The organism is Caulobacter sp. GW821-FHT12D05 (assembly GCF_058807295.1).
The window spans coordinates 325013-382683 of the sequence record NZ_JBXAQO010000004.1 but is presented as its reverse complement, the minus strand read 5'-3'; the positions used below and the strand labels follow the sequence as shown (position 1 = coordinate 382683).

Here is a 57671-nt window from a genome sequence, read left to right as displayed (position 1 = left end):
AGAGCTTCCGCCTGCAACCCGAGCAGATGCTGCGCCTGCAGACCCGCAACGGCCAAGGCCAGATGATCCCGCTGGGCGCCTTCGTCTCCTTCAAGGAAACGACCGGTCCCGACCGCGAGAGCCACTACAACGGCTACCTGACCGCCGAGATCAACGGCGGCCCGGCGCCCGGCTACTCGACCGGCCAGGCCCAGAAGGCCCTGGAGGACATCATCAAGTCCGAGCTGCCCAACGGCATGGGCTCGGAGTGGACCGAGCTGACCTACCAGCAGATCCTGGCGGGCAACACGGCGATCTTCATCTTCCCGCTGTGCGTGCTGCTGGCCTTCCTGGTGCTGGTCGCCCAGTACGAAAGCTGGAGCCTGCCGCTGGTCGTCATCCTGATCGTTCCGATGACCCTGCTGTCGGCCCTGGCCGGCGTGTGGATCAGCAAGGGCGACAACAACATCTTCACCCAGATCGGCCTGATCGTGCTGGTGGGGCTGGCGTGTAAGAACGCCATCCTAATCGTGGAGTTCGCCAAGGAACGCGAGGAGCATGGCGACAGCCCGCTCCAGGCGGTTCTGGAGGCCTGCCGCCTGCGTCTGCGTCCGATCCTGATGACCTCGATCGCCTTCATCATGGGGGTCTACCCCCTGGTGGTGTCGCACGGGGCCGGGGCCGAGATGCGCCGCGCCATGGGCGTGGCGGTGTTCTCGGGGATGCTGGGCGTGACCCTGTTCGGCCTGATCCTGACGCCTGTCTTCTACTACGTCATCCGTCGCTCCACGGCCCGCAAGGCCGCGAAGAAGGCGGCGCTGACCTCGCCCGTGGAGGCGCACTGATGTCCTTCGTTAAACTCACCCTGCGCGCCGCGCTGATCGCCGGCGTCTCCCTGACGGCCGCCGCCTGCGCGGTGGGGCCCAACTACAAGGCGCCGGCGACCCCGCCGGCGGCCTTCCAGAACGCCGACCCGGCCGTCTTCACCGCCGCCAATCCGGAAGCCGACTGGTGGAAGGCCTTTGGCGACCCGGTGCTGGACCAGCTGGTCGGCCAGGCCCTGGGCGCCAACCTCGACCTGAAGATCGCCGTCGCCCGGGTCGGCGAGGCCCGGGCCCTGTTCACCGAACAGAAGCTGGACCTGCTGCCCCACGTCACGGCCGACGGGACCTATACCAAGAGCAAGCAGCAGCAGCCGGGCTTCACGACCGACCGCGTCGAGAACCAGAGCTACCAGGCCGGCTTCGACGCCGGCTGGGAGATCGACCTCTTCGGCCGCGTCCGTCGCGGCGTCGAGGCGGCTGGCGCTGAAGCCGGCGCGGCCCAGGCCGAGCTGCGCGACGCCCAGGTCACGGTCGCGGCTGAGGTGGCCCGCAACTACCTCGAACTGCGCGGCGCTCAGGCCCGCCTGAAGGTCGCCAACCGCAACCTCGAGACCCAGCGCGAGACCGTGCGCCTGACCAAGGTTCGGTTCGACGCCGGGGCGGGCAGCCCGATCGACGTCGCCTCGGCTCAAGCGCGTCTGAACGCCACCGAGGCGGCGATCCCGGGCCTGATCACCGCCGAGAAGCGCGCCAACCATCGCTTGGCCGTGCTGACCGGCCAGCGCCCCGGCGCGCTGGACGCCTTGCTGGTTCCGCAGGCGGAGGACACTCGTCCGCTGGTCGCGGCCCTGCCGATCGGCCAGGCCGGCGACCTGCTGCGTCGTCGCCCGGACGTGCAGGCGGCCGAGCGTCGCCTGGCGGCCTCGACCGCTCGGGTGGGGGTGGCCACAGCCGACCTCTTCCCGCGTGTGTCGGTGACCGGCTTCGTCGGCTTCCTGTCGGGGACCTCGACGGGCTTCGGCAACGCCGCCAGCCAGGCCTGGTCGGTGGCCCCCAGCGTCAGCTGGCCGGCGCTCGACCTGGGCAGCGCCCATGCTCGCCTGCGGGCGGCCAAGTTCCGCGACGAGGCGGCCCTGGCCAACTACGACCAGACGGTGCTGCGCGCGCTGGAGGACCTGGAGAATGCGCTCGTCTCCTACAGCCAGCAGCAGGCCCAGCTGAAGAGCCTGACCGACCAGGCGGCCGCCTCGCGCCGCGCGGCCGAGCTGGCCCGGATCCAGTACAAGGAAGGCGGCATCGACTTCCTGGTGCTGCTGGACGCCGAGCGGACCCTGCTGGCCGCGGAGGACGCCCTCAGCGTCGCCGAGACCGGGGTGAACACCGACGTCGTGGCGATCTACAAGGCTCTGGGCGGCGGCTGGAAGGCCTAGACCCGAACCACGACCTCCTTCGGGCGTTGATGAAACCCGGCCGTTCTCGCGGCCGGGTTTTATTTTTTCCGCGGCTACGCTTGCGTGTGTACAGCAAATCCAATACCCATGCCGTCGAACATTGCCGGAGGTTGAGTGATGGCCACGCTTCAAGTTTTGGAAACCGCCTATAGCGACGTCGCACGGATCAAGTTCTCGAGCATCTCGACGGCGGATGTGGCCAAGCTGCAGACCCTGGCCTCGCAGGTGGACGCCTCGACGATCACCTTGACCCAGGCCCGCGCCGAGATCGGCAAGATGGTGATCGCGTCGACCTCGGTCGCGAACCTGGCCTACGCCTTCTTCACCGGCGCGACGCCCGTGATGGCCGGCCTCGACTATCTGGTCTCGCCGACCGGCGGCAACGCCAATAACCTCAACTCGGCCTACTACACCGCGTTCACGGCCGAGAACCGCTACATCAACTTCGCGGTCAATCTGGGCAAGACGGGCGAGGGCGCGACCAAGTTCACGACCGCCTATGGCGCGCTGGACCTGACCGCGGCGGCCACCAAGGCCTATACCGAGATCTTCGGCTTCGCGCCGCCGGACGGCCGGATCGCCGACATCCTCAATGGCCAGGTGCCCAACGGCCAGGGCGGCACCTACAGCCGCGCCGACTACTTCGCTGCCTATGGGCGCGATGGTCTAAACGGGCAGGGGACCAAGGCCGCCATGGTCGGCTGGCTGCTGAGCGAGGCGGCCAAGGCCGACCTCGGCGCCTACGCCAAGGCCAATGACGCCTTCCTGGCCGACCTGGCCAACGATGGCCAGGCGGTGTTCTTCACCGACCTCCTGGGCACGTACGGTCAGCAGCCGACCTATGCCGCCGGCGCGACGATCACGGCAGGCGCCAACCAGGTCGTCGCTCCCGACTCGGCCACGCCGGCCCTGCAGTCGACGGCCAACAACGACACCGTGACGGGGACCGACGGCAACGTCTCGGTCGCCACGGCCGGCGGCCATGACACCGTGACCTTCTCCGGAACGGTCGGCGGCTATATCGACGGCGGCGACGGCAACGACACCATCTCGGTCGGCCAGCTGAACGCGGCGGTCGAGGTCCTGGGCGGCGCCCCGAACGGCAAGATCAGCGGCGGCGCGGGCAACGACCGGATCACCGTGACCAAGATGATCAACGGCGCGATCGTCGACGGCGGCGCGGGCGACGACACCCTGGTGGTGGGCGCTGACGCCGAGGCCTTCGACAAGGCCAAGATCACCAATGTCGAGCATCTGGTGCTCGAGAACTTCAAGCTGTCGTTCACCCTGCCGTCCACGGGCGTCACCACGATCGTGCCCTTCAACGTCAACGGCTATACCGGTCTGCAAGACATCACCCTGCGCTCGGCGATCTCGACGAAGATCGATGACATCGCCGAAGGTGTGGCGTTGAAGCTGGACGGGGTCAGCGGCGGTACGCTGAACGCCAACTACTATGCGCGGCTGGTGTTCACCGGTCCGTCCTCGGTCCGAGACGGCGCCGACGGCGTGCACGCCTATCTGAACGGCGTCACCAGCAGCAACGCCAACCCGACCAACCTGTACGTCACGGGCAATGACCGCGCCCTGACCCTGCATGTGCAGAGCGACAGCGTGCTGGGGACCATCACTTCGCTGACCGCTGAAGGGGGCTCCAGCCCGATCGTCGTCACCGGGACCGGCCGCCTGACCGCCGGCTTCAACAGCCACGTCGTCGGCGCCATGAGCCAGACGACCAATCTGGACGCTTCGGCCTCGGCCGGGATCGACATCACCGAGATCGGCCACGCCGGCAACTCGGGCTCGGTGACCACCGTCGTGCTGTCGGGCTTCAACGACAGCGTGGCCGCCTATCTGCGCGGTCAGTCGACGTCGACCTATACCCTCGGGGCCGGCTCGGACACCTTCAAGATCTATCAGGACGGCTTCGCGTCGCCGGGCTTCTCGAACCTGGGCGTCGAGAACGGCAAGGTGACGACCTACGCCACCATCACCGACTTCGCCAAGGGCGTGGACCATATCGACCTGGGGATCGCGATCCCTTCGGTGGTCACGGGCGTCAGCGTCGGTTCGGCCACGACCCTGGAGCAGGCGCTGATCAACGCCTCGACCCTGACGCCGGTCAACGCCACGTCGGTGTTCGAGTACAATGGCGACACCTACATCTACCACCAGGACGGCACGGTCGGGGTCAATGCCGGCGATGGCCTGATCCGGCTGGTGGCCGTGACGAGCCTGACGGTCGGAACCGGCTCGGCCAGTGTCGACATTCACTTTGGCTAAGCCGCGACGTTCTGCCGCATGGTGGGGAGATATCGCCGTTAGGCGGTGATATTTCCCCCGCCAGTGGCGGCTGGTCGACAATTCATCGCCCGGCCGGCCATGGTCGCGACCGGTTCATTCCTTAACCCTGCTCAAACTTCGGGCGCCGGCGAAACACGCCCAAAACGCGCAGCCTACGCCCGGTTGCGGCGAAGGTTTTGGTTAACGATCGGAGGCTTTCTTCGCGTCAAAGCGGGGAGCCTGCGATGACCTGGACCATCAAGACGAGACTGTTGGGCTGCCTGGCCGCGCTGGGCGTGGGCATGGCGGCGATGGGCCTTTCGGGCTTCGTCGCCAACGGCGTCGCCAACCAGCGCATGCAGTCGGTGATCACCGACCGCGTCGAGCCGATGCAGCAGCTCAAGGCCGTCAGCGACATGTACGCGGTCAACATTGTCGACAGCGCGCACAAGGCGCGGTCGGGCGAGCTGTCGATGGCCAAGGCCGCCGAGAACGTCGCCGCCGCCAAGTCGACCATCAGCCAGAACTGGCAGGCCTACGCCGCCACCCAGATGACCGACGAGGAGAAGGCGCTGGCCGACAAGGTCACCGCCGCCCTGCCGGCCGCCGACAGCACGGTCGAGACCCTGCAAGGCCTGCTGAAGTCGGGGGATGCCGCCAGCCTCCAGGCCTTTGTCGACGGCAAGCTCTATCCGGCGATCGACCCCGTCACTGCCAATGTCGGCGCGCTGGTCGATCTGCAGACCCGGGTCGCCCATGACGATGGCGCGGCCGCCAAGACGGCGGGCAATATCGCCACCGGCATCATGGCCGTGATCGCCCTGGTCGCGGCGGGCCTGATGGCCTTCGCCACCCATGTCGTGATCGGCAAGGTCAGCAATCCGCTGCAAGCCATGACCGCCGCCATGCGCCGTCTGGCCGACGGCGACCACGGGATCGTGGTGCCGGCCGTGGGCCAGAAGGACGAGCTGGGCCAGATGGCCGGCGCGGTCCAGGTGTTCAAGGAAAACGCCATCGCCAAGCTGCGCGCAGACGCCGAGATCGCTCAGGCCAAGGAACGCTCGGAAGCCGAGCGCCAGGCCGCCGCCGCCAAGGCTATCGCCGAGCAGCAGCAGCTGGTGGTCGAGTCGTTCGGGGTCGGCCTGTCGCATCTGGCCAAGGGCGACCTGACCTATCGCGTCAACGACGCCCTGCCGGTCGAGTACGAGAAGCTGCGCGCCGACTTCAACGGCGCGGCGGGCAAGCTGCAGGACGCCATGACGGTGATCGTCGGCAATGCCGACGGCATCCGCGCCGGCAGCCGCGAGATCACCAACGCTTCGGACGACATGGCCCGCCGCACCGAGCAGCAGGCCGCCAGCCTGGAAGAGACCGCCGCGGCGCTGGAGGAGATCACCTCGACCGTCAAGCGCACGGCCGAGGGCGCCAAGGAGGCGCGCCGCGTGGTCGGGGCCGCCAAGTCCGACGCCGAGACCGGCGGCCAGGTCGTCTCCGACGCCGTCGACGCCATGGGCGAGATCGAAAAGTCCTCGGCCCAGATCGGCAACATCATCGGGGTGATCGACGAGATCGCCTTCCAGACCAACCTGCTGGCGCTGAATGCGGGTGTTGAAGCGGCGCGCGCTGGCGAGGCCGGTCGCGGCTTCGCGGTCGTCGCCCAGGAAGTGCGGGCCCTGGCCCAGCGCTCGGCCGATGCGGCCAAGGAGATCAAGGCGCTGATCAACGCCTCGACCGAACAGGTCGACGCCGGCGTCCAGCTGGTCGGCAAGACCGGCGAGGCCCTGCAACGCATCGTCGCCCAGGTGGCCCAGATCAACGGCGTGGTCGCCGAGATCGCCGCCTCGGCCCAGGAGCAGGCCACCGGCCTGGAACAGGTCAACAGCGCCGTCAGCCAGATGGACCAGGCCACCCAGCAGAACGCCGCCATGGTCGAAGAGAGCACCGCCGCTAGCCACGCCCTGTCGCGCGAGGCCGACAACCTGACCCAGCTGATGGGCCAGTTCAGCGTTGGTCAGCAGAGCATGGGCCGCAGCCGTCCGGGTGCGCGAGCCGCCTAGTACCAGCCCGCTTCGCGCAGGGCTTTCGAATAGGCGCGGCTGACGGGGGCAAGGGCGCCGCCCTTCAGCTGCAGGGTCGCCCGGCCGTCGCCGCGCTGGGCGTCTTCGACCGCGGCCTTGGCCACCCACCACGAGCGGTGGGTCTGGGCGCCTTCGATGCCCTCCAGCTCGGCCACGGCGTCGGACAGCCGCATCAGGATCAGGTCCTGGCCGCGCGAGGTGTGCAGGCGCAGATAATGGTCCTGAGCTTCGACCGCCCACAGCTCGCCGCCGCGCAGCTTGGGCGGCAGGCGGTCCAGGAACCGGGCCGGCGGCGCGCCGGCGGGCGCGGCGTGGGTCTCGGGCGGTGTGCGCTGGACCAGGAAGTTCAGGCCCGTCATCGCCACCGTGACGATGAACACCGGCAGCAGGTAGTTCAGGAAACCGCCCGCCTTCAGCTGGCCGTAGAAGGTCAGGTCGCTGACCAGCCAGACCACCAGGGTGAAGGGCAGGGTGACGCCGATCACGGTCAGCGTCGCGTAGAGCCAGGGCTTCTCATCCGCCCGGCCGCCACCGCCGATCAGGTGGCTGACCGTGGTGCCGACGATCGCGCCGGAAAAGCACAGGCCGGACCAATAGGCGACCCGAATCCCGAACGGGATCTCGTCGGTGCCGAACGCGCCCAGCAGCGCCAGGAACACGCCGGCCGCCGCCGACACCGCGAAACCGCGCAGGCTCTCCCTGGCGGTGATCGCCGTTCGCGAAGCGTGAACGGCGCCGGCCAGCCATTGGCGAAACGAAGCCGGCGACTGGCGCAACGTCGATTGAGACACGGACCCGCCCACTCCACTCAGGTTCCCAACGGCGAGGCGCTTCGGCCCCGCCACGATCCGGAGTGAAGGCAGATGGCGGCGTACGGCAAGTCAATTTCGCAAGCGGCGATGGGCGTGGGCGCGGCTGTCGCCATCGCCGCCGTGGTTTCGCTGAAGCCGCATGCGCCGAACGTGTCCCTCATCGTCGCGGCCCCGACGGTGATCCAGGTTCACCTGACGGCCGCCCTGACCGCTCTGGCCATCGGCATCGTGCTGATGATGCGGGTGAAGGGCACGAGGCTGCACAAGATCCTGGGCTGGACCTGGGTGATCGCCATGGGGATCACGGCGGTCAGCTCTCTGTTCATCCGCGGCATGAACCACGGCCACTTCAGCTTCATCCATCTGCTGTCGGGCTGGACGATCGTGGCGCTGCCCGGCGCGGTCTACGCCATCCGGCGCGGCAAGGTCTCGGCCCACCGCCGCGCCATGACCGCCATGTTCGTCGGCGGACTGCTGCTGGCGGGCCTGTTCACCTTCATCCCGGGCCGCCTGATGTGGTCGGTCTTTCTGGGTTGATAAAACGCCGGTCTTGCCAGCGCCGCTGCGTTGCGCCTATCCGAGGACGGAGCGCAATTCAGGGCGGACCCCACTTCATGACCGCAGCCAAGCCCTCACCCAAGGCCGGCGCCCGCGCCGGCGGGCGGGGCCGACCGTCCAAGGCCAAGGGCCTGGACCTGAAGGAAACCATCCTCGACGCGGCCGAGGGCCTGTTCGCGCGCCACGGCTTCCACGGGGTCACGACGCGCCAGGTGGCGGCCGAGGCCGGCGTCGACACCGCCCTGATCCACTACTACTTCGGGGCCAAGCGCGAGCTGTTCGACGCGGTGTTCCTGCGCCGGGCCGAGATCCTGAACCAGGCCCGCGAGGCCTCGATGAACGCCTATGTCGAGGCCCACGACGCGGCCACGATGACCGTCGAGGGCGTGATCGAGGCCTTCATCGATCCGCTGCTGCGCATCAGCCAGGACGGCGGCGCGGGCTGGAAGAGCTATTTCGCCCTGGTCGCCCAGGTGAACAACACGCCCGCCTGGGGCGGCGAGACCATGGCCCGGTTCTTCGACCCCGTGGTCCACCAGCTGGTCGAGACCCTGAAGGGCTTGCGTCCCCACGCCGAGTACCGCGACCTCTACTGGTGCTATCAGTTCCTGACCGGATCGATGATGCTGTCCTTGTCCGAGACCGGACGGATCGACAGCCTGTCGGAAGGCGAGTGCCATTCCAGTGACCTGGAAGCGGTCCGCCAGCGGCTGTTCTCGTACTGCGCGGCCGGCTTTGAAGCGGTCATCGCCAAGGCCCAAAAGGCCTAGTCCCAAACCCAGACCATCCGTCCTCGACCCTTTTTCATCACTTGATGAAAAATAGCTGGCGCTTGCCGTCGGTTCGGGTGATGGTGCTTGCAATTCGCTGTTCGATGAATTGGCGAGGGTCCCGCGCACGCGTCCGCACAAGACGGATTCGGTTCGGGAAGGGCGGAACGTAAGGGAGGGGAAACCCATGACTTCGATGTGGAAGGCTGCGCTGCTGGCTGGCGCGGCGTGGAGCACGATCGCGGGCGTCGCGGCGGCTCAGGAAGCTCCGGTCGCCGACAATTCGGCCTCGGTCGAGGAGGTGGTCGTCACCGCCCGTCGTCGCGAGGAAAGCCTCAAGGACGTCCCGGTCGCCGTCTCGGCCTTCTCGGCCGAGAAGCTGGAGCGCTCGGGCGGCACGGACATCACCGTCCTGTCCCAGACCACCCCGAACATCACGGTGCAGACCGCCCGCGGTTCGAACTCGACCCTGATCAGCTACATCCGCGGCGTGGGCCAGCAGGATCCGCTGTGGGGCTACGAGCCCGGCGTCGGCCTGTATGTCGACGACGTCTACATCTACCGCCCGCAAGGCGCGGTGCTGGACATCTTCGACATCGAGCGCATCGAAGTGCTGCGCGGCCCGCAAGGCACGCTGTACGGCCGCAACACCATCGGCGGCGCCATCAAGTACGTGACCAAGAAGCTGGGCGACGAGGCCATGGCCAAGGTCCGCGGCACCTACGGCAGCTACAACCAGACCGACCTGCTGGTCTCGGGCCAGACCCCGGTCGGCGGCGGCCTGTCGGTGGGCGGCTCGTACGCCCTCTACAAGCGCGACGGCTACGGCAAGAACCTGACCACCGGCGCCGAGCACTACGACAAGGACGTCCAGGCCTATCGCCTGAGCGCCGAGTGGAAGCCGACCCAGGACCTGTTCTTCCGCCTGGCCTACGACCACGTCACCGACGACTCGAACCCGCGCCACGGTCACCGCGAGACCCTGCCGACGGCCGGCAACTATCCGATCCAGGACATCTACGACACGCAAGCCGGCCTCGGTGACAAGAACCACGTCACCACCAAGGGCCTGTCGCTGACCGGTGAGTACAACGTCACCGACGCGATCACGCTGAAGTCGATCACCGCCAGCCGCAAGGGTCACACCCAGACCCTGATCGACTTCGACGGCACGCCGCTGCCGACGCTGGACGTGCCGGCCACCTATGACGACAGCTCGTTCTCGCAGGAACTGCAGGCGGTCTATGCGGACGACAACGTCCAGGGCGTCTTTGGCCTGTACTACATGAACAGCCAGGCCTCGGGCGAGTTCGACACCATCGCCGGCAATCTGGGCGTCTCGATCGCCGACGGCGGCAAGGTCAACACCCAGAGCTTCGCGGCGTTCTTCGACTTCAGCGCCAACCTGACCGACCGCTTCAAGGTCTCGCTGGGCGCGCGCGCCACGCGCGACGCAAAGCGCGCCAACGTCTTCCGCTTCTTCTATCTGGGCGCCACGCCGTCGCCGTATCAGGGCGGCGTCAACCGTCCGATCCTGCAGGTGCGCACCAACTACGACGCCCACAAGACCTTCTCGCAGTTCACCCCGCGCATCTCGGCCTCGTACGAGCTGAACGACGACCTGACGACCTACGCCTCGTTCTCGAAGGGCTACAAGTCGGGCGGCTGGGACATGCGCGGCGACGCCTTCATCACCCCGCAGACCACGAACGGCTACAAGCCGGAAGTCGTGAAGACCTACGAAGCGGGCCTGAAGGGCTTCGCCCTGGACCGCAAGGTCTCGTTCTCGTCGGCGATCTTCCTGTCCAAGTACACCGACCAGCAGGTCACGACCCAGGTCGTGGTGCCCTCGGGCATCGCCAGCTCGGTCGACAACGCCGGCTCGTCCACCCTGTACGGCGCCGAGTTCGAGGCCAATGCGCGCCTGAGCCAGAGCCTCTCGGCCAATGTCGCCCTGGGCTACATCCACGCCAAGTACGACACCTTCAGCCGCTTCGTGCCGGCCGGCGCGCCCAACCCGCTGAACCCGTCGACGACTCTGGCCACCGGCCAGGTGATCAACGTCGCCGACCTGTACGGCTTCCAGAACACCCCGGAATGGACGGGCAATGTCAGCCTGACCTGGCGCGGCGACGTGGCCGGCGGCAGCCTGGCCATCACCCCGATGGTCAGCTACCGCGACGCCTACCAGCAGTTCGAGCAGCCGCTGCCGGCCCTGGACCAGAAGGCCTTCACCCTGGTGGACCTGACGGCGATCTGGACCGCCCCGGGCGGCAACTACAAGCTGGCCCTGACCGGCAAGAACCTGACGAACGAGAAGTACCGTACCGGCGGCTACAACTTCGCCGGGGCCACCTACAACAACTCGGTGATCGGCTTCTACGGCCCGCCGCGCACGGTGGCCGCCTCGGTCGAGGTGGCGTTCTAAATTATCTAGGCGAATAGCTAGGGCGGGGCTTGCTGCAACAGGCCCCGCCCTCTCTTTATGTAGCTGTAGCGTAACGGGGGCAGGACATGAGCGACAACGCGAACCAGACGGCGGAGAAGCCGGCGAGCTATCGCTATGTGGTCCTGGCCATGCTGATCCTGGCCTACACCTTCAATTTCCTGGACCGGCAGATCCTCGGCATCCTCAAGGAGCCGATCAAGAACGAGCTGCACCTGACCGACACCCAGCTGGGCCTGATGGGCGGGCTGGCGTTCGCGGCGCTGTACACGACCCTGGGCGTGCCGATCGCCTGGCTGGCCGACCGCTTCAGCCGCACCTGGATCATGACCGCCGCACTGACCGTCTGGAGCGGCTTCACCATGGCCTGCGGTTTCGCCGGCGGGTTCTGGTCGCTGTTCCTGTTCCGCATGGGCGTGGGCGTCGGCGAGGCCGGCGGCGTGCCGCCCGCCTATTCGCTGATCTCGGACTATTTCCCCAAGAACCAACGGGCTCGCGCCCTGGCGGCCTATTCGTTCGGCATCCCTCTGGGCTCGGCGCTCGGCGTGCTCTTCGGCGGGCTGATCGCGGCCTATATCGACTGGCGCATGGCCTTCATCGCCGTGGGCCTGGCCGGCGTGCTGCTGGCCCCGCTGTTCAAGCTGGTGGTCAAGGATCCGCCGCGTGGTGGTTTTGATACGGTCCCCGCCGAGGCTGCGAAGCCTCCGGCTTTCGGCGCCGTGCTGAAGACCGTGCTGCCCAAGCCGTCATTCTGGCTGCTGGCCTTCGGCGCGGCCTGCTCTTCGGTCTGCGGCTATGGCGTGGCGTTCTGGCTGCCGTCGTTCTTCATCCGCAGCCTGCACCTGACCCTGGTCGAGACCTCGATCTACTACAGCGCCATCGCCTTCTTCGGCGGGGTGGCCGGCATCTGGCTGGGCGGCTGGCTGGGCGACCGGTTCGGCGGCAAGTCCAAGGGCGCCTACGCCCTGGCCCCGGCCATCTGTTTCCTGATCGCCCTGCCGTGCTTCTTCGCGGCCATGAACGCCAAGGCCCTGCCGTTGGCCTTCGTACTGTTCCTGATCCCGACGGGCCTGAACCTGGCCTGGCTGGGTCCGGTGGTCACCGCCGTCCAGCATCTGGCCCCGGCCGCCATGCGCAGCACCACTTCGGCCTTGTTCCTGCTGATCAACAACCTGCTGGGCATCGCCGTCGGCTACTGGTTCTTCGGTTTCGTCTCCGACAAGCTGGCTCCCGTCTACGGCGCGGAGTCGATGCGCTACGCCATCTATTGGGGCCTGGCCTTCTACATCGGCGCGGCGGCCCTGCTGATCCTGGCCTCGCGTCGTCTCAACCGGGATTGGGTGGACTAACCGGCGACGGAAGGTCGCAGGGATACAACGGCCACGGTTCGGTCAATTTCGGGTATCAAAGGGCGCGCATAACGCGAGCGCTAAGCGATGACCCCAGACGACCGCCACATCTTTCACGATCCCACGGGCAAGCGTGAGCGGCGGGCCAAGCTGGTCCTCGGGATCGTCGCCTCGGCCATCGCCGCGGTGGTGGCCGGCTTCGTCGCCACCCTGGCCTTCGCGCCGCGCCTGCCCGACGCGCCGCTGAAGGATCCGCACATCCTGACGTCCCTGCACCAGGAGACGGCGCACAAGCTCAAGCCCTCGGCCAAGACCTGGCGCCGGGTGCCCAGGCCCAAGGGCGGGGCCGCCAACGACGCCGCCGCGCGGCCGCTGTCGGTCGGCTTCTACGTCTCGTGGGACGAGGACAGCCGCGAGTCCTTGCGCCGCAACATCGACAAGCTGGATGTGGTCTCGCCGCAGTGGGTGGCGATCCGGGGCGCCAAGGGCGACATCGACGTCACCGACGACGCCGAGGGGACCGCGCGCATCGCCGCCGCCGCCAACAAGCCGGCCGTGCTGCCGCTGGTCCACAACTCGGCCAACGCCGCCTTCGACGGGCCGATGGCCGACGCCCTGCTGGCCAATCCGCTGGCGCGCGGCAAGCTGATCAGCAACCTCGTCACCCTGGCCGCCCAGCGCGGCTATGGCGGTTATGTCTTCGACTTCGAGGCGCTGTCGGCCAAGGGTCTGAACGCCTATCCGAAGTTCCTGGACGAGGCCCGCGCGGCCCTGAAGGAGGCTGGCCGCGAGGTCTGGGTCACCGCGCCGTTCGACGAGGAAGGCTGGCCGCTCAAGCGCCTGCAGGCCTCGTCCGACACCCTGGTGCTGATGGCCTATGACCAGCACTACGCCCTGGGCGACCCCGGCCCCAACGCTGGCCAGGACTGGTACGAGAGCGAGCTGGAAAAGCGCTTCGCCCATCTGGATCCCAGCCGCACCGTGTTGGCCCTGGGCGCCTATGGCTACGACTGGACGCTGAACAAGGACGGCAGCCGCGCCTCGGGAGCTCCCACCACCTTCCACGAGGCCATGCGTAACGCCCAGGACGCCGGGGCGACCATCCGCATGGACGACGACGCCCTGAACCCGACCTACCAGTACACGGACGACAACGGCGACGACCACGTCGTCTGGTTCATGGACGCGGTCACCCTGTTCAACGAGGTCAAGGTCTCCGACCCCTGGAAGCCGCGCGGCTATGGCCTGTGGCGGATGGGCATGGAGGATCCGGGCGTCTGGTCGGTGCTGGGCAAGCCCTATGGCCAGGTCTCGGCGGCGGGGCTGACCACGCTGGCCAATGGCCAGGGCGTCGACTTCGACGGCGGCGGCGAGGTGCTGCGGATCGCCCAGCTGCCCACGCCGGGCAAGCGCAGTCTGGAGTTCGATCCCGACACCGGCCTGGTCTCGGGCCAGACCTATGACGTCATTCCGTCCAGCTACGTGATCGAACGCTATGGCCAGAAGAAGGGCTTGGTCGCCCTGACCTTCGACGACGGTCCCGACGGCCGCTGGACGCCCAAGATCCTGGACATCCTGAAAGCCAAGAAAGCCTCGGCCACCTTCTTCGTCATCGGCCAGAACATGCAGCGCCGCCCCGACCTGGTGCAGCGTGAGGTCGACGAGGGTCACGACGTCGGCGGTCACAGTTGGACCCATCCCAACATCGCCGAGACGCCGCTGCCGCAGGTGCAGGTCGAGCTGAACGCCACCCAGCGCCTGTTCGAGGTGATCACCGGCCGCTCGATGCGCCTGTTCCGCCCGCCGTTCTTCGGCGACGCCGAGCCGTCGACCCCGCACGAGGTGGCGCCGCTCGTGATCGCTCAGACCCTGGGCTACATGACCGTGGGCCTGCGCATCGATCCCGACGACTGGCAGAAGCCGACCAAGCAGCAGATCATCGACCGGGTCCTGGATCGCCTGGACAATCCCGGGAACAATCCCGGTCAGGTGGTGCTGCTGCACGACGCCGGCGGCGATCGCAGCCGCACCGTGGCGGCCTTGCCCGAGTTGATCGACCAGATCCGCGCGCGCGGCTATCGCCTGGTCACGGTCGGCGAGCTGGCCGGCATGAGCCCGCAGCAGGTGATGCCACCGACCTCGCGCACGGGCCTTGATCTGGCCGTCGACCGGCTGGGTTTCGACTTCTTCCGCTGGACGCAGGCGGCGATGACCTTCCTGTTCCTGTCGGCCATCTTCCTGGGCGTGGCGCGCTTGGTGTTCCTGGCCAGCCTCGCTTTGGTCCACCGCTTCTGGACGCACGAGGAGCCGGCCGACCTGGACAGCGAGAACGGTCCGCTGGTCTCGGTGCTGATCCCCTGCTTCAACGAAGAGAAGGTGATCGCCGCCTCGATCGCGCGGATCCTGGAGAGCGACTGGAAGAACCTGGAGGTCCTCGTTCTGGACGACGGCTCCAAGGACCGCACGGCCGACGAGGTTCGCGACCACTTCGCGGGTGATCCGCGCGTCACGCTGCTGAGCTTCGAGAACGGCGGCAAGGCGCGGGCCGTGAACCGAGGTTTGGCCGTGGCCAAGGGCGAGTTCGTCGTGGCCCTGGACGCCGACACCCTGTTCCCGCCCTCGACCATCGGCCGCTTGGCCCGTTGGTTCCAGGATCCGGACGTCGGCGCCGTGGCCGGCAACGCCATCGTCGGCAACCGCCTGAACATCGTCACCCGCTGGCAAGCGCTTGAGTACGTCACCGCCCAGAACCTGGAGCGCCGCGCGCTGTCGGCCCTGGGCGCGGTGACCGTGGTGCCGGGCGCCGTCGGGGCCTGGCGCAAGAGCGTGCTGGACGATCTGGGCGGCTATCCGGCCGACACCCTGGCCGAGGACCAGGACCTGACCATCGCCTGCCAGCGCGCCGGCTGGAAGGTGGCCTTCGACCCCGAGGCCCGCGCCTATACCGAGGCCCCCGACACCGTGGGCGGCCTGCTCAAGCAGCGCTTCCGCTGGTCGTTCGGCACGCTGCAGTGCGTGTGGAAGCACCGCAAGGCGATGTTCAACACCAAGACCCCGGTGCTGGGCTTCGTGGCCCTGCCGCAGATCTGGCTGTTCCAGATCATCCTGGCCGTGGCCGCGCCGCTGGTCGACCTGGCGGTGGTCTGGAGCCTGATCAGCGGTCTCTACGCCGCCGTCGCCCACCCGGTGGAGTGGCGTCCCGACGACATGCTGCTGGGCCTGGCCTACTGGGCGATCTTCATCGCCGTGGACCTGTCGGCCGGGGCTCTGGGGATGGCCCTGGAGAAGCGCGCGCCGTGGGCCGACCTGCCGTTCCTGCCCGTGCAGCGGTTCGGCTACCGCCAGCTGATGTACTACGTGGTGGTCAAGTCGGTGGTCACCGCCATCCGCGGCGGCCGGGTCGGCTGGGGCAAGCTGGAGCGCCGCGCCTCGGCCTCGGTCTCACCGAAAGGTTGAGATAACGCCGATCTGTGGCAAGCTCCGCCGCGTCGTCTAGCCGACGCTCGGGGGAGCTTGCCATGAAGACCGTCGCCATCGCCCTGTCTCTGGCCATGGGCATGACCCTGGTCGCGCCCGCCCAGGCCGCCGCGCCCGCCGGGACCGAGAAGGTCAAGCTGTCGGGCAAGAAGGGTCCCAGCCTGTTCCGCCCCGGCTTCCAGCTCGGCGAGTACGACGGCAACGCCACGGTCAAGAGCAGCAAGAGCTCGGTCACCGGCATCTTCGAAGGCGGCAAGGCCAGCGTCGAGATGACGGTCAACGGGCCGGGCTTGGGTCCGGTCGAGGTGGCCTGCGGCGGCGGCCAGAGCCGCCTGGGTTTGGGCTGGATCACCTTCGACCGCGACAAGCTGCAGTTCTTCTGCACGCTCACTGGTCCCGGCGCGGGGTCGGACGCCTCGTTCGCCTTGGCGAGCTCCAAGGGCGGCGGCTTGCTGAAGAACTTGCAGCAGCCCCAGCGCGCGGCCGAGCTGCGCTTTGGTGGCCTAAGCATCCGGGCGCGCACCGAGCAGGTCGGCGGCATGCCGATCGGCGGCGGCGCGACCATCGGCTACGTCTTCAGTCGCGACGGCGTCGACGTCGGGGGCGTGGACCTGGCCGCCATGCAGCCGACCGCCTACCTGCCGCCCAAGGGTTCGAAGGATCGGGACGCGGTCGCGGTGCTGTCTTTGATCCTGATCTTCTTCAAGGACCCGGGCCGACAACGCTGACATCCGGCGCGACATATGGAAAAGCCGCTCTGACACCGGTGGACAGCCGTTCACGGACAAAAATGGTGTGACCGGTAACAGTTCCGCCGGGTCAAGGGTTTCCCTTGCCAGGCGCGTCGAAACCCGTGGCGACCCTGTCCTTTCGGACAAGATAAGCACGCAAGCCTTCACCTTATCGTCGTCACGCGGTTGCGCCTGCGAAATAGCGCTCCTATAACCCGGCCACATTTCAGAAAGCCGTCGTCGAGACCGGGCCCTCATGAACATCCACGAACATCAAGCCAAAGCCGTACTCGCCGAGTTCGGCGCTCCCGTGCCGCGCGGCTTCGCCGCCTTCACGCCTGATGAAGCCGCCGCCGCCGCCGAAAAGCTGGGCACGTCGGTCTTCGTCGTGAAGAGCCAGATCCACGCCGGTGGCCGTGGCAAGGGCAAGTTCGAGGGGCTGGGCCCCGACGCCAAGGGCGGCGTCCGCGTCGTCAAGTCGGTCGAAGAGGTCCGCACCAACGCCGAGGAAATGCTCGGCCGCGTGCTGGTGACCCACCAGACGGGCCCCAAGGGCAAGCAGGTCAACCGCCTCTACATCGAAGAAGGCGCGGCGATCGCCAAGGAATTCTACCTGTCGCTGCTGGTTGACCGCGCTTCGAGCAAGGTCTCGGTGGTCGCTTCGACCGAAGGCGGCATGGACATCGAAGACGTCGCCCACTCGACGCCCGAGAAGATCCACACCTTCACCATCGACCCGGCGACCGGCGTGTGGCCGACCCACGCGCGCGCCCTGGCCAATGCTCTGGGCCTGACCGGCGGTCTGGCCAAGGAAGCCGCCTCGCTGCTGAACCAGCTGTATACGGCGTTCATGGCCAAGGACATGGCCATGCTGGAGATCAACCCGCTGATCGTGACGGCGGATGATCACCTGAAGGTTCTGGACGCCAAGCTGTCGTTCGACGGCAACAGCCTGTTCCGTCACCCGGACATCAAGGCGCTGCGCGACGAGAGCGAAGAAGACCCCAAGGAAATCGAAGCCTCGAAGTACGACCTGGCCTATATCGCCCTCGACGGCGAAATCGGCTGCATGGTCAACGGCGCCGGCCTGGCCATGGCCACCATGGACATCATCAAGCTGTACGGCGCCGAGCCGGCCAACTTCCTGGATGTCGGCGGCGGCGCTTCTAAGGAGAAGGTCACCGCGGCCTTCAAGATCATCACCGCCGATCCGGCCGTGAAGGGCATCCTGGTCAACATCTTCGGCGGCATCATGCGCTGCGACATCATCGCGGAAGGCGTCATCGCCGCCGTGAAGGAAGTCGGTCTCCAGGTTCCGCTGGTCGTCCGTCTGGAAGGCACCAACGTCGAACTCGGCAAGAAAATCATCTCGGAAAGCGGCCTGAACGTCATCGCCGCCAACGATCTGTCTGACGGCGCCGAGAAGATCGTCGCCGCTGTGAAGGGCGCCCGCTAAATGTCGGTTCTGATCGGTTCGCACACCAAGGTCATCTGCCAGGGCATCACCGGCGCTCAAGGCACGTTCCACAGCGAGCAGGCCATCGCCTACGGCACCAAGATGGTCGGCGGCGTCACCCCCGGTAAGGGCGGCCAGACCCACATCGGCCTGCCGGTGTTCAACACCGTCGCCGAAGCCAAGGACCGCACCGGCGCCGACGCCTCGGTGATCTACGTCCCGCCGCCCTTCGCGGCCGACTCGATCCTGGAAGCCATCGACGCCGAGATTCCGCTGATCATCTGCATCACCGAAGGCATCCCGGTGCTGGACATGGTCAAGGTGAAGAAGGCCCTGGCCGGCAGCAAGTCGCGCCTGATCGGCCCGAACTGCCCGGGCGTCCTGACGCCCAACCAGTGCAAGATCGGCATCATGCCGGGCGGCATCTTCTCGGAAGGCTCGGTCGGCGTCGTGTCGCGTTCGGGCACCCTGACCTATGAAGCCGTGTTCCAAACGACCAACGCTGGCCTGGGCCAGACGACGGCCGTCGGCATCGGCGGCGACCCGGTCAAGGGCACCGAGTTCATCGACGTCCTGGAACTGTTCCTGGCCGACGAAGCCACCAAGTCGATCGTCATGATCGGTGAAATCGGCGGCTCGGCCGAAGAAGAAGCGGCTCAGTTCCTGAAGGACGAAGCCAAGCGTGGTCGCAAGAAGCCCATGGTCGGCTTCATCGCCGGCCGCACGGCGCCTCCCGGTCGTCACATGGGCCACGCCGGCGCCATCGTTTCGGGCGGCAAGGGCGGCGCCGAGGACAAGATCGCGGCGATGGAAGAGGCGGGTATCCGCGTCTCGCCTTCGCCGGCCAAGCTGGGCGAGACCCTGCTTGAAGTCCTGAAGGGCTAAAAGAAGATACCGAAACCCCGCCTCGCGCGGGGCCCAGGTTTTTTGCGACCGCCAGTCGACGATCCGAAAAAATCACCTGGGCCCCGCCAAGCGGACGGGCGCTCGGGTGATTGAGAGACTATATTTACGGGCAGTGCGGTAGCGCTCCCGTAGAGCACCGGATCCGAAGGCACAGAACGATGGCGGACGACGCAGGCATCATCAACCAGGTCTTGACCGAGACCAGCTTCCTCTACGGCGCCAATGCGGCGTTCGTGGAAGACCTCTACGCCCAGTGGGCGGAGAGCCCTGGATCGGTCGATCCCTCGTGGAACGCCTTCTTCGCCAGCCTGCAGGAGCAGGCCGAGCAGGTTAAGCGCGCCGCGCAGGACCCGGCCTGGACCCCCAAGAAAGTGCCGTCGGTTCGCCCCGACTGGCTGTCGGCCCTGGACGGCCAGTGGGCCAGCGTCGCCCCCGCCGTCGAAGCCAAGATCGCCAAGGCCGTCGAGGGCAAGGCCCCCGGTTCTTCGGCTGAAGCTGTCCGCGCCGCCACGCTGGACAGCCTGCGCGCCATCATGATGATCCGCGCCTACCGGATGCGCGGTCACCTGGCCGCCAACCTCGACCCGCTGGGTCTTGAGCCGCCGAAGCCGGCCCCGGAACTGGATCCGGCCACCTACGGCTTCTCGGAAGCCGACTACGACCGTCCGATCTTCCTCGACTTCGTGCTGGGCCTGGAGACGGCCTCGATCCGCGAGATCCTGTCGATCGTCCGCCGCACCTACTGCGACAACGTCGGCGTGCAGTACATGCACATCTCGGATCCGAACGAGAAGGCCTGGCTGCAGGAGCGCATCGAGGGCCGGGACAAGGAGATCGTGTTCTCCAAGGAGGGCAAGGTCGCCATCCTGAAGAAGCTGATCGAGACCGAGGGCTTCGAGAAGTTCCTGCACAAGCGCTTCCCCGGCACCAAGCGCTTCGGCCTGGACGGCGGCGAATCCATGGTCCCGGCCATGGAGCAGATCATCAAGCGCGGCGGCGCGCTGGGCGTGAAGGACATCGTCTTGGGCATGCCGCACCGTGGCCGCCTGAACGTGCTGGCCGCCGTGATGGGCAAGCCCTACCACGTCATCTTCCACGAGTTCCAAGGCGGCTCGTCGGTGCCCTCGGACGTCGAGGGTTCGGGCGACGTGAAGTACCACATGGGCGCTTCGTCGGACCGTGAGTTCGACGACAACAAGGTCCACCTGTCGCTGACGGCCAACCCGTCGCACCTGGAAATCGTCAACCCGGTCGTGATCGGCAAGGCCCGCGCGAAGCAAGCCTTCACCCTGCGCGAACAGCCGGACGCCGGCCGCGGCCACGTGCTGCCGCTGCTGCTGCACGGCGACGCGGCCTTCGCCGGCCAAGGCGTGGTGGCCGAGTGCTTCACCCTGTCGGGCCTGAAGGGCTACCGTACGGGCGGCACCATCCACTTCATCGTCAACAACCAGATCGGCTTCACGACCAGCCCGCGCTACTCGCGCAGCTCGCCGTATCCCAGCGACATGGCGCTGATGGTCGAAGCTCCGATCTTCCACGTGAACGGCGACGACCCGGAAGCCGTCGTCTTCGCCGCCAAGGTCGCGACCGAGTACCGCCAGAAGTTCGGCAAGGACGTGGTCATCGACATGGTCTGCTATCGCCGCTTCGGTCACAACGAAGGCGATGATCCGACCATGACGTCGCCGATCATGTACGCCAAGATCAAGGGTCACCCGCCGACCCGCGAGCTGTACGCCAACCGCCTGATCGGCGAGGGCGTGATCACCCAGGAAGAGTCCGACGCCTGGGTCGGCGAGTTCGAGAAGTTCCTCGACGTCGAGTTCGACGCCGGCAAGAGCTACAAGGCCAACAAGGCCGACTGGCTGGACGGCAAGTGGAAGGGCCTGGCCCTGCCGGGCGACGAAGAGCGTCGCGGCAAGACCGCCTTCCCCAAGACCCGCCTGCTGGAGCTGGGCCGTCAGATCACCACGATCCCGGACCGCATCAACGCCCACAAGACCGTCAAGCGCGCCATCGACAACCGCCGCGAGGCGATCGAAAAGGGCGAGGGCATCGACTGGGGCACCGGCGAGCACCTGGCCTTCGCCACCCTGCTCGACGAAGGCTTCCCCGTCCGCCTGTCGGGTCAGGACTCGGTGCGCGGCACCTTCACCCAGCGCCACTCGGACGTCATCGACCAGACGACGGAAGAGCACTACACGCCGCTGAACAACATCCGCCCCGGCCAGGCCCACTATGAAGTGATCGACTCGGCCCTGTCGGAAGAGGCGGTGCTGGGCTTCGAATACGGCTTCTCGCTGGCCGATCCGAACACCCTGACCCTGTGGGAAGGCCAGTTCGGCGACTTCGTGAACGGCGCCCAGGTCGTCATCGACCAGTTCATCAGCTCGGGCGAGCGCAAGTGGCTGCGGATGAGCGGCCTGGTGATGCTGCTGCCGCACGGCTACGAAGGCCAAGGCCCCGAGCACAGCTCGGCCCGCCTGGAGCGCTTCCTGCAGTCGTGCGCGGAAGACAACATGCAGGTCGTCAACTGCACGACGCCGGCGAACTACTTCCACGCCCTGCGTCGCCAGATGAACCGCGAGTTCCGCAAGCCGCTGATCGTGATGGCCCCCAAGAGCCTGCTGCGCCACAAGCGCGCCGTCTCGAACATCGCCGACTTCGCCGAAGGCTCGACCTTCCACCGCGTGATGGTGGACGGCGCCGAGGCCGGTTGCGACGTGGGCGGGATCACGCTGAAGAGCGATGATCAGATCAAGCGCGTCATTGTCTGCTCGGGCAAGGTCTACTTCGACCTGGTCGACCAGCGCGCCAAGACCGGCCGCGACGACGTCTATCTGCTGCGTCTGGAGCAGTTCTATCCGTGGCCGCTGAAGTCGCTGATGGGCGTGCTGGGCCGCTTCAAGAACGCCGACCTGGTCTGGTGCCAGGAAGAGCCCAAGAACATGGGTGGCTGGACCTTCGTCGATCCGTGGCTCGAACTGACGCTCGACAAGCTGGACATCAAGGCCAAGCGCGCCCGCTATGTGGGTCGTCCGGCCTCGGCGTCCACCGCCGCGGGTCTGATGAGCCGCCACCTGAAAGAACTCGAGACCTTCCTCAACGAGGCGTTCGCGTAAGCGACATCTCGTACGACTAAAAACCCGCCGGACCGAACAAGAGAGACCTGGAAAGCCCCATGGCCGACATCAACACCCCCGCCCTCGGCGAATCCGTCACCGAAGCGACGGTCGCCCGTTGGACCAAGAAGGTCGGGGAGGCCGTGAAGAAGGACGAGATCCTCGTCGAGCTGGAAACCGACAAGGTTTCGCTGGAAGTGGCTTCGCCCGCCGACGGCGTGCTGTCGGCCATCGGCGCCGAAGAAGGCGCGACCGTGGTTCCGGGCACGGTCCTGGGTATCGTGACCGAAGGCGCGACCGCGTCGGCCGCTCCGGCCGCCGCCGCGCCGAAGGCTGCCGCTCCGGCTCCCGCCGCCGCCCCGGCTCCCGCGCCGGCCCCGGTCGCCGCTGCGGCTCCGACCGCCGCGCCGGTCAGCCCGGCCCCGGCCCGCATCGCCGCCGAGAACAACCTCGACCTGTCGAAGGTCGCCGGCACCGGCAAGGACGGTCGCGTGACCAAGGGCGACGCGCTCGCCGCCCTGGAAGCTCGCGCCGCCGCCCCGGCTCCGGCCCCGACGGCTTCGGCGCCGCGCGCCCTGCACGAGCGCGAAGAGCGCGTGAAGATGACGCGCCTGCGTCAGACGATCGCCCGCCGCCTGAAGGAAGCCCAGAACACCGCCGCCATGCTGACGACCTTCAACGAGGTCGACATGAGCGCCGTGATGGCTCTGCGCAGCCAGTACAAGGACGTGTTCGAAAAGCGTCACGGCGTGAAGCTGGGCTTCATGTCGTTCTTCACCAAGGCCGTCGTGGCCGCGCTGAAGGCGATCCCGGACCTCAACGCCGAGATCGACGGCACGGACGTGGTCTACAAGAACCACTACGACATCGGCGTCGCCGTCGGCACCGACAAGGGCCTGGTGGTTCCGGTCGTCCGTGACGCCGACGCGCTGAACCTGGCCGAGATCGAAAAGGCCATCGGCGCTCTGGGCAAGAAGGCCCGCGACGGCCAGCTGTCCATCGAGGACATGCAGGGCGGCACCTTCACGATCACCAACGGCGGCATCTACGGCTCGCTGATGTCGACCCCGATCCTGAACGCGCCGCAGTCGGGCATCCTGGGCATGCACGCGATCAAGGAACGCGCCATGGTCGTCAACGGCAAGATCGAGATCCGCCCGATGATGTACCTGGCCCTGTCCTACGATCACCGCGTCGTCGACGGCGCCGGCGCCGTGACCTTCCTGGTCAAGGTCAAGGAAGCCCTGGAAGACCCGCAGCGCCTGCTGCTGGACCTCTAAGAGCCCCCCTTCTAAGAACCAACGAGAAGCCCGCCCTCACCGGCGGGCTTCTTCGCTTCTGGAGGCCGTCGTGACCAAGCACACGCTCTACCTGCTGCCCATGGGCTTCGACAAAGAAGGCCAGCAGCGCTTCTGCCCCGACTGCGCGATGATGGAAGGCTATCTGGCCGCCTATCCGCAGCTGCGCGACGTGCTCGACATCGTCCGCGTCGACTATCCCCGCCCGCGGCCGGCCCTGGTCGAGCGCCTGGGCGAAGACCATCAGAACGCCCCGACCCTGATCCTCGGAGAGGCCGCGCCCGACGCTGGCCCGCATGGCGAGATCCTGTCGGCCAATGGCCTGAGCTTCCTCAGCGACGCCCGCCCGATCACGCGGTGGCTGGCGGCCGAGTACGACCTACCCGCGCCGCTCTAGCGGCTGGCCCGCAGCACCGCCTCGCCGAGCGCCGCGTAGTCGCCGTTGAAGTGGTGGCCGCCGGGCAGGCGGACCTTGGCGACTTCGGTGTCGGGCAGGGTGGGGCAGATGTCGGCGCGTTCCTTGTCGCCGTAGACGCAAGTGATCTTCACGTCCCGGATCGCGGCGATGGCCGGGCGGACGGGGAAGGAGTCGCGCGTGGCCAGGTTCAGCCAGCTCACGGGGTGGAACTGCAGGTCGCCGCTGGGCCCCGTGCCGATCAGCACGATGTGGCTGATCTGGGCGCGCAGTTCGGCGGGCAGCTGGGGCAGGATGGCCGGCAGGGCGTCGGCGCCGAACGAGTAGCCGATCAGCACCACCTTCTGGCGGCCCCATTGGCCTTCATAGGCGCGCAGCGCGTCGGCCAGGTCCTGGGCCGCGCCGTCGGGCGAGCGCCGGGTGCGGAAATAGGTCAGCGAGTTGACGCCGATCGTCGGCACGCCGTTGTCGGCCAGGTGGCGGGCGACCTTCTGGTCCAGCGCGCCCCAGCCGCCGTCGCCCGAATAGAGCACCGCCAGGGTGTCGCCCGCCTTGTCGCTGGCGATCGGGATTTCGTGGCTCTTGGCCGGGGCGGCGAGCGGGACGCCGATGGTCAGGGCCAGGGCGGCGAAGGCGGCGAAAAGGCGGACACGCGAGGTCATGCTGATATGACGTCACAACCGCGTGGCGCTCTCCAGGCGGACCGGTGGCCGTCTTGTGGCGAAGCTTAGTTTCCTTCGGGGCGTGGCCCCGGCCAGACGCTGCGGAAAGCCTTCAGGGCCGCCGGATGATAGACCGTGCTGTGGTGCTCCTGGTGCATCGGGTCGTAGACCAGGGTCAGGCCCGCCGGCTTGGCCGCGCCGATAGCGGCGACCACCTTGTCGACGCCTTCCTGCATGGTCGTGCCTTCGTCGCCGATGGTCAGGTACAGCTTGCGCTGACCTAGCGCGGGCCACTTGGCGATGTCGGCCGCCGCGCCGCGCGCCAGGGCCTGGTCGCTCCACCACAGGCTGGGGCTGGCGGCGATATAGGCGTCGAACAAAGTCGGCTGCTTGAGCAGGGTCTCGACCACGAACAGCCCGGCCAGGCTCTCGCCGATGATGGCGCTCTCGCCGCTGACCCGATAGCGGGCGGCGACCCAGGGCTTGAGCTCCTCGGCGAGGAACCGGCGATAGGCGTCCGAGCCGCCGGTGGTGGGATAGTCGGCCTTCTCCTTGGCCACGCTGGTCGGGTGGGTCAGGTCGTGGCGGCGGTCGATGCCCTCGATGCCGACCACGATCATCCCGCGATAGGTCCAGGACAGCTCGCCCAGCTGGGCCAGGCCGGCGATGTGCGGGAAGTCCTCCTTCTCGCCGCCGTCCATCAGGTACAGCACCGGATAGGTCTTGCCCGACTTGGCGTAGCTGGCCGGCAGGTGGACGTTGATCCGCCGGGTCTGGCCCAGGATCTTCGACTCCATAGTCAGCGACTGGCCGATGACGATCGGCGTCCCTTCCGGGGCCTGGGCGGACGCGGCGAGGGGGGCGCTGGCGAGCGCCAGGGCCAGGACGGCGAACTTCAACACGGCGCTATGGTCTCCCCCGGGAACGGGCGGAGGTTAGGCTGCGTCGCGCGCGCGGGGGAAGCCGTTTGAACGAACCAGCCATTCTCCTTGATTTTCAAGGGCCGGTGCGTCGAAAGCGGGTTCCGTTTTGGCCTGCTTCCCTCTAAGGAACTCCCGCCTCCAGAGGTCTGACAATATGGCCGGCGAGGCCCCATATTTTGTCCGGCGCCGCTTCCGGCGCGTCCTGAAGGCGAAGACCCATGGCTCAGTACGACGTCGTCATCATCGGTGGCGGTCCCGGTGGCTACAACGCGGCCACGCGCGCCGGTCAGCTGGGTCTGAAGACCGCGATCGTCGAAGGCCGCGGCAAGCTGGGCGGCACCTGCCTGAACGTCGGCTGCATGCCGTCGAAGGCCCTGCTGCACGCCTCGGAATATTATGAAGCCGCCGCCGGCGGCGAGTTCGCCAAGCTGGGCATCGAGGTCAAGCCGAAGCTGAACCTCGCGCAGATGATGGCCCAGAAGGCCGAGAGCGTCGAAGCCCTGACCAAGGGCGTCGAGTTCCTGATGAAGAAAAACAAGGTCGAGTACATCAAGGGCTGGGGCCGCATCGACGGTCCGGGCAAGGTGGTCGTGAAGGCCGAGGACGGTTCGGAAACCGTGCTCGAGACCAAGAACATCGTCATCGCCACCGGCTCGGAGCCGACCCCGCTGCCGGGCGTGACGATCGACAACAACCGCATCGTCGACTCGACCGGCGCCCTGTCGCTGCCGGAAGTGCCCAAGTCGCTGATCGTCGTCGGCGCCGGCGTCATCGGCCTGGAGCTGGGCTCGGTGTGGAAGCGCCTGGGCGCTGAAGTCACCGTCGTCGAATATCTGGACCGCATCGTCCCGGGCACCGACACCGAGGTCGCCACCGCCTTCCAGAAGATCCTGACCAAGCAGGGCTTCAAGTTCTCGCTGGGCGCCAAGGTCACCGGCGCCGTGGCCTCGGCCAAGGGCGTGAAGCTGACCCACGAGCCGGTCGCCGGCGGCGAAGCCACGACGATCGAAGCCGACTACGTGCTGGTCGCCATCGGCCGTCGTCCGTTCACCCAAGGCCTGGGCCTGGAATCGGTCGGCATCACGCCGGACAAGCGCGGCGTCATCGCCAACGACCACTACAAGACCGGCGTGGACAGCATCTGGGTGATCGGCGACGTGACCTCGGGTCCGATGCTGGCCCACAAGGCCGAGGACGAGGCCGTGGCCTGCATCGAGCTGATCGCGGGCAAGGCCGGCCACATGAACTACGACATCATTCCGGGCGTCATCTACACCAAGCCGGAAGTCGCCACGGTCGGTAAGACCGAGGACGAACTGAAGGCCGCGGGCGTCGCCTACAAGGTCGGCAAGTTCCCGTTCCTGGCCAACAGCCGCGCCAAGATCAACCACGAGACCGACGGCTTCGTGAAGGTGCTGGCCGACGCCAAGACCGACCGCATCCTGGGCGCCCACGCCGTGGGTCCGAACGTCGGCGACATGATCGCTGAGATCTGCGTGGCCATGGAGTTTGGCGGTTCGTCGGAAGACGTCGCCCGCACCTGCCACCCGCACCCGACCCGCTCGGAAGCCTTCCGTCAGGCGTCGATGGGCGTCGAAGGCTGGACGATGCAGGCGTAAGCACCGGCATTCTGTCCAAAAGTTAATCTTGGCGCCCACGCAATCGGACGTAGAGTGGCGGGGTTCCTCCGGAGCCCCGCCATGCTTTTGTCAGCCCTTGCCTTTGCCTCCGCCCTCATGGCGACGTCACCGGCCGATACGGCTCAGTCCGTTGGAGCGCTGCGTATGCCGCCCGTGAAGACCCCGTCGATGGTCGCCGAGCAGCGGCGCCTGGCCAAGGAGCGGCTCATTGAGACGCGAAAAGCGTCGGCGCCCAACAAGGGCGCTCCGTGGTGCGACGGTGCGGGCTACGAACGCGTCGCCAAGGTCGAGCAACAGGAGGCCAAGCGCCTGGGCGACCTGCCGATGGCCAACCATACGCTGACCGTGCTGCGTCTTGAGAATGGCTGTCCGGTCTCCTCGACCGTCCGCTTCAACGTCGGCCGCTGACCAGCCCTTTTCGGCCCGCTAAACCAGTGTTCTGAACGTCACCGAATAGCGCCGCGCCTCCAGCGGCGGGATGCTGTGCTCCCAATCGGTCCGCGACGGGCCAGACAGCAGATAGGCCGAGCGGGGCGCGGCCTCGAACGCGCGACGGTCCCAGCCCGGGCCGGCCTGACGGCGAAAGCGGAACTTGCAGGGCGTCAGCAGCGACACGCCCGCCACCGCGTCGAACTCCGGCCGATCGCGATGCCAGCCGATCGCCGCGCCGGGCTCGTACAGTGAGACCAGCGCCTGGCCGAAGGCCTCCGGCGCATGGCCGGTGAAGGCGGCGACCGTCTCCCTCAGCGGCAGCAGGAAGTCCGGGATCTGCGTGGCGGGATCCAGGCTGCGGCGGCCGAAGTCGTAGCGCCAGCCGAACGACACGACCTGGCGATGGCCGGTATAGCCCCGGAACTCGAACGGCTTGAACGGCAAGGTCCCGAACCGGGCGACCAGGTCGCGTTCTTCATCCGCCGTGATCAGGTCCGCCCGGTAGCGCAGGCCTTCGGGCAGGTCGGGCGGCGGCTGCGGCGCGAAGAGGTCCGGCTGCACTCTACTGCGCCGCGCCGACCGTGTCGGCCATCTGGGCGCCGCGCGCGCCCATCGGCAGATCCGCGCCGGTCGTCGTGTCGCGGACGGTCTGGTGCTCCAGCTCGGCGTTGAGCTCGGCCCCGGCCAGGAGGATCAGCGATGACACATAGGTCCACATCATGAAGCCGATCACCGCGCCCAGGGGGCCATAGGCGCGATCGTAATGTGCGAAGCGCGACAGGTAGAGCGAAAAGCCGATCGAGCCCAGGATCCAGACCAACGTCGTCAGGCCCGCGCCCCAGCTGACCCACCGCCATTTGGCCGGGTCGCGGCTGGGGCCGTAGCGATAGAGCAGGGCCACGCCGACGGCGACGGAGGCGACCAGCGCCGGCCAGCGCGTCCAGCCCAGCTCCGGCGCGAGGTTTACCGCCAGGCTCAGCACCACCACGGCCAGCAGGCCCAGGGTGAAGGCCAGGGTCGTGGCGGTCAGGCGCAGGAAGTTGCGCTTCTCGGTTTCCTCATAGGCGATGTTGAGGCCCAGGAAGCAGGCCTTGGCCGCGCCGTTGGCGCTCCACAGGGCGACCAGCAGGCTGACCACGGCGGTCCAGGTCAGGCCGCTGGACTGGGCCCCGGCGACCCGGATCATCTCGTCGCCGATGAACCGCACGGTGTCGGCCGGCAGCACCCCGGCCAGGGCGTCCAGCTGCTGACGGGCGTCGGCCACGTTGGCGAACAGGCCGTACAGCGCGACGAAGGTGGTGAGGCCCGGGAAGAAAGCGAGCACGGCGTAGAAGGTCATGCCCGCCGCGACCAGCGCGACATTGTCGTCGCGAAACTCCTTGACGGTGCGGTGGAGGATGTCCTTCCAGCCGCGCACGGGAATCTCGCGCGGCGTGTCGGCGTGACGGCCACGATCGGGTTCGCGGACGGCCTCGTCCGGATCGGCCGATCGGCTGGCCTGGCTGCCGGGCTCCAGGCGCTCGACCTGGTCGGACTTGGCGCGCCGCGAGGTGATCGCCAGGGCGACGGTCGCCGCGCCCAGGACGCCCAGGGTCAGCCAGTCGACCACGCTCGAGCCGAACGACAGGGCCGAGCGCGAAGGGACGGCAAGGGCTTTGGCGAGGCGGGGCACGGCTTGGTCCGTCAGTGAGCTGCGTAAGGTGCAGCGTCGCCAAGCGCTGCCGGTTCCGAAAAACCGCCCACGAAAAAGGCCCCGCCTAGAGGGACGGGGCCAGACGCTTTCGAGGGGAGGAACGCCCCTAAATGCGGGGCGGTACGCGCACTAAAACTCAGAATTCTTCCCAGTCGTCGCTCGCGCCGACGGCCTTGGCCAGTTTGGCCTGGGCGGCGGCGACGGGATTGGCGCCCGGACGGTGGGCCTGGGTGGCCAGCGACGGAGCCTTGCTGGTCGAGGCGGCCGGGCGCGACGGGGCCGGAGCCGACGGACGCGGGGCCGAGCGGCGGGGCGCCGAGGCACTGGCCGCACCGCTGGACGCGCCGACGCGGAACTTCGAGATCATCTGCATCAGATTGCCGGCCTCGCCCTTCAGGGCGTGCGAGGCGGCGGTCGATTGCTCGACCATGGCGGCGTTCTGCTGGACGGTCTGGTCCATCTGGTTGACGGCGGCGTTGACCTGGTTGAGGCCGGTGGCCTGCTCCTGGCCCGAGGCCGCGATCTCGCTGACCAGGGCGTCGATCTCGCCGACCTTGTTGACGATGGCCTCCAGAGCCTCGCCGGTCTGGCCGACCATGCTGACGCCTTGGTTGACCTGCTGCGACGAGGTCGAGATCAGGGTCTTGATCTCCTTGGCGGCGTCGGCCGAGCGCTGGGCGAGAGCCCGGACTTCCTGGGCGACGACGGCGAAGCCGCGGCCGGCTTCACCCGCACGCGCGGCTTCGACGCCGGCGTTCAGGGCCAGGAGGTTGGTCTGGAAGGCGATCTCGTCGATGACGCCGATGATCTGGCTGATCGACTGCGACGACTTCTCGATCTGGTTCATGGCGTCGACGGCGTTGCGGACCACGACGCTGGAGCGTTCGGCGTCGCCACGGGTCGAGCCGACCACGCGCGAGGCTTCTTGCGCGCCCGACGACGAACGACGCACGGTGGCGGTGATCTCGTCCAGGGCGGCGGCGGTTTCTTCCAGGCTGGCGGCCTGCTGCTCGCTGCGGCGCGACAGGTCGTCGGCGGCCGAGGCGATCTCGTCCGAGCCGGCGCCGATGCTGCTGGCGGCGTGGACGATGGTGCCCATGGCCTCTTCCAGCTGGGCGATGGCGCCGTTGAAGTCGTTCTGGACGCGCTGGTAGGCGGCCGGGAACTGTTGATCCAGGCGATAGGTCAGGTCGCCGTCCGACAGGCGGGTCAGGCCGGTGGCGATGGCTTCCATGACGAAAGCCTGTTCCTTGGCGGCGGCCTCGGAGATTTCCTGGTTGCGGCGACGCTCGGCTTCCGTCTCGGCGCTGGCGCGCTGCTGGGCGGCTTCGGCGGTGCGCAGGGCCAGGGCGTTATCCTTGAACACCTGGACCGAGCGGGCCATGGCGCCGACCTCGTCCTTGCGTTCCGCGCCCTTGACCTCGACGTCGACGCTGCCTTGAGCGAGGACTTCCATGGTCTTGGACAGGTTGATCAGCGGCTTGGCGATCTTGGAAGACCCGACCCACATGGCGTAGGCCAGGGCCGCGCCGGCCGAGGCCAGGCCGAACAGCAGCAGGACGATCGCGCCAGCAGCGGCGTCCTTCTTGGCCTTGGCCACCATGGCCTGGGTTTCTTCGCTATGGTGGTCGATCCAGGTCGCCGTGTCCTTGGTCAGCTTGGCGATGTCGGCGTCGATGCCGCCCATCATCATAACGGCGGCTTCGTTGAGGTTCTGCAGACCCATGTCGGCGCCCGCGCGGGCGTTGTCGTGCACGGACTTGAAGCGCTTGCGGAAGCCTTCGATGTCCTTGACCGCGGCCGGGTCGGCCTTGGCGGCCTTGTCCAGGAACGCGTTGCCGGCCGTGAAGGCCTTTTCGATGTCTTCCGAGCCCGACTTGGCGGCTTCCGACGTCCCGTCATTGGCGACGGTGCGATAGGCGGCGTAGCCGACGGTGGCGACCTGGCGGTTGAAGCGGGCGGCGTTCAGCTCGGTGGGCGCGCGCTGGTCGACCAGGACCTGGGCGGCTTTCTCCACCTTCTTCACCTGCCACACGCCCGCGCCAACGCAGGCCAGGGCCACGACGGCGAGGACGATCGCCGGCATCATCACCTTGGTCGAAATCTTCAGGTCGTCGAACTTCATCGGAGCCTCATGCGGCGCGGACGAGGGGAGGTCGCCCGGCAAAAACACACGTTTCGGAGCCAGTAGACGCGAAGGCAGTGAAATCGCGGTTAATGCTCAGGCTTGCGTTAAGCATCGCGACGTTCCGCCGCATCCTTTAGTCGATACCGGGTCAGGCCTTTGGGTGGGCGGCCTGGTAGGCGGCCAGCAGACCCGCCGCGTCGACCTGGGTGTAGCGCTGGGTCGTCGACAACGAGGCGTGGCCCAACAGGTCCTGGATCGCGCGCAGGTCGGCGCCGGCGCCCAGCAGGTGGGTAGCGAAGGCGTGGCGGAAGGCGTGCGGCGTCACCCGGTCCGAGAGCCCCAGGCGTCCGCGCAGCAGCTGCACCAGGCCCTGGACGTGACGCGGCGACAGCGGCCCGCCGCGCTTGGCGCGGAACAAGGGCTCGTCGGCAGTGAGCACGAACGGCAGCTCGTCGACATAGACGGCGACCGCGTCGCGCACGGCGTCCAGCACCGGCACGATGCGGGTCTTGCCGCCCTTGCCGGTGATGCGCATCGAGGCGCCCAGCGGCGCGTCCGACCAGGTCAGGGACAGGGCCTCGCTGATCCGCAGGCCACAGCCCCACAGCAGGGTCAGCACGGCTTCGTCGCGGGCGGTTTCCCAGGGATCGCGCTCGGTGTCGCCCGAGGCCTCGGTGATCAGGTCGCGGGCCTGGTCCTCGGAGACGGGACGCGGCAGGCCGATCTTCAGGCGCGGACCGCGCACCAGCTCGACGGCGGCGTTGGCCACGTCGTGGCGCTGATCGAGGTATTTGTGAAAGGCGCGGATCGACGACAGCGCCTGGCTGATCGAGCGCGGGGCCAGGGCGTCCTCGCCTTGGCGGCGAAAGGCCAGGTAGCCTCGCAGGTCGGCGGCCGAGACCTCGCCCATGGCGGAGAGGCTGACGGTCTCGCCGCGATGGCGTTCCAGGAAGTTCAGATAGGCCAGGACCTTGTCGCCATAGGCCCGCACCGTGCGCGGCGAGGCCCGGCGCTCCAGCGTCAGGTAGTCCAGCCAGGCGGCGTAAGCCTGGCGAGCGCTCATAGCACTGGCCAGCGTTCGGCGGTGCGCTCGACCACGCGGGCCAGGAAGTTGACCAGCTCGGTGCCCATGTCGGGCGTGAAGCCTTCGGGATCGGTGGAGCCGAAGGCGATCAGGGCTTCGCGGCGCGGCTCCCAGATGGCCATGCGGACCAGGGCCATGCTGCGGATGGTCTCGGCCTGTTCGCCAAACAGCGGCAGGGCGGGGGCGAAAAAGCCCATGCGGGCGATCGGCGCCTCGCCCAGGATCATGTCGACCTGGCCTTCGGCGAGAATGTACCAGCCGGCCGGCACGCGGGTGGGGCCTTCCAGGGCGACGACGCCGGCGGCCAGGCCGAAGCGGCCCCGGGCCATCTCGTCGACGCGGCGGGCGAGATCCGAGTGGTTGCGGGCGTCCAGCAGGTCGATGACCGCCGCATGGGTCTGGGCCTGGGCCGAATAGTTGGCGCGGGCGTTGGCCTCGATGGTCTGGCGGACGCTGGCCTCGCGCTTGTGGGCGGCGGCGGCGCGGGCCAGGGCCCGGGGGCCGAAGTCGACGACATTGGCGGCGTCGACCCGCAGGCCCAGCTCACCCAGCAGGTTCTCGTCCTGGCGCAGGAATTCCGGCTGGACGCGCAGGAAGTCGCGCACGCTCTCGGCGTCGACGGATTTCCTGTTCGCGTTCGTCGCGTCGCTCATCGTCGTCCCCACGGTAAAAAGCACTCCCTCCGGATGAAGCGGGCAAGACGGTTAATGTCCGCTTGATGACGAGTTCGAACGTCCTCTCGACCTGGGGACGGTTTGACGGCAAAAGCATCCCGCCATGCCACGTATCGCCTCCGTCCTGCTGCCGATGCCGTTGCCGGAGGCTTTCGACTACGCCGAGCCGGAGGGCCTGGAGCTTAGCCTCGGCGACCACGTGACCGTGCCCCTGGGGCCGCGCGTGATTCGCGGGGTGGTCACCGCTCTGCGTGACGGGACCGGCGGCAACCGGCCGCTCAAAGTCATCCTGGAAAAGGTCGACGACCCGCCCCTGCCGCCGGGCGTGCTGGCCTTCGTCGAGTGGGCGGCGCGCTATTCCGTCGACCTGCCGGGCTGGCCGCTGGCCATGGCCCTGCGCGGCCTGCGCCATCCGCCGCCCAAGCCCGACAAGGTGCTGGTCCTGACCGGAACCCAGCCCGCCCGCATGACTCCCGCGCGCCTGAAGGTGCTGGCCGCCGCCGAGGGCGTGAAGCTGTCGGGCGCCGCCCTGGCCTCGGCCGCCGGCGTCTCGGCCGGCGTCGTGAAGGGCCTGGTCGACGAGGGTGTGCTGGCCGCCGACTTCGTGGAGCCCGATCGCGGCCTGCCGCAGCCCGACCTCTCCTTGCCGCCGCGCACCCTGAACCCCGGCCAGGCGGCCTGCGTCGACGTGCTCACCGAGATGCTGGACGCCGGTGGCTTCCAGGCGGCGCTGCTGGACGGGGTGACCGGCTCTGGCAAGACCGAGGTCTATCTGGAGAGCGTCGCGGCGGCGCTCCAGGATCCCGAAGCCCAGGTCCTGATCCTGCTGCCCGAGATCGCCCTGACCCAAGCGGTGCTGGCCCGCTTCGAGCAGCGCTTCGGCGCCTTGCCGGCCGAGTGGCATTCCGGCGTCTCGCCGCCGCGTCGTCGGCAGGTCTGGGAGGCCGTTGCCAGCGGCAATGCCCGCATCGTGGTCGGCGCCCGCTCGGCTTTGTTCCTGCCGTTCAAGAAACTGCGGCTGATCGTGGTCGACGAGGAGCATGACAGCTCGTTCAAGCAGGAAGAGGGCTTCATCTACCAGGCCCGCGATCTGGCCGTAGCCCGCGCCAAGATCGAAGGGGCGACGGTGCTGCTGGCCTCGGCCACGCCGTCGCTGGAGAGCCTCTACAACGCTCAGATCGGCCGTTATCGCTGGCTGCGCCTGTCGGCTCGCCACGGCGCGGCGCAACTGCCTGACATCGGCCTGGTCGACATGCGCCAGACCCCGCCCGAGCCCGGCCGCTGGCTGTCGCCGCCGCTGATCAAGGCCATGGCCGTGACCCTGCAGCGCGGCGAACAGGCCATGCTGTTCCTGAATCGCCGGGGCTATGCGCCGCTGGTCCTCTGCAAGGCCTGCGGCGAGAAGATGAAGTCGCCCGACACTGACAGCTGGCTGGTCGAGCACCGCTATACCGGCCGCCTGGTCTGTCACCTGACCGGCTTCTCGATGAAGAAGCCCGATGCCTGTCCGCACTGCGGGGCCAAGGACTCGCTGGTCTCGATCGGTCCCGGCGTGGAGCGGGTGGAGGAGGAGGCGCGGCACATCTTCCCCGACGCGCGGGTGGCGGTGTTCTCGTCCGACACGGTGATGGACGCGGAAGCGGCCAAGACGCTGGTGGCGACCATGGCGGCCGGCGAGATCGATATCCTCGTCGCCACCCAGGCGGCGGCCAAGGGCCACAACTTCCCGAACCTGACCCTGGTGGGCGTGGTCGACGCCGACCTGTCCTTGCGTGGCGGCGACCTGCGCGCCGGGGAGCGGACCTTCCAGCTGCTGGCCCAGGCCGCCGGCCGCGCGGGGCGTCACGAGAAGCCGGGCCGGGCGCTGCTGCAGACCTATTCCCCCGACCACGCGGTGATGCAGGCCCTGGCCGCCCAGGACCGCGACGCCTTCATCGAGGCCGAGATGGGCATGCGCCAGGACGCAGGCCTGCCGCCGTTCGGCCGCCTGGCGGCGGTGATCGCCTCGGGACCCGACAGCGCGGCGCTGGACGCCTATGTCGAGGCGCTGGCCGCCGTGATCCCCAATGCCGAGGGGGTCGAGGTGTTCGGCCCCGCCGATGCGCCGCAGGCCCTGGTGCGCGGCCGCCGTCGCAAACGGTTCCTCGTTAGGGCCGAGCGCAATGTCGACCTGCAGGGTTTCATGGCCGCCTGGCGGGCGCGGGCCAAGGTCCCGAACTCGGTTCGCGTTGTGATTGACGTGGACCCTTACAGCTTCCTCTAGATCATGCGGCCCCACGCCACATTCCCCTGAGCTGCGCCATGCGCCCACTGTCCGCCCCCTGACGATGGGATGAACCCGTCGCGGTCGGAGGAAAGCCCATGAAGTCGGTTCTTGCGTCAGTGGCGTTCGCGTTGAGTTTGGCCGTTGTCGGCTCCGCATCCGCCCAGACGGCGCCGCTGACGGGTTCTGGCGGTTCTATTCAATCCCCGCTCTTCAAGGCCTGGATCGCCGACTACCAGAAGGCCGGCGGCGAGCCGATCGCCTATACCGGCCAGAACTCGGCCTTCGGCATCAGCCAGATCGAGAGCAAGGCCGCCGACTTCGGCGTCACGGCCATGCCGCTGTCCGACGCTGACCTCAAGGCCAAGGGCCTCTCACAATTCCCGTTCGTGATCAGCGGCACGGTGCTGGTCACCAACGTCCCCGGCCTGGAGAGCGGCAAGCTGAAGCTGGACGCCCCGGCTGTGGCCGCGATCTTCCTCGGCAAGATCACCAAGTGGAACGACCCGGCGCTGAAGGCCCTCAATCCGGGCCTAGACCTGCCCGACTGGCCGATCACCGTGGCCCACCGCACCGACCCGGCCAGCATGAGCCTGCTGCTGACCAGCTACCTGTCGTCGGTCAGTCCCGAGTGGAAGGCCGGGCCCGGCGCCGGCGAGACGGTGAACTGGCCGGTCGGCCTGGGCGGCAAGGGCAATGCCGGGATCAGCGAGATCATGTCCGGCACCATGGGCACGATCAGCTATGTCGAATACGCCTACGCCCTGGACCACAAGCTGGACCTGGTGGCGCTCAAGAACCATGACGGGGCGTTCGTCACGCCCTCGCCGGCCGCCTTCTTGTCCTTCGCCAGCGGCGCGCCGTGGACGGCCAGCAAGGGCTTCGGCGTCCAGACCCTGGACCGGCCGGGCAAGGCGACCTGGCCGCTCGTTTTGGTCAGCTACGGCCTGCTGCGCGACGACGCCGCGCCCGACCGCGCCAAGCGGGTGCGCGACTTCTTCACCTGGGGCTATACGAGCGGCGACGCCGACATCACCGCCCTGGGCTACGCGCCGGTGCCGGCCTCGGTGAAGGCCGCCGTCCAGGCCCGCTGGAAGTAGTCTCTTTAGTTGGAGCGTGGCGGGCGCCGAAACCGGCGTCCACTTTCGGCTGCCACGCTCTCAGTTCGTCGGCTCGTCCTTGTCCAGCACCGGCGCGCCGGCGGCGGGCTGGTGCGAGCGCAGGGGCAGGGCGGGGATCATCAGGATCACCGCCAGGCCCGCGGCGATCACGAACAGGGCCGCGACCATCACGCCGCTGACGGCGTTGATCAGCGCGCCTTGCAGCACCGGATCGGCGTGGGCGGCCTTGCCTTGCGCGGCGGCCTGGACGGCCATGCCTTCCAGCTTGCCCAGGTCGAGCCCGCCGCCGGGCAGGCTGGCCAGGCGCGCGGTCAGCATGGTGCCGGCCAGGGCCGCGCCGACGGTCGAGCCGATCTGGCGGAAGAACTGATTGGAGCTGGTCGCCACCCCGATGTCGCGCGGATCGACGGCGTTCTGGGTGGCGATGTTGAACAGGCTCTGGCCGGGGCCGAGGCCCAGGCCGACGAAGGCCAGCAGGGCGCAGAGCAAGGTGAGGCTGTGGATCTTGGACAGGTCGTGCAGAAGGAACACCGCCACCAGCAGGATCACCGCGCCGCCGATCATGTAGGGTTTGTACTTCCCGGTCTTGGAGACGAGTTGGCCGGCGACCGTGCTGCTGATGATCAGGCCGGCCATCAGCGGCAGCATGGTCATGCCGCTGATCGTGGCCGGCACGCCCCGGCCCAGTTGCAGGAACAGCGGCAGGAACATCACCACGCCCATGAAGGCCATGGAGATCAGGAAGCCCGCCGTATTGGCCGTGGTGAACACCTTGTTCTGGAAGAGGTGCATGGGGAGGATCGGGTTGCTGACCTTCATCTCGACGAAGACGAAGGCGGCCAGCGACACCGCGGCCAGGGCGAACAGGCCAAGGCTCTGCGGCGAGCGCCAGGCGAAGTTGTGGCCGCCCAGGCTCAGCGCCAGCAGCAGCGGCACGAAGGCGGCGATCAGCAGGCCCGCGCCCAGGAAGTCGATCTTGCCCGAGCGGCGGTGCTCCAGCTTGGGCATCTTCACGATGACCATGAACAGCGAGAGCAAGGACAGCGGCAGGTTGACGTAGAACACCCAGCGCCAGCCGGCGACCAGGTGGGTGCCGATCTGCACCGTGCCGTGGTCGGTGAAATAGCCGCCGATGATGGGGCCCAGGACGCTGGCCAGGCCGAACACCGAGCCGAAGATGCCGGCGAACTTGCCCCGCTCACGCGGCGGATAGAGGTCGGCGATGATGGCGAAGGCGGTGGTGAACAGCGCCCCGCCGCCGATGCCCTGCAAGGCGCGGAAGACGATCAGCTGGACCATGCCCGGCATGCCCAGCACCGCGCCGAACTCGCCGGCCAGACCCGACAGCCAGGAGCCCGCCAGGAAGATCGAGATGCCGGTGATCAGCACGGGCTTGCGCCCGAAGATGTCGCCTAGCTTGCCCCAGATCGGCACCATCACCGTCGAGGTCAGCAGATAGGCCGTGGTCACCCACGAATAGAGATTGAGGCCGTTCAGCTCGGAGATGATCCGCGGCATCGCCGTGGAGACGATGGTCTGATCGAGCGCGCTGAGCAGGAACACGATCATCAGCGCCGTCAGGGTCAGGCGGCGCTCGGCGTCGGTGAAGGTCTGGCCGGTGGAGGTCTGGGAGGTCATCAGGGCCTTGGGAGCGTGATAAGCCGGGGTCGCCGACCTATCACGCCCCCAAGGCGGGATGTAGGGGTTAGTGCTCTTTCTTCGTCCCGCGCTTGCGCGCCAGCATGTTCAGGCCCTCGACGCCGGCCGAGAAGGCCATGGCCGTATAGATGTAGCCCTTGGGCACATGGGCGCCGAAACCCTCGGCGATCAGCACGGTGCCGATCATCAGCAGGAAGCCCAGGGCCAGCATCACCACGGTCGGGTTGTTGTTGATGAAGTTGGCCAGCGGGTCGGCGGCCAGCAGCATCACGGTGACGGCGACGATCACGGCGATGACCATGATCGGCAGGTGATCGGTCATGCCGACGGCGGTCAGGATCGAGTCGATCGAGAACACCAGGTCCAGCAGGATGATCTGGAAGATCGCCGCGCCGACGTTGGAGATGACCTGGGTGGCCTTGTCCTTCTCCAGCACGTCGTCGCTCTTGCCCGGGTCGACCGTGTGGTGGATCTCCTTGGTCGCCTTCCAGATCAGGAAGACGCCGCCGGCGATCAGGATCAGGTCGCGCCACGAGAAGGCGGTCTCGAAGCCCGGCTCGCCATGCGCGCCCACCGGGCCGGTGATGCCCAGGTTGAAGACCGGCGCGGTCATGCCGACGATGAAGGCGATGGTCGACAAAAGGACCAGGCGCATGATCAGCGCCAACGAGATGCCGATGCGGCGCACCCGTTGGCGGTGTTCGGGCGGCAGCTTGTTCGACAGGATCGAAATGAAGACCAGGTTGTCGATCCCCAGGACCACTTCCATCACCACCAGGGTCACCAGGGCGGCCCAGGCGGCCGGGTCTGTGGCCAGGCTAAGGAGTTCGTTCATCGGTCCTCTCTATGGTTATCGGCTAAGCCGTCGTTCGCGTATGCGTACATGTAACACAGCGAGATAGGCGGGTAACGTTGATCTTTCCACCGTGGGGGATGGGAAGGCGGACCCTTAAGGACCGACGTCAATGCAAGACGGCGCGCATATCAAGCCCCTGACCGCCCTCCGGTTCTTCGCCGCCTTCTGGGTGGTGCTGTTCCACTACTGGCCCAAGCTGGACGTCGGCTTCACGCCGGCGATCGCCGCGAAGGGCTATCTGGGCGTCGAGGCCTTCTTCGTGCTGTCGGGCTTCATCCTGTGCCACGTCTATCTGAGCGGGTTCGGGGAAGGGCGCTTCCGCTACGGCGACTTCCTGTGGAACCGGCTGGCGCGGGTCTATCCGCTGCACCTGGCCACCCTGGTCGGCGTCGGGGCCATGGCGTTCGCCGGCACGATCGCGGGCCTGAACGTCGATCCCAACATCCTGTCGTGGAAGGCGCTGCCGTCGAACCTGCTGCTAGTCCATGCCTGGGGCTTCGCGCCCGTGGCGGGCTGGAACCACGCCTCGTGGTCGATCTCGGCCGAGTGGTTCGCCTACCTGACCTTCCCGGCCTTTGCCTTCGCCGCCTGGAAGCTGCGCGCGCGCCCGATCGCCGCCGTGCTGGGCGCGCTGGCCTTCATCGCCGTGATCTACCCGACCTTCCAGGCGCTGGCCGGTTTCCCGCTGACCGAGGCCACCATCCAGTGGGGCGCGCTGCGCATCGTGCCGTGCTTCGCCTTCGGCTGCGCCCTGCACGCCCTGTGGCGCTCGGACCGATTCCCGACCCGACTCAGCGGCTACGGCGCCGCTTTATTGGGCATGGCCACGCTTGGCGCCGTTCAGTTTTCCGCCCCCGATCTGGTGATCGTGATGCTTTTGGGCGGCCTGATTTTCACCCTCGCGAGCCTCGCCAAGGACGGTTTCGAGTTTGCTGGACAGCCAGTCTTCGTCTATCTCGGCGAGATCAGCTACTCGACCTACATGATCTGTATCCCGTGGAAGATCCTGGCCATCAATGCCGCGACCAAGCTTCTCAATATCGAGGGCGACAAGTTGCCGCTGCTGGTCTGGGTCGCGATTGTCGCCGCGCTGGTCCCGCTATCAGCGATCTCCTATCATTTCATAGAAAATCCGTGCCGCGAGCGCATGAAGACCTGGGCCGTTGGCTGGAAACAGCGCCGCTTGGCGCTCGCAGGTGCGGCATAAACACTCTTTTCACGTCTTCCTGGGAAGGTTATCCCTTAACCCAGTGACGCGGGGGAGTACCCACAGCATGACGAAACGGACAAGGGCCCTGCTGGGTTCCCTGGCCGCTGCCGCCATGATCAGCTTTGCGCCGGTGACGGCCAATGCTGACGGCTATTGGCAGTGCGTGCCGTTTGCCCGTCTGATGTCGGGCATCCAGATCTTTGGCGACGCTCGCACCTGGTGGACCCAGGCCGCCGGCAAGTACGACACCGGTTCGACCCCGAAGATCGGCTCCGTTCTCTCGTTCAAGCCTACCGCCCGCATGAACCTTGGTCACGTGGCCTTCGTCAGCCAGGTGCTGACCGACCGGGTCATCCAAGTTACGCACGCCAACTGGTCGATCATCGAAGGCGATCGCGGCCAGATCGAAAAGGACGTCACCGTCGTCGACGTCTCGCCCGCCGGCGACTGGACGCAGGTCAAGGTCTGGTACGACCCGATCCGCGATCTGGGCACCAGCGTCTATCCGACCAACGGCTTCATCTATCAGGACGCCCAGGCGACCAAGATCGCCGTCGCGACCAGCAAGATCGCCATGGCCCAGAACGCCGTGGTCTCGGCCGCCAAGTCGGCCGCCAACCAGGTCGCCAACTCGGTCCGTTCCTCGCCGCTGGACATCATCGGCCAGGCCGCCGACTCGACCGATCGTATCGCCGCCCTGCTGGACGCCGCCGCCAATGGTGGTTCGTCGTCCAACGACAGCAGCAACAAGCAGAACGCTCCTCGCTAATTTGAGCGCGTTGACCTTAAGCACGGGCCGGGGCACACCCGGCCTGTAGCTAGGACGCGCGACCATGCTCAGAATCCTCCGTCACGGCGCTCCGGGCTTCGAAGCCGGCGGCTTGTCGCCTGACTGGCGCGTGCCGGCCGACGCCGTCTGGATCGAGCTGGTCGACCCCACCCGCGCCGAGGAAGTCGCCGTCGAGCAGTCGATCGGCCTTTTGCTGCCCACCCGTGAAGAGATGGCCGAGATCGAGGCCTCGTCGCGCCTGTACCAGGAGGACGGCGGCACGTTCATGACCGCCACGGTGCTGGTCAATGCCGACGGTGACCTGCCGACCGCCGCGCCCGTGACCTTCGTCCTGGCCGGCAACCGCCTGGTCACCATCCGCTATGTCGAGCCGCGCGCCTTCTCGGTGTTCGCCGCCCAGGCCGAGCGCCAGCCCAGCCTGTGCCCCAACGGCCTTCAAACCTTCCTGGGTCTGCTGGACGCCATCGTCGACCGCACCGCCGACATCCTCGAGCGCACCGCCGCCGAGGTCGAGGTGCAGTCGCGCGCCATCTTCGGCCGCCCGCGCGGCGCGGCCTTCGAGCAGATCCTCAACCGCCTGGGCAAGGCCCAGAACATCAACTCCAAGGCCCGTGACAGCCTGGTCAGCCTGGCCCGCCTGATCAGCTTCGCGGCCCTGGCCGAGCAGTTCGACGGCTCCAAGGACCTGCGCGATCACCTCAAGTCGCTGCAACGCGACGTCCAGTCGATCACCGACCACTCCAGCTACCTGGCCGGCAACATCACTTTCCTGCTCGACGCGGCCCTGGGCCTGATCAACATCGAGCAGAATTCGATCTTCAAGGTGTTCTCGGTGTTCTCGGTGGTCCTGATGCCCCCGACCCTGATCGCCGGGATCTACGGCATGAACTTCGTGCACATGCCCGAGCTGCAGTGGCTGGAGGGCTATCCCATGGCGCTGGGCATGATGATCATGGCCGCCGCCGCGCCGGTGCTCTATTTCCGCAAGAAGGGCTGGCTCTAGAGGCGTCGGCCGCCCAGCTTGATGAGCCGGCGCATTTCGCGGGCCAAGTCTTCATGGCCATTTCTTTCGGCCGTCTCGATCGGCGTCTCGCCAAACGCATTGAGCATCGTACCGTCCGCGCCGGCCTTCAGCAGGATCTCGGCAACGTGAGCGTGGCCGCCACGGGCGGCGGCGTGCAGCGGCATGTCGCCCATATCGCCAACCGCGTTGATCTTCGCCCCTAACCCCAGAAGGTCCCGGACATCATCGATCGCGCCGCTTCCCGCCGCCTTGTGCAGAAGGGTGTCGCCATCGTTGGGGCCGTTGTCGCGACTATGGATGGTCTCGAAAGTCCGTCGTCCCTTCGTTCGCACTTGATAGGGCCGCGCGATCTCCGCGAACGTACGCTCGGTGGCTGGATCGGACCCAGGCTGGGAAGGGCGTGACGACATGACTCGAGCCTAACCCGAGTGTGGCGCGAAAACCGCGACTTTCCGTCGCGCTCTGAACCATTGCTTAAAGACGATGTGACACGTTGGACGCCGTTTCCCGCGTATCCCATCAGCCTTATCCGAGCGTTCCCAGACCGCACGATGTCGACCGCCGCGTCCTCACGCCCCAGCTTGATCCGCAACCTCCACGCTTCCGTGGTGCGCGAGGTGCTGGAGGCGCATGGGCGCTACATCAAGGGGCTGCCCAAGGGCCGCCGTGCGGTTCTGCAGTATGTGAACCTCAACAATTACGAGCTGGACGGGGTCGATCTTTCCGAAGCCGACCTGACCGGCGCCCTGCTGGGCGGAGCCTCGCTGCGCGGGGCCAAGCTGGCGCGGGCCACGCTGTATGGCACGGATCTTCGCGACTCTGACCTGCGCGACGCCGACCTTTCCCGCTGCGATATGCGCGGGGCCTGTCTGCGCGGCGCCAATCTGGGCGGGGCGAACCTGGCCAATTGCGACCTGCGCGAAGGCGTCACCGCCGTGCAGGACGACGAGAAGGGCCTGCGGATCCTGCAGCACTCCACGCGGCCCGGCGAGCTGGACTACGCCATGCTGCAGGGCGCCAACCTGAACGGCGCGCAGATGTCGGGGGCGTTCGCGCGCCAGGCCGACTTCACCGACGCCGACCTGTCGAACGTCACCCTGCAAGGCGCCAAGCTGACCAAGGCCTGCATGGACGGGGCGAACCTGTCGGGCGCCAACCTGCACAATGCCGAGATGTCCCAGGTGTCGCTGCGCCGCGCGGTGATGGTGGGCGTCGACGTCAGCGGCGCGGACCTGCGCGACGCCGACCTGACCGAGGTGCTGCGCGCGCCGCCGCCGATCATCTATGTCGACGACCAGCCCCTGCACGAGGTGCTGGAGGCCCACGAGCTGTTCTGCAAGACCGACGGCCGCGAGGGCAAGGTCGGGGTGCTGACCGACGTCGACTTCCGCCCGCTCAAGCGCCTGAAGGACCGCAAGCTTAGCGGCCTCTACGCGCCCAAGGCCGTGTTCTTCGGCATGGACCTGGAAAACGCCCAGCTGCAAGGCGCGAACCTGGCCGGGGCCGATTTGCGCGGCGCCAAGCTGAAGGGGGCCGACCTGCGGGGCGCCCGCCTGATGGACGCGCAGATGTCGCGCGCCGACCTGACCAACGCCAAGCTGGGTCCGCTGAAGATCGCCGAGGACCGGGTGATCCGCACCGACTTGACCCGCGCCGTGCTGCGCGGCGCTAATATGCGGGGCGTCAGCGCCCCGCGCGCCCGCTTCATCGAGGCGGACCTCTCCAGCGCCAAGCTGGACGGCGCCGACCTGACCGGCGCCGAGATGCCCGCCCGCGGCGCCTGAGTTTTTCGTCATCCCGCCGTGTGCGGAGTGACACGCTCCCGACAACTGACCTCGCCACGCTGCCCGATGGGGGATGACGCCCGCGGTGGCGTCATTGGGCGAGGAGACAAGACATGATCCTTATGCTCGCGGCGAGCGCCGCATCGGCGACGCCGGCGTTCACAGCTCCGCCCCTGACCCAGGATCGGACGGTGGTCGGCGTGGCGGTGCTCAGCGCGCCCCGCTACCAGGGATCGGACCGCTATCGCCTCGTCGCCGTGCCGGTGATCGAGCTGCGGTACGGCCGTTTCTTCGCCAATCCGCGCAAGGGGGTCGGCTATCAGCTGGTCAAGACCCACAAGCTGACCGTGTCGGCGGCCGCGACCTATGTGCGCGGCTATCGCCAGGCGGATGCGCCGGTCGGGATCGGGCGCCTGGCCAGCGGCGCGGGCGCGCGGCTGACCGTCGACTACAAGACCCACGGCGTGCGCCTCACCCTGGGGACGACCAAGATCCTGTCCGGCGGCGTCGACGGCGCCCTGGTCGATGGCGGCGTCTCGGTCTCCGTCCCGCTCTCCCGGCGCCTGGCCTTGATGCCGGGCGTCTCGGCGATCTGGGCCGATCGCCGCTACAATGACCGCTATTTCGGCGTGACCGGGGTCCAGTCCGCGGCCTCGGGCCTGCCGGTCTTCCATCCGGGCGGCGGGGTCAAGGACGTGACGGCCAGTCTGGCGGCCGTCTACCGCGTCAACGATCGGATCAGCCTGATCGCCACCGGGGCGCTGGCCAACATGGTCGGCGAGGTCAAGGACAGCCCCATCGTCCGGGATCGGACCCAGACCTCTGGCGTCGTCTCAATGACCTACCGGTTCTAGGAAGGGGTGACGATCAAGCCTTGCGGTGGGCGTTAACCTTGGTGTTGATGCACGCGAACCACTGGAGTCTTCGATGTCGCGTCTGTCCTGGATCGCCGCCGCCGCTGGCGCGCTGACCCTCACCGCCTTGGCCGGGAGCGCTCAGGCGGCCGCGCCGCGCTTCGAGAAGACGGCCTGCGTCGGCGACTACAAGGACGTCGATCTCAAGGTCCAGTGCGGCAACCTGGTCGTCGACGAGACGCGTGGCGATCCCAAGAGCCGCCGCATCAAGGTGGCCGTCGCCATCGTCAAGGCGGCCCAGCCCAAGGCCGGCCTGCCGCCGGTGGTCTATCTGCACGGCGGTCCGGGCGGTTCGGCCCTGAAGGGCGTGCCGCGCATGCTCAAGAGCAAGACCTCGCGCGAGTTCGTGGCGGCCGACCAGGACTGGATCTTCATCGACCAGCGCGGCGGCGGCGTGTCGGTCCCGAACCTGGACTGCCCCGGCACGAACCTGACGGACGCCGGTCCGCCCTCGCAAAAAGACGCCGACGGCATCGTCGCCTGCCTCAAGGCCTTCCAGGCCAAGGGCGTGAACCTGTCGCGCTACAACGCCGTCGAGGTGGCCAAGGACGTCCAGGACCTGCGCCAGGTGCTGAAGCTGCCGCTGATCGACCTCTATGGCGGTTCGTACGGCACCCGCATCGAGGCGGCGATCCAGACCCACGCGCCGCAGGGCGTGCGGGCGGTGGTCCAGGACTCGCCCTGGCCGCCCGAGGCCGACTGGACCGTCGGCGGCCCGGCCATGGTCTCCAGCTCGATCGACATCGTCATGGCCAAGTGCGCGGTCGTGGCCGAGTGCGCCAAGCGTTATCCCGACCTGAAGGCCAAGCTGGCCGTGGTCGCCGAGCGCTGGCTGGCCGGCCCGCAGACCATCGACGGCAAGACCTATAACGCCGACGATCTGGGCGGCTATCTGATGGACGCCAGCTACTTCACCGCCGGGGTGCTGCCGCGCGACCTGTGGAAGATCATCCAGGGCGACGTCTCGCCGGTCGAGGGCTTCGTCGAGAGCCGCGACTACTACAGCGAGGGCCAGTTCATGACCCACCTGTGCAAGGAAGAGATCCCGTTCGAGGCCCGCGCGGACGTCGCCAAAGGGACCGAGAACGACCCGGTCGCCCGCCTGATGGTGGTGTCGATGCAGCGCATCCACGATGTCTGCAAGGCGATCGACGTCGGTACGATCTCGCCGGTCGAGCAGCAGCCGGTGAAGACCGCCATCCCGACCCTGTTCCTGGCCGCCGAGATCGATCCGGGCTGCCCGCCCGAGCTGACCAAGGCCGCGTCCAAGGGCTATCAGGGCTCGCAGGTGGTGATCGTCACCAACGCCACCCACGGCGTGTCGCGCAACAGCCCGTGCGCCCGCAAGGCGATCCGGAACTTCTTCCAGAACCCGACCAAGCCGGTCGATCGCAGCTGCCTGCCGGCGGCCGATACGCCGATGAGCTTTACGTACGAGTAGGCTTCCAGAAACAAAGCCGAACCATTTTCGCCTTGAATCCCTTTTAGCAGCGCCGCGCTCCGCCGACGCCGCTGTGAGGACTTCTTGACGACGACGCTTGATCGCCGCGCCGCCCTGGCGTTGCTGGCCAGCGGCGCCCTGGCGCCGGGGCTGGCGTCCGCCGCCGCGCCTTTCTCGTTCGACCGGGTGAAGGCCCGCGCCAAGGCCCTGGCGGCCAAGCCCTATGTGCCGCCGCCCGCGCCGCCTCCAGAAGTCCAAGCGATGGACTACGACGCCGCGCAAGGCGTCGGCTTCTATCGCGAGAAGATCCCGCTGTGGGGCGGCGACTGGGGGATCGAGCTGTTCCCTCTGAGCCGCGGCGTCTCCAAGACCGTGGCCATCAACCTAGTCGAGAACGGCCGCGCCCGACCGCTGGCCTATGACCCGGCGATGTTCTCGTCGCGCGACGACAGCCCGTTCCGCGCGCTGCCGGCTACGGCGGGCTTCGCCGGCTTCCGGGCCATGAGCCGCGACGACCGGGGCGAGTGGCTGGTGTTCCACGGCGCGTCCTATTTCCGTTCGCCCGCGCCGTTCGGCCAATACGGCCTGTCGGCCCGCGCCATCGCCGCCGACACCTACGCCGTCCAGCCCGAGGAATTCCCCGACTGGCGCGAGGTCTGGCTGGAAAAGGACGCGCAAGGCCGTCTGGTCATCCACGCCCTGATGGAGAGCCCCGGCATGGTCGGGGCCTATCGGTTCGTCAACGACCGCAACGGCCTGGCCCTGACCCAGACGGTCGAGGCCAGTGTCCATTTCCGCCGCGCCTTCGACCAGATGGGCGTGGCCCCGCTGACCAGCATGTTCTGGTTCGGCGAGGATCGCGGCGGTCCCGACTGGCGGCCCGAGATCCACGACAGCGACGGCCTGGCGATCTGGACCGGGTCGGGCGAGCGCATCTGGCGGCCGCTGTCCAACCCTACGCGCGTGGTCACCAGCACCTTCAGCGACGAGAACCCCAGGGGTTTCGGCCTGATCCAGCGCGACCGTGACTTCGAGCATTATCATGACGACCAGGCCCGCTCTGAGCGCCGGCCCAGCGTCTGGGTTGAGCCGATCGGCAAGTGGAGCCGGGGCACGGTCCGCCTGGTCGAGATCCCGACCGACAACGAGACCAACGACAACATCGTCGCCTTCTGGACGCCCGAGGCGCCGGTGAAGGCCAAGAGCCGGATCAACCTGGCCTACCGCCTGCATTGGACGGGCGATGTCCCGGCTCTGACCGACCTGGCCCGCGTCGTGGCCACCCGCACGGGTCGGCCTGGCGAGCCCGGCAAGGATGGCGAGGCGCAAGGCCGCAAGATCGCCGTCGAGTTCCGGGGCGAGAACCTGCTGGCCCTGCGCACGGCGATCGACATCCAGGCCGATGTCACCGCGCGGGGCGGGCAGATCCGCCTGCTGTCGCACTATCCGGCCGACCGCCGCGAGGACGAGACCGACGCTTTGTGGCGGGTGGTGTTCGACGTCGCGCCCGATGGCGCGGAACCGGCCGATGTCCGGGTGGTGCTGCGGCAGAATGGTCGCGCCCTGAGCGAAACCTGGACCGCCTTGGTTTTTCCGGCCCCGGCCGGGAACTAAACGCCGCCTGAAACCTTTCGGCCTCGCTTCCGCCGCGTTGATTGCAGGGAAGCCGGGGCCGGGGGGCCATCGAGTGAACGGGCTTTCTGTTGATGCAAAGCGTAATTTGGCCGGCCGACGCGGTTCCGACGGAAGCGCCCCTGGCCATGCCCACCCAGTGCCTGAGCGCGGCCCCCGAGCAGCGTCCGATCCAGGCGTTGGATCTGCGGCGTCGCCGCGTGGCGTTGCTGGCCTTCACCATCGTGCTGAGCCTGGCCGCCAGCGTGGTCATGGCCATGGCCTTCGCGGCCGACCGCTTCACGCTGCTGGAGCTGGTGGCCCTGCCGCTATTTGCCAGCCTGTTCGCCTGGACCGCCTTCTCCTGCGCCTCGGCCGTGGCCGGCTTCGTGGCGATGTGGCGCGAGGATACGACCCGTGAGGGCGCCGCGCCGCGCCTGACCAGCCGCAACGCGGTGCTGCTGCCGGTCTATAACGAGGCCCCCGGGCCGGTCTTCGCCCGCCTGGCCGCCATGCTGGAATCGCTGCGCACGGCCGGCGCACTCGAGAACTTCGACGTCTTCGTGCTCAGCGATACCCGTCAGCACGCGGTCGCGATCGAGGAGCGCGAGGCCTACGACCAGCTGTACGCCCGCTTCGCCGGCCAGGCCCGCATCCACTATCGCCGCCGCGTCGAGAACACCGACCGCAAGGCCGGCAACATCGCCGAGTGGGTCCGCCGCTGGGGCGGCGCCTATGACCACATGGTGGTGCTGGACGCCGACAGCCTGATGACCGGCGACACCCTGGTGCGCCTGGCCGGGGCCATGGAGGCCGAGCCGGATCTAGGCCTGCTGCAGACCGTGCCGATGATCATCAACGCCCGCACCCTGTTCGCGCGCCTCGAGCAGTTCGCCAGCCGCCTGTACGGCCCGATGTTCGCACGCGGCCTGGAGTGGTGGAGCGGGGCGGAGTCCAGCTATTGGGGTCACAACGCCATCATCCGGGTGAAGGCCTTCGCCGAGCAGGCCGGCCTGCCGCATCTGCGCGGCCCGCGTCCGTTCGGCGGGGCGATCATGAGCCACGACTTCGTCGAGGCCGCCCTGATGCGCCGCGCCGGCTGGGAAGTGCGTCTGGCCTCGCGCCTGGGCGGCAGCTACGAGGAGAGCCCGCCCAGCCTGATCGACCAGATCGTCCGCGATCGCCGCTGGTGCCAGGGCAACCTGCAGCACATCGCCGTCATCGCCGCGCGGGGTCTGCACCCCTTGAGCCGCTTCCACCTGCTGCGTGGCTTCTCGACCTACCTGACCGCGCCGCTGTGGCTGGGCCTGCTGATCGTGGGCCTGTTGCTCTCGGCCTTCCCGTCGCTGGCGGGGGCGGAGGAAGCCGCCGTCTCGGCGTTCGAGCGCACGCCGACGGGGCTGGTGCTGACGGTGTCGCTGGCCCTGCTGCTGGCCCCCAAGCTGATGGCCTGGGCGCTGCTCTTGCGCACCGGCCAGGCCTCGGGCTTCGGCGGCGGGACGCGAGCCTTCTTCAGCGTCTGTTTCGAGACCGCCGTCTCGACAATGATCGCGCCGATCGTCCTCTTCGCCCAGACCCGCTCGGTGATCGAGATCCTGACCGGCCGCGACTGCGGCTGGGCGACCCAGCGCCGCGACATGGACCGCGTGACCTTGTCGGACACCTTCCGCGCCCATCGCCAGGAGGCGGTGTTCGGCCTGATCCTGGTGCTGGTCGGCCTGATCTTCGCGCCCGAGGCTTTCATCTGGATCGCGATCCCGGCCCTGGCCCTGACCTTCGCCTTCCTGCTGTCGGCCTGGACCGCCGAGGACGCCGACGACCTCATCCTGCTGGAGACGCCCGAGACCCGCCGGCCGCCGCGCCTGCTGGACCGCGCGCTGAAGCTGCGCTCGGCCGCCACGGTGGCCAGCCTGGCGTCGTCCAGCGCGCCGGCGATCTCGCTGCCCCTGCCGGCCGGCCTGGGCTACGAGACCGCCTGAGTCCTCACATCTTCTTCTTCAGCGGCAGCAGGTCGGGATACACCGCGTCGCGCTTCTGGGCCTTGGCCGTGAAGGCCTCCGCCATGTGCGGGCCTGAGAACATGCCGGTCTGCCAGGTGGCGATGTAGTCCAGGGCGTCGGCGATCGTGTGGTCGCGGGCGTAGTTGATCATCACCTTGCTGCCGGCCACGGCCAGGGGCGACTTCTGGGCGATCTCGCGGGCGGTCGCCAGGGCGTGGTCGACCAGGGCCTCGTGGGTGTCGAACACCTCGTTGACCAGGCCGATCTCCTTGGCGCGCTGGGCCGGCAGGCGGCGGCCGGTATAGGCCAGTTCGCGCACCCAGCCCTCCGGGATCAGCTTGCACAGGCGCGGGAAGGTGCCGACATCGGCGGTCATGCCGATATTGATCTCCTGGATCTGAAAGAAGGCGTCGGCGCTGGCGTAGCGGATGTCGCAGGCGCTGATGAAGTCGACGGCCCCGCCGATGCAGCCGCCCTGGATGGCGATGATCACTGGCATGCGGGCCTTGTCCAGGCAGCTGAAGCTGTCCTGCAGCACGTGGACGAAGCGGCGGAAGCTCTCGCCGGCCACGTGGCGGTCGCCGTCTCGGTTGGCGGTAACGCCCTCGTCGTCGGTGAACACCGAAAGATCCATGCCGGCGCTGAAGTGCTTGCCGGTCGAGGAGATCACGATGCAGCGGGCCAGGGCGTTGTCGTCAATATGTTTTACAATTGCGGGAAGCTCGTTCCAGAACGGCCGTGTCATGGTGTTCATGGCGTCGGGCCGTTTCAACTGGATATGCGCGACACCGGCTTCGATCTCGACCTTGAAACAGCTATAGTCCGCCTGATCTTGACCGCTCATGTCCTGGCGCTCCCTTATCATTGATAACGGACTATCGACCGGGGCGAGGGCGGGGACAACATTGACCTGACGGAAGAGGAACTCCGCCATGACCACCCGCAAAATCTCCGCCGCTCTCGCGATTGCCGCCACGGTTGGTGGGCTGGCCGCCGCGCCCGCTCCGGCGCTGGCCCAGTCGCGTGGCCTGGGCGGCCTGTTCGCCTGTGAAGGCTCGGGCGGCAAGCAGGAAGGCGGCGCCCTGATCGGCGCGGCCGCCGGCGCCCTGCTGGGCAACAAGGTCTCGAAGAAGAACAAGACCATCGGCACCCTGGTCGGCGCGGCCGCCGGCGCGGCGGCGGGCGGCTATATCGGCTGCCGCATGCAGTCGACCGACGCCAACATGGCCGAGCAGGCCACCAAGAAGGCCCTGGAAACCGGCGTCGCCCAGACCTGGTCCAACAGCCGCACCGGCAATTCGGGCCGCATCGACGTGGTCTCGTCCAGCTACGGCCCGCCGATCGACGGCCGTAACCTGCGCTACGCCCAAGGCGTGCAGAGCCTGCCCAGCTATGAAGCCTCGGGCGGCGCCTATGTTTCGAACGCGAACGCCAACCTGCGCGCCGGTCCGTCGACCAGCGCCAAGGTGGTCGGCAAGGTCACGACGGGCGAGACCTTCGACGTGTTGGGCGTGGTCCCGACGGGCAAGTGGGTTCTGGTGGGCCGCAGCGGCTACGGCGTCGGCTACGCCGCCTCGTCGCTGATCCGTCCGACCGGCCAGCAGGTCGCCAGCTGCCGCGTGATCACCGCCTCGGTCGCCGGTGGCGGCCAGGGTGCGTCCAGCCAGCGCTACAGCGCCTGCAAGGACAACCGTGGTGAGTGGCAGGTGACCCAGGCCTAAGGCCGGGTCAGAGGTCCACCACCTCGCACTTCAGGGTCTGGCGGATGCGGTCCGCCACGATCCTGCGGTGACAGCAATTGGGGTCGTCCTCGTAGCAAAGGAGGGCGACCCTTTTTGTTTTGGCCAGCTCCGTCGCCTGGGCCAGCGCCAGCACCGCGTCGGGCTCTTCCAGGTGAGCGTTGAAGATCTGGCGCATCTCGTCGGTGCGGCCGGCGCGCGCGGCCTCACGACCGGGCTTGGGCGTGCCCAGGGGCCTCAGGTGCAGATAGTCGATGCCCTGGTCCTTGAGGCTGTTTCCCAAGAGCGTCTTGGAGAACCCGGCCTTGCGCGAGCTGGCCACGGCGCGGACGTCGACGACCAGCTCCACGTCGGCCGCCTTCAGCCGATCGATCATGCCGCCCTGCGTGTCGGTCTCGTAGCCGATGGTGGCGAGCTTATTCACGAGAGGCTCCATGGACGGCGCGGGTCGGGAAGCCTACCTTAAGCCTGATAACTCTTTGGGAGCCACGCCAATGGACGCGGCCGTCTTTCGCGAACCTCGCAAGCGCGCCGTGGCTGTGGCCGGGGGCGAGATCGCGGCCCTGGAGTTCGGGCCGACGGATCGGCCGATCGACGTCGTCTTCGTCCACGCCAACGGCTTCAACGCCCAGACCTACCGCGTGCTGCTCTCGCCCCTGGCGGCGGGGCTGCGGATCCTGGCCATCGACCAGCGCGGTCACGGCGAGACCACCCTGCCGGCCAATCCCGACGGTCGCCGCTCGTGGCGTGACCTGAAGGACGACCTGGTCGGCCTGCTGGACGCCCTGGACGGTCCGCCGCTGGTCCTGGCCGGCCACTCGATGGGCGGCACGGTCAGCCTGCTGGCCGCCGCCGAACGCCCCGACCGCGTGAAGGGCCTCGTGCTGCTGGACCCGGTGATCATGCCGTGGCTGGCGACCCTGTACGCCAAGGCGCCGTGGACCTCGGGCCGGCTGTGGAAGCACATGCCCCTGGTCCAGTCGGCCCTGCGCCGCCGGGCGGTGTTCGACACCCGCGAGCAGGTGTTTGCCGGCTACAAGGGCCGCGGGGCCTTCAAGACCTGGCCCGAGACCATGCTGGCCGACTATGTCGCCGGCGGTTTCCACGCGCGCGACGACGGCAAGGTCGAGCTGGCCTGCGCGCCCGCCTGGGAAGCCTCCAACTACGCCGCCCAGGCCCACGACCCGTGGCGCGCCGTGCGCCAGGTCAAGGCGCCGCTGCGGATCCTGAAAGCCGAGAAGCACTCGACCTGCCACGCGGGCGACGGCTTCGCGCGACGCGGCAAGGATGTGCGGATCGAGGTGGTGGATGGCACGAGCCACTTCCTGCCGATGGAGCGGCCGGATGTGGTGCGCGACGCCTTGTTCGATATGGCGACGGGCTAGAGCGCCAGCCCTTCTACCTCGTGCTTCGCCAGCGCCGCGCGCGCCGCGTCGGTCACCGGCACCACCTTGCGTGCGTCCAGGTCGAAGGTGATGGCCACCGCCTCAGACGTGCCCCAGGGCTGGCCGGTGGCGGGGTCGAGCATCCAGTGGACGACGCGCATGGTGCGGGCGTCCGTGCCCATCAGGCCCGAGCGGATGTCGACGCGGTCGCCGGCGCGGGGCCAGGCCAGGTAGGCGATGCGGTATTCGAGGACCGCGCCGCCCATGCGGGCCGGCTTGTGTTCGGCGTGCTCGACCACGACGTCGCGGAATGGATGGATGAAGGCGCCGATGCCGTCGGAGACCCGGCCGATGAACTGCTCTGCGCGCATCCGTCCGTACACGTCGCAATCGGACGGCAAGAGGCCGCCCAGGCCGATGCGGGGCAGGCTCAGCTGGTCGGCGCGGTCCAGGCTGGCGGTCGGTTCGAAGGGCGACAGGCCGATGCTGCGCGCCCGGGCCTTCTCGGGAACCTCGACCTTCAGCGCCTCGGCACGCTCGCGGGCGACCTGGGGCCAGGGGAACGGCTGGCCTTCGCGCGGGGTGGCGTGGACCACGGTGGTCTGGAAGGTCGCCGCCAGTTCGCCCGAGGCGGGGTGGATCAGCAGCTGCAGGATCTTCGCATCCGTCTCGCCCATCTCGATCACCCCGCCCAGCATGGTGAGTGGCGCGCCGGCATGAGCCTCGCGCAGGAAGCGGATGTGGTGTTCCTTGACCAGCAGGGTGGCGTTGGCGTGGGGCGAGAAGGCGTTGGCCAGGCCCAGCTCGGCGGCCATGCCGATCAGGCCTTCCATGGCCCGCACGACATAGTGGCGCACGTTCATGTGCCCCATCTCGTCGCAGTCCCAGGTGTTGACGCCTCCCCGCCAGATCTCGACGCCAGGGAGCGGCTCAGCGGTCGTCATGGCGTCTCTCGAACGAGGTGGAACGGTCGTTCGAGCCTAACGGTGTTCGCTCAGCTTCGGCAATCGGCGCAGAGGCCGTGGGCCTCGATGGTGACGGCGGTCAGGGCGTAGCCGGCCGCGGCGCCGGCGGCGATGATCTCGGCGCTGGCCCTGGGCTCGATCTCGCGGGTCGCGCCGCAGCAGTCGCAGATCAGGAAGGCGGCGGCGTGGCCGTCGGCCTCCTTGCGGCAGGCGACATAGGCGTTGAGGCTCTCGATCCGGTGGGCGAAGCCCTGCTTCTCCAGGAAGTCGAGGGCGCGATAGACGGTCGGCGGCTTGGCCGGCGGGCCGTCGCCCCCGAAGGTCGAGATCAGGTCATAGGCCTTCACCGGCTGGCCGGCTTGCAGCAGCAGCTCCAGCACCCGGCGGCGCGGGGCGGTCAGGCGTTGCTCGGCGGCCGAACAGCGGGCCTCGGCCGCGTCCAGCTCAGCGGCGAGCGCGGCGCCGCCGACGCCGTGATTGTGATGATCGTGTCCGCAGGAGGTCGCGCCGTGAGCCATGGCCTAGAGGTAGAGGGCCGCGCACATGTTCGCAACTACCAGGGGGTTTTGGCGGTAAGGGCTTGCTCGACCGAGCACTGGGCGGCGGGGGCCGCGGCAGCGCTCTTGCGGACCTCGGCCAGCTCGGCGCGCACGGCGTCGACGTCGTCGCGGAAGGCCTTGGAGCCATGCAGCGCCGCGACCAGGGCCGAGGCGTTGGTGCGGCCGGCCTCGATGGCGCTGGCGTTGTGCACGCCGCAGACCACGCGGCTTTCGCCGAAGGCGCGGGCGCGGGTCAGGATGGCGGTGGCGTGGGCCGGATCGGCCTCGGCCAGGATCAGGCCCACGGTCCAGCCCCAGGTGGTGTGGCCCGAGGGGTAGTCCGGGCTCTTGGCCAGGCCGTCGGTCTTGTCGACGCAGATCGGACCCTCGTCGATCAGGTAGGGGCGCTTGCGCTGGTAGAGGTCCTTGGGCTTGTTGACCGCGTCGCCGACGTCGAAGCGGATCTTCATCAGGAGGGCGGTCAGCTTGGGCAACTTCTGCGGATCGGGCGTGAAGCCCATGGCGCAGCTGAAGTCGGCGACGATCTTGCGCTCGTCGACGTCGTTCTGGGCCAGGCTCCAGCGCGGGGTGTCCTTCAGGGCGCGGGTCGCCAGGAACACCTTGCGGTCGGCCTCGTAGCGCGGCTCGCCTTCCTTGGGCGCGGGCGGCAGGACCTGGGCGGTGTCGATGGCGCCGGCGGGCAGGTAGCCCTTCTGGGCGGGGGCGTCCTGGCGGGCGAAGGCCAGGCCCGAGGCGGTCAGGACAATGGCCGCGCCGGCGGCCAAAGCGAGCTTGATACGCATGAAGACGATCCCCGAAAGTCGAGCGGGCAACCTGCCTCCGCGATGTGGCGCCCGCAAGACAGGTTAGAGCAGGGGCGCGCCGAGCAGGTTGGCCTGGGCCGTGCAGCGGGCCGGATCGGGCGGGGTCGCCTTGGCGCGCGCCGCGTCCAGCTCGGCGCGGACGCCGGCCAGGTCGGCCTTGAAGGCGTCCGAGGCCCACAGGGCGGCGAACAGGTTCTCGGCGTTGCGTTTGCCGGCCTCGACTGAGCTGGCGTTGTGCACGCCGCAGACGATGCGGCTTTCGCCAAAGCCCCGGGCGCGGGCCAGGATGGCCTCGGCGCGGTCGGGCGCGGCCTCGGCCAGGATCAGCCCTACGGTCCAGCCCCAGGTGGAATGGCCAGAGGGGTAGTCGGGCGACATCGAGAAGCCCAGGCCCGGCTTGATGCACAGGGGGCCCTTTTCCGATCGGAACGGACGGGCGCGCATGTACTTCATCTTCGGTCCCGACACCGCCGAGCGCACGTCGCCGCTGACCCGCAGCAGCATGGCGGCCAGCTTCGGGTTGCTGTCTTTCGTCGGGGTGAAGCCGAGGGCGCAGGAGAAGCCGTCCATGACGTTCTCCTCGACATTGTCGGCCTGGGCCAGGGTCCAGCGCGGCGTGCCCTGCAAGGCGCGGGTGGCGCGGAAGATCTGGCGGTCCTTCTCGGCTTCCGGAGAGCCCTTGGCCGGCGGCGGGGCGAGGTGGTCGCGGGCGTCGAAAGCGCCCTTGGCCAGATAGCGGTTTGGGCTGGCGGCGTCGCCGCTCAGCGTGGCGCAGCCCGTCAGGGTCAGGAGGGCGGCAAGGGCCAGAACACGCATAGAAAAAGGGCCCCCGGAGAAAACTCCGGGGACCCTGCATTTTCAGTAGAGTCGGATCAAGCTTACTTGCCGAACAGCTTGTTCCAGCGCGGCTTTTCACGGCCTTCCCAGGCCTTGCGCCAGTAGGCGTCCGAGGCGATCAGCGGAACGACCGTGGTGGCTTCGGCGAAGACCATCTGTTCGTAGGTGGTCGAGACCTTGCCCCACGAGGCGGCTTCCTTCAGCGTCGACGACGAGCAGGCGCCGTCGCGCACGTCGGCGACCGTGATCTGGATGGCGTACTTGTGCATGTCGGCCTCGACGCCGAGGATCTCGGCGCAGACGACGGTGTCCTGGGCGAAGTTCTTGGGAACGCCGCCGCCGACCATAAACAGGCCCGTGGTGCCGGCCGCGATCTTGACGTCCGTCAGTTCACGGAAGTCGGCGACCGCGTCGATCATCAGGTAGGGCTTCTTCTCGGCGATCTTTTCCTTCTGGTGCTTGACCAGACCGAAGCCGGCCGAGCTGTCGACGAAGGCCGGGCAGAAGATCGGCACGCCTTCCTCGTAGCAGGTCTGGATCAGCGAGCCTTGCTTCTTGGCGTTGCCTTCAGCCAGCCACTTGCCCATCTCCCAGATGAACTCGCGCGAGGAATAGCCGCGCGGCTCCAGCTGGTTGCACAGCTCCAGGATCGTGTGATCGCAGGCCTGCAGCTCTTCTTCGTCGATATAGGTGTCGTAGATGCGGTCGATGTAGTTGTCGCGCAGGACGTTGTCGTCGACCGGACCGGCGGCCTGATAGTGCTTGAAGCCCAGGGCTTCGAAGAAGTCCATGTCGACGATGCTGGCGCCGGTGGCGACCACGGCGTCGATCATGCCGTTCTTCACCATGTCGCGGTACACGTGCATGCAGCCGCCGGCCGAGGTCGAACCAGCCAGGATCAGCCAGGTCGAGCAGCCCTTGTCGGCCAGGGCCATGTTGAAGATGTCGGCGGCGCGGGCGGTGTCGCGCGAGCTGAACGACATCTTGCGCATCGAGTCGATGATCGGGCGGGCGTCATAGCTGGCGATGTCGACGTGCTCGACGACCTTCTGCAGCAGTTCGGCTTTTTGATTGTTCGGAACGGGAGCGTTCATGACAGAGGTTCCTCTGAAGGTGAGCGCCCGTCGTGACCCCGCTTAAGTCGCCGGGACGGAGCGACCGGCGAGGGGACTGAAGGTGGCGCTATATAGAGCCTTTGTGACGATTATCGAGTCCTGATCCGCATAAACGCACGGATTGAAGTCTGGAGCCCGGCGGCGTCGAGGCGGCGGTACAGCGACAGGCCCAGCCAGGCCGCGATCAGCGCCAGGGCGGCCAGGGTCAGGGCGTCGCAGGCGACTTCCAGCGGCGAGCGGATGATCCGGGCCCGGTAGGTATGGACGCCGGGTTCGGCGACGAAAGACAGCAGGCTCTCGCCCGGGCTGGGCAGGGCCTCGACGACCGGATCGCGGCCCGCCTCGACGCGGGTGACCTGCCAGGTCGGGAAGTGGTAGCGGCGCAGCACGATGCGGGTCGGGC

At 68.0% G+C, this 57671-nt stretch carries 47 protein-coding genes and 2 pseudogenes (2 of these 49 running past the window's edge); 30 read left to right on the top strand and 19 right to left on the bottom strand.

Features of this window, described 5'->3' with window-relative positions; all coding sequences use genetic code 11:
* The 5 genes and pseudogenes from AC1RRR_RS19925 to AC1RRR_RS19905 form a co-directional block, all read left to right on the top strand.
* Positions 1–824: the final stretch of an efflux RND transporter permease subunit gene (locus AC1RRR_RS19925; protein ID WP_492815619.1), read on the top strand. It extends 2353 nt beyond the left edge of the window; the window shows 824 of its 3177 coding nt (coding positions 2354–3177); its start codon lies beyond the left edge, outside the window; it ends in the stop codon at positions 822–824.
* The gene (locus AC1RRR_RS19920; protein WP_492815618.1) at positions 824–2233 is read left to right on the top strand and encodes an efflux transporter outer membrane subunit; all 1410 of its coding nucleotides are present in this window, start codon (positions 824–826) and stop codon (positions 2231–2233) included. Before AC1RRR_RS19925 ends, AC1RRR_RS19920 begins: the two co-directional genes overlap by 1 nt.
* Positions 2234–2371: 138 nt before the next feature.
* Complete coding sequence (locus AC1RRR_RS19915; protein WP_492815617.1) at positions 2372–4537, top strand: hypothetical protein; 2166 nt, start codon at positions 2372–2374, stop codon at positions 4535–4537.
* A 245-nt stretch (positions 4538–4782) separates the two neighbouring features.
* Positions 4783–5535, top strand: a pseudogene (locus AC1RRR_RS19910) (Tar ligand binding domain-containing protein); the annotation flags it as partial.
* Between the two features lie 393 nt (positions 5536–5928).
* Positions 5929–6570, top strand: a pseudogene (locus tag AC1RRR_RS19905) (methyl-accepting chemotaxis protein); the annotation flags it as partial.
* Positions 6571–6590: 20 nt separating this feature from the next.
* Here the strand turns inward: AC1RRR_RS19905 and AC1RRR_RS19900 are convergent.
* Positions 6591–7418 carry a LytTR family DNA-binding domain-containing protein gene (locus AC1RRR_RS19900; RefSeq protein WP_492815616.1) on the bottom strand — a complete coding sequence of 276 codons (828 nt, stop codon included), beginning with the start codon at positions 7416–7418 and terminating at the stop codon, positions 6591–6593.
* A 60-nt stretch (positions 7419–7478) separates the two neighbouring features.
* Between AC1RRR_RS19900 and AC1RRR_RS19895 the strand changes: the two genes are divergently transcribed.
* From AC1RRR_RS19895 to AC1RRR_RS19845, 11 genes are all read left to right on the top strand, one after another.
* On the top strand, positions 7479–7964 hold the full coding sequence (locus AC1RRR_RS19895; RefSeq protein ID WP_492815615.1) for a DUF2306 domain-containing protein: 486 nt from the start codon (positions 7479–7481) through the stop codon (positions 7962–7964).
* A gap of 77 nt (positions 7965–8041) precedes the next feature.
* Positions 8042–8755 carry a TetR/AcrR family transcriptional regulator gene (locus AC1RRR_RS19890; protein WP_492815614.1) on the top strand — a complete coding sequence of 238 codons (714 nt, stop codon included), beginning with the start codon at positions 8042–8044 and terminating at the stop codon, positions 8753–8755.
* A gap of 187 nt (positions 8756–8942) precedes the next feature.
* On the top strand, positions 8943–11183 hold the full coding sequence (locus tag AC1RRR_RS19885; RefSeq protein WP_492815613.1) for a TonB-dependent receptor: 2241 nt from the start codon (positions 8943–8945) through the stop codon (positions 11181–11183).
* A gap of 86 nt (positions 11184–11269) precedes the next feature.
* Entirely contained in the window at positions 11270–12550 is a 1281-nt protein-coding gene (locus AC1RRR_RS19880; RefSeq protein WP_492815612.1) for a spinster family MFS transporter, read from the top strand.
* Positions 12551–12637: 87 nt separating this feature from the next.
* Positions 12638–16006: a glycosyltransferase gene (locus AC1RRR_RS19875; RefSeq protein ID WP_492815611.1), complete on the top strand. Its 3369-nt coding sequence runs from the start codon at positions 12638–12640 to the stop codon at positions 16004–16006.
* Between the two features lie 62 nt (positions 16007–16068).
* The gene (locus AC1RRR_RS19870; RefSeq protein WP_492815610.1) at positions 16069–16755 is read left to right on the top strand and encodes a hypothetical protein; all 687 of its coding nucleotides are present in this window, start codon (positions 16069–16071) and stop codon (positions 16753–16755) included.
* Positions 16756–17014: 259 nt separating this feature from the next.
* Positions 17015–18214, top strand: a complete 1200-nt coding sequence (gene sucC, locus AC1RRR_RS19865; protein ID WP_492815609.1) for an ADP-forming succinate--CoA ligase subunit beta — start codon at positions 17015–17017, stop codon at positions 18212–18214.
* Entirely contained in the window at positions 18215–19099 is an 885-nt protein-coding gene (sucD, locus tag AC1RRR_RS19860) for a succinate--CoA ligase subunit alpha (RefSeq protein WP_492815608.1), read from the top strand.
* Between the two features lie 179 nt (positions 19100–19278).
* Positions 19279–22242, top strand: a complete 2964-nt coding sequence (locus AC1RRR_RS19855; protein WP_492815607.1) for a 2-oxoglutarate dehydrogenase E1 component — start codon at positions 19279–19281, stop codon at positions 22240–22242.
* A gap of 59 nt (positions 22243–22301) precedes the next feature.
* Positions 22302–23522, top strand: coding sequence for a 2-oxoglutarate dehydrogenase complex dihydrolipoyllysine-residue succinyltransferase (gene odhB / locus AC1RRR_RS19850; RefSeq protein WP_492815606.1), 1221 nt, complete (start codon positions 22302–22304; stop codon positions 23520–23522).
* Positions 23523–23592: 70 nt separating this feature from the next.
* Complete coding sequence (locus AC1RRR_RS19845; RefSeq protein ID WP_492815605.1) at positions 23593–23937, top strand: DUF3088 family protein; 345 nt, start codon at positions 23593–23595, stop codon at positions 23935–23937.
* Here AC1RRR_RS19845 and AC1RRR_RS19840 read toward each other — a convergent pair.
* Positions 23934–24617 (bottom strand): AcvB/VirJ family lysyl-phosphatidylglycerol hydrolase, encoded by a 684-nt coding sequence (locus AC1RRR_RS19840; RefSeq protein ID WP_492815604.1) that lies wholly within the window; start codon positions 24615–24617, stop codon positions 23934–23936. The genes AC1RRR_RS19845 and AC1RRR_RS19840 overlap by 4 nt on opposite strands.
* 65 nt (positions 24618–24682) lie before the next feature.
* The gene (locus tag AC1RRR_RS19835; RefSeq protein ID WP_492815603.1) at positions 24683–25519 is read right to left on the bottom strand and encodes an alpha/beta hydrolase; all 837 of its coding nucleotides are present in this window, start codon (positions 25517–25519) and stop codon (positions 24683–24685) included.
* Between the two features lie 239 nt (positions 25520–25758).
* On the opposite strand from AC1RRR_RS19835, the gene lpdA reads away from it, so the two are divergent.
* Both lpdA and AC1RRR_RS19825 read left to right on the top strand, forming a co-directional pair.
* Positions 25759–27159, top strand: coding sequence for a dihydrolipoyl dehydrogenase (gene lpdA, locus AC1RRR_RS19830; protein WP_492815602.1), 1401 nt, complete (start codon positions 25759–25761; stop codon positions 27157–27159).
* Positions 27160–27324: 165 nt separating this feature from the next.
* Complete coding sequence (locus tag AC1RRR_RS19825) at positions 27325–27588, top strand: hypothetical protein (protein ID WP_492815601.1); 264 nt, start codon at positions 27325–27327, stop codon at positions 27586–27588.
* Between the two features lie 18 nt (positions 27589–27606).
* Here AC1RRR_RS19825 and AC1RRR_RS19820 read toward each other — a convergent pair whose 3' ends face one another.
* From AC1RRR_RS19820 to AC1RRR_RS19800, 5 genes are all read right to left on the bottom strand, one after another.
* A complete protein-coding gene (locus AC1RRR_RS19820) occupies positions 27607–28173 on the bottom strand; it encodes an alpha-ketoglutarate-dependent dioxygenase AlkB (RefSeq protein ID WP_492815600.1) in 567 nt (188 codons plus the stop codon).
* Between the two features lies 1 nt (position 28174).
* Complete coding sequence (locus tag AC1RRR_RS19815; protein WP_492815599.1) at positions 28175–29284, bottom strand: YihY/virulence factor BrkB family protein; 1110 nt, start codon at positions 29282–29284, stop codon at positions 28175–28177.
* Positions 29285–29441: 157 nt separating this feature from the next.
* Entirely contained in the window at positions 29442–31430 is a 1989-nt protein-coding gene (locus AC1RRR_RS19810; RefSeq protein ID WP_492815598.1) for a methyl-accepting chemotaxis protein, read from the bottom strand.
* Positions 31431–31581: 151 nt separating this feature from the next.
* Positions 31582–32496, bottom strand: coding sequence for a tyrosine recombinase XerC (locus AC1RRR_RS19805; protein ID WP_492815597.1), 915 nt, complete (start codon positions 32494–32496; stop codon positions 31582–31584).
* Positions 32493–33170, bottom strand: coding sequence for a DUF484 family protein (locus AC1RRR_RS19800; RefSeq protein WP_492815596.1), 678 nt, complete (start codon positions 33168–33170; stop codon positions 32493–32495). Before AC1RRR_RS19800 ends, AC1RRR_RS19805 begins: the two co-directional genes overlap by 4 nt.
* A gap of 124 nt (positions 33171–33294) precedes the next feature.
* Here AC1RRR_RS19800 and AC1RRR_RS19795 point away from each other — a divergent pair, with 124 nt between their 5' ends.
* Positions 33295–35454, top strand: coding sequence for a primosomal protein N' (locus AC1RRR_RS19795; protein WP_492815595.1), 2160 nt, complete (start codon positions 33295–33297; stop codon positions 35452–35454).
* Between the two features lie 131 nt (positions 35455–35585).
* Positions 35586–36554 carry a phosphate ABC transporter substrate-binding protein PstS gene (gene pstS / locus AC1RRR_RS19790; protein ID WP_492815594.1) on the top strand — a complete coding sequence of 323 codons (969 nt, stop codon included), beginning with the start codon at positions 35586–35588 and terminating at the stop codon, positions 36552–36554.
* Positions 36555–36614: 60 nt separating this feature from the next.
* On the opposite strand, the gene AC1RRR_RS19785 is transcribed toward pstS, so the two are convergent.
* Both AC1RRR_RS19785 and AC1RRR_RS19780 read right to left on the bottom strand, forming a co-directional pair.
* On the bottom strand, positions 36615–38213 hold the full coding sequence (locus AC1RRR_RS19785) for an MDR family MFS transporter (RefSeq protein WP_492815593.1): 1599 nt from the start codon (positions 38211–38213) through the stop codon (positions 36615–36617).
* Positions 38214–38280: 67 nt separating this feature from the next.
* Entirely contained in the window at positions 38281–39069 is a 789-nt protein-coding gene (locus AC1RRR_RS19780; RefSeq protein ID WP_492815592.1) for a TerC family protein, read from the bottom strand.
* Positions 39070–39199: 130 nt separating this feature from the next.
* Here AC1RRR_RS19780 and AC1RRR_RS19775 point away from each other — a divergent pair, with 130 nt between their 5' ends.
* The 3 genes from AC1RRR_RS19775 to AC1RRR_RS19765 all read left to right on the top strand — a co-directional run bounded on the left by AC1RRR_RS19775 (position 39200) and on the right by AC1RRR_RS19765 (position 42093).
* Positions 39200–40297 (top strand): acyltransferase family protein, encoded by a 1098-nt coding sequence (locus tag AC1RRR_RS19775; protein ID WP_492815591.1) that lies wholly within the window; start codon positions 39200–39202, stop codon positions 40295–40297.
* A 67-nt stretch (positions 40298–40364) separates the two neighbouring features.
* A complete protein-coding gene (locus AC1RRR_RS19770) occupies positions 40365–41069 on the top strand; it encodes a CHAP domain-containing protein (protein ID WP_492815590.1) in 705 nt (234 codons plus the stop codon).
* A gap of 64 nt (positions 41070–41133) precedes the next feature.
* Positions 41134–42093 (top strand): magnesium transporter CorA family protein, encoded by a 960-nt coding sequence (locus AC1RRR_RS19765; protein ID WP_454718095.1) that lies wholly within the window; start codon positions 41134–41136, stop codon positions 42091–42093.
* Here AC1RRR_RS19765 and AC1RRR_RS19760 read toward each other — a convergent pair.
* Positions 42090–42524 carry an ankyrin repeat domain-containing protein gene (locus tag AC1RRR_RS19760; protein WP_492815589.1) on the bottom strand — a complete coding sequence of 145 codons (435 nt, stop codon included), beginning with the start codon at positions 42522–42524 and terminating at the stop codon, positions 42090–42092. The two genes, AC1RRR_RS19765 and AC1RRR_RS19760, sit on opposite strands and share 4 nt — an antisense overlap.
* Positions 42525–42665: 141 nt before the next feature.
* Here AC1RRR_RS19760 and AC1RRR_RS19755 point away from each other — a divergent pair, with 141 nt between their 5' ends.
* The 5 genes from AC1RRR_RS19755 to mdoH all read left to right on the top strand — a co-directional run bounded on the left by AC1RRR_RS19755 (position 42666) and on the right by mdoH (position 49843).
* Positions 42666–43898, top strand: a complete 1233-nt coding sequence (locus AC1RRR_RS19755) for a pentapeptide repeat-containing protein (protein ID WP_492815588.1) — start codon at positions 42666–42668, stop codon at positions 43896–43898.
* A 113-nt stretch (positions 43899–44011) separates the two neighbouring features.
* Positions 44012–44752, top strand: a complete 741-nt coding sequence (locus tag AC1RRR_RS19750) for a MipA/OmpV family protein (protein WP_492815587.1) — start codon at positions 44012–44014, stop codon at positions 44750–44752.
* A gap of 73 nt (positions 44753–44825) precedes the next feature.
* On the top strand, positions 44826–46253 hold the full coding sequence (locus tag AC1RRR_RS19745; protein ID WP_492815586.1) for an alpha/beta hydrolase: 1428 nt from the start codon (positions 44826–44828) through the stop codon (positions 46251–46253).
* Between the two features lie 84 nt (positions 46254–46337).
* On the top strand, positions 46338–47867 hold the full coding sequence (locus tag AC1RRR_RS19740; protein ID WP_492815585.1) for an OpgD/OpgG family glucan biosynthesis protein: 1530 nt from the start codon (positions 46338–46340) through the stop codon (positions 47865–47867).
* A gap of 92 nt (positions 47868–47959) precedes the next feature.
* A complete protein-coding gene (gene mdoH, locus AC1RRR_RS19735; protein WP_492815584.1) occupies positions 47960–49843 on the top strand; it encodes a glucans biosynthesis glucosyltransferase MdoH in 1884 nt (627 codons plus the stop codon).
* A gap of 4 nt (positions 49844–49847) precedes the next feature.
* On the opposite strand, the gene AC1RRR_RS19730 is transcribed toward mdoH, so the two are convergent.
* Positions 49848–50708, bottom strand: coding sequence for a crotonase/enoyl-CoA hydratase family protein (locus tag AC1RRR_RS19730; protein ID WP_492815583.1), 861 nt, complete (start codon positions 50706–50708; stop codon positions 49848–49850).
* 88 nt (positions 50709–50796) lie between these two features.
* Here AC1RRR_RS19730 and AC1RRR_RS19725 point away from each other — a divergent pair, with 88 nt between their 5' ends.
* A complete protein-coding gene (locus tag AC1RRR_RS19725) occupies positions 50797–51585 on the top strand; it encodes an SH3 domain-containing protein (RefSeq protein WP_492815582.1) in 789 nt (262 codons plus the stop codon).
* Positions 51586–51592: 7 nt separating this feature from the next.
* Here the strand turns inward: AC1RRR_RS19725 and AC1RRR_RS19720 are convergent, their stop codons facing one another.
* Positions 51593–52027, bottom strand: a complete 435-nt coding sequence (locus tag AC1RRR_RS19720) for a DUF488 domain-containing protein (protein ID WP_492815581.1) — start codon at positions 52025–52027, stop codon at positions 51593–51595.
* 70 nt (positions 52028–52097) lie between these two features.
* Here AC1RRR_RS19720 and AC1RRR_RS19715 point away from each other — a divergent pair, with 70 nt between their 5' ends.
* Complete coding sequence (locus tag AC1RRR_RS19715; RefSeq protein WP_492815580.1) at positions 52098–52988, top strand: alpha/beta fold hydrolase; 891 nt, start codon at positions 52098–52100, stop codon at positions 52986–52988.
* Here the strand turns inward: AC1RRR_RS19715 and AC1RRR_RS19710 are convergent.
* From AC1RRR_RS19710 to AC1RRR_RS19685, 6 genes are all read right to left on the bottom strand, one after another.
* Entirely contained in the window at positions 52985–53932 is a 948-nt protein-coding gene (locus AC1RRR_RS19710) for a thioesterase family protein (protein WP_492815579.1), read from the bottom strand. The two genes, AC1RRR_RS19715 and AC1RRR_RS19710, sit on opposite strands and share 4 nt — an antisense overlap.
* A 50-nt stretch (positions 53933–53982) precedes the next feature.
* Positions 53983–54471 carry a transcriptional repressor gene (locus tag AC1RRR_RS19705; RefSeq protein ID WP_492815578.1) on the bottom strand — a complete coding sequence of 163 codons (489 nt, stop codon included), beginning with the start codon at positions 54469–54471 and terminating at the stop codon, positions 53983–53985.
* Positions 54472–54506: 35 nt separating this feature from the next.
* Positions 54507–55295: an acid phosphatase gene (locus AC1RRR_RS19700; protein WP_492815577.1), complete on the bottom strand. Its 789-nt coding sequence runs from the start codon at positions 55293–55295 to the stop codon at positions 54507–54509.
* Positions 55296–55358: 63 nt separating this feature from the next.
* Complete coding sequence (locus AC1RRR_RS19695; protein ID WP_492815576.1) at positions 55359–56132, bottom strand: acid phosphatase; 774 nt, start codon at positions 56130–56132, stop codon at positions 55359–55361.
* Positions 56133–56194: 62 nt separating this feature from the next.
* A complete protein-coding gene (locus AC1RRR_RS19690; protein WP_492815575.1) occupies positions 56195–57247 on the bottom strand; it encodes a 1,9-bis(guanidino)-5-aza-nonane synthase in 1053 nt (350 codons plus the stop codon).
* Positions 57248–57357: 110 nt separating this feature from the next.
* Positions 57358–57671, bottom strand: partial view of a 6-pyruvoyl-tetrahydropterin synthase-related protein gene (locus tag AC1RRR_RS19685; RefSeq protein ID WP_492815574.1) — the 3' end only. The gene runs 1435 nt beyond the window's last position; only the last 314 of its 1749 coding nucleotides appear in the window; its start codon lies beyond the right edge, outside the window; the stop codon is at positions 57358–57360.

Bases quoted from the DNA above. Each gene is read 5' to 3' on its own strand.
- AC1RRR_RS19895 (WP_492815615.1), top strand. From the start codon at position 7,479: ATGGCGGCGTACGGCAAGTCAATTTCGCAAGCGGCGATGGGCGTGGGC.
- AC1RRR_RS19875 (WP_492815611.1), top strand. From the start codon at position 12,638: ATGACCCCAGACGACCGCCACATCTTTCACGATCCCACGGGCAAGCGT.
- AC1RRR_RS19840 (WP_492815604.1), bottom strand. From the start codon at position 24,617: ATGACCTCGCGTGTCCGCCTTTTCGCCGCCTTCGCCGCCCTGGCCCTG.
- AC1RRR_RS19785 (WP_492815593.1), bottom strand. From the start codon at position 38,213: ATGACCTCCCAGACCTCCACCGGCCAGACCTTCACCGACGCCGAGCGC.
- AC1RRR_RS19805 (WP_492815597.1), bottom strand. From the start codon at position 32,496: ATGAGCGCTCGCCAGGCTTACGCCGCCTGGCTGGACTACCTGACGCTG.
- AC1RRR_RS19915 (WP_492815617.1), top strand. From the start codon at position 2,372: ATGGCCACGCTTCAAGTTTTGGAAACCGCCTATAGCGACGTCGCACGG.
- AC1RRR_RS19760 (WP_492815589.1), bottom strand. From the start codon at position 42,524: ATGTCGTCACGCCCTTCCCAGCCTGGGTCCGATCCAGCCACCGAGCGT.
- AC1RRR_RS19825 (WP_492815601.1), top strand. From the start codon at position 27,325: ATGCCGCCCGTGAAGACCCCGTCGATGGTCGCCGAGCAGCGGCGCCTG.
- AC1RRR_RS19755 (WP_492815588.1), top strand. From the start codon at position 42,666: ATGTCGACCGCCGCGTCCTCACGCCCCAGCTTGATCCGCAACCTCCAC.
- AC1RRR_RS19690 (WP_492815575.1), bottom strand. From the start codon at position 57,247: ATGAACGCTCCCGTTCCGAACAATCAAAAAGCCGAACTGCTGCAGAAG.
- sucD (WP_492815608.1), top strand. From the start codon at position 18,215: ATGTCGGTTCTGATCGGTTCGCACACCAAGGTCATCTGCCAGGGCATC.
- AC1RRR_RS19795 (WP_492815595.1), top strand. From the start codon at position 33,295: ATGCCACGTATCGCCTCCGTCCTGCTGCCGATGCCGTTGCCGGAGGCT.
- AC1RRR_RS19770 (WP_492815590.1), top strand. From the start codon at position 40,365: ATGACGAAACGGACAAGGGCCCTGCTGGGTTCCCTGGCCGCTGCCGCC.
- AC1RRR_RS19765 (WP_454718095.1), top strand. From the start codon at position 41,134: ATGCTCAGAATCCTCCGTCACGGCGCTCCGGGCTTCGAAGCCGGCGGC.
- AC1RRR_RS19710 (WP_492815579.1), bottom strand. From the start codon at position 53,932: ATGACGACCGCTGAGCCGCTCCCTGGCGTCGAGATCTGGCGGGGAGGC.
- AC1RRR_RS19920 (WP_492815618.1), top strand. From the start codon at position 824: ATGTCCTTCGTTAAACTCACCCTGCGCGCCGCGCTGATCGCCGGCGTC.
- AC1RRR_RS19870 (WP_492815610.1), top strand. From the start codon at position 16,069: ATGAAGACCGTCGCCATCGCCCTGTCTCTGGCCATGGGCATGACCCTG.
- AC1RRR_RS19705 (WP_492815578.1), bottom strand. From the start codon at position 54,471: ATGGCTCACGGCGCGACCTCCTGCGGACACGATCATCACAATCACGGC.
- AC1RRR_RS19695 (WP_492815576.1), bottom strand. From the start codon at position 56,132: ATGCGTGTTCTGGCCCTTGCCGCCCTCCTGACCCTGACGGGCTGCGCC.
- AC1RRR_RS19855 (WP_492815607.1), top strand. From the start codon at position 19,279: ATGGCGGACGACGCAGGCATCATCAACCAGGTCTTGACCGAGACCAGC.
- odhB (WP_492815606.1), top strand. From the start codon at position 22,302: ATGGCCGACATCAACACCCCCGCCCTCGGCGAATCCGTCACCGAAGCG.
- AC1RRR_RS19715 (WP_492815580.1), top strand. From the start codon at position 52,098: ATGGACGCGGCCGTCTTTCGCGAACCTCGCAAGCGCGCCGTGGCTGTG.
- AC1RRR_RS19880 (WP_492815612.1), top strand. From the start codon at position 11,270: ATGAGCGACAACGCGAACCAGACGGCGGAGAAGCCGGCGAGCTATCGC.
- mdoH (WP_492815584.1), top strand. From the start codon at position 47,960: ATGCAAAGCGTAATTTGGCCGGCCGACGCGGTTCCGACGGAAGCGCCC.
- AC1RRR_RS19885 (WP_492815613.1), top strand. From the start codon at position 8,943: ATGACTTCGATGTGGAAGGCTGCGCTGCTGGCTGGCGCGGCGTGGAGC.
- AC1RRR_RS19730 (WP_492815583.1), bottom strand. From the start codon at position 50,708: ATGAGCGGTCAAGATCAGGCGGACTATAGCTGTTTCAAGGTCGAGATC.
- AC1RRR_RS19890 (WP_492815614.1), top strand. From the start codon at position 8,042: ATGACCGCAGCCAAGCCCTCACCCAAGGCCGGCGCCCGCGCCGGCGGG.
- AC1RRR_RS19800 (WP_492815596.1), bottom strand. From the start codon at position 33,170: ATGAGCGACGCGACGAACGCGAACAGGAAATCCGTCGACGCCGAGAGC.
- sucC (WP_492815609.1), top strand. From the start codon at position 17,015: ATGAACATCCACGAACATCAAGCCAAAGCCGTACTCGCCGAGTTCGGC.
- AC1RRR_RS19775 (WP_492815591.1), top strand. From the start codon at position 39,200: ATGCAAGACGGCGCGCATATCAAGCCCCTGACCGCCCTCCGGTTCTTC.
- AC1RRR_RS19700 (WP_492815577.1), bottom strand. From the start codon at position 55,295: ATGCGTATCAAGCTCGCTTTGGCCGCCGGCGCGGCCATTGTCCTGACC.
- AC1RRR_RS19725 (WP_492815582.1), top strand. From the start codon at position 50,797: ATGACCACCCGCAAAATCTCCGCCGCTCTCGCGATTGCCGCCACGGTT.
- lpdA (WP_492815602.1), top strand. From the start codon at position 25,759: ATGGCTCAGTACGACGTCGTCATCATCGGTGGCGGTCCCGGTGGCTAC.
- AC1RRR_RS19750 (WP_492815587.1), top strand. From the start codon at position 44,012: ATGATCCTTATGCTCGCGGCGAGCGCCGCATCGGCGACGCCGGCGTTC.
- AC1RRR_RS19780 (WP_492815592.1), bottom strand. From the start codon at position 39,069: ATGAACGAACTCCTTAGCCTGGCCACAGACCCGGCCGCCTGGGCCGCC.
- AC1RRR_RS19745 (WP_492815586.1), top strand. From the start codon at position 44,826: ATGTCGCGTCTGTCCTGGATCGCCGCCGCCGCTGGCGCGCTGACCCTC.
- AC1RRR_RS19810 (WP_492815598.1), bottom strand. From the start codon at position 31,430: ATGAAGTTCGACGACCTGAAGATTTCGACCAAGGTGATGATGCCGGCG.